Raw genomic sequence first — 57671 nt, 5'->3', positions numbered from 1 at the left:
GCAAAATACAAAAAATCAGCACGTACCGTTGGTGACGTGTTAGGTAAATACCATCCACACGGCGACTCGGCGTGTTATGAAGCGATGGTATTAATGGCGCAGCCATTCTCTTACCGTTACCCATTGGTGGACGGTCAAGGTAACTGGGGTGCGCCAGATGACCCTAAATCGTTCGCTGCAATGCGTTATACCGAAGCGAAGCTGTCTAAGTTTGCGGAAGTCCTGTTAGGTGAACTTGGTCAAGGCACGGTCGAATGGCAGCCTAACTTTGACGGCACAATGAAAGAACCGCAAATGCTACCAGCGCGCCTGCCACATATTCTATTGAATGGCGTTACTGGTATCGCGGTTGGTATGGCGACGGATATTCCGCCTCACAACGTGCGTGAAGTGGCAAATGCAGCGATTCACTTGATCGATCATCCAAAAGCAGAACTGCCGGATGTAATGAACTTTGTTCAAGGCCCTGATTACCCGACCGAAGCAGAAATTATTTCGCCAAAAGCGGATCTTGAGAAGATCTATCGCACTGGTCGCGGCAGCATTAAGATGCGTGCGGTTTGGCACAAAGAAGGCTCTGATATCGTGATTACGGCGTTGCCACACCAAGTGTCTGGCGCGAAATTGCTAGAGCAAATTGCTAACCAAATGCGTGCGAAAAAGCTGCCTATGGTTGACGATCTGCGCGATGAATCCGATCACGAGAACCCTACGCGAATCGTTGTCGTTCCGCGTTCAAATCGCGTTGATTGCGACCAGTTGATGAATCATCTGTTTGCTTCAACCGATCTAGAAAAGAATTTCCGCGTTAACCTCAATATGATTGGTTTAGACAATCGCCCGCAGGTTAAAGGTTTAGTTCAAATTCTGTCTGAATGGATCGAGTTCCGCCGCACCACGGTTCGTCGTCGCCTACAGCATCGTCTAGATAAAGTGATGGCTCGTTTGCACATCCTTGAAGGTTTGTTGGTTGCCTACTTAAACCTTGATGAAGTCATTGAAATCATCCGTACTGAAGACGATCCCAAAGCGGTATTGATGGCGCGCTTTGGTATTACAGACATCCAAGCGGATGCGATTCTAGATACCAAACTTCGTCACCTAGCCAAGCTAGAAGAGATGAAGATCCGCGGTGAGCAAGATGAGCTAGAGAAAGAGCGCGAGAAGTTAGAGTTGCTGCTAGGTTCTGAGCGTCGCATGAATACCTTGCTTAAGAAAGAGATCCAAGCGGACGCCGATAAATATGGTGATGATCGCCGTTCACCGCTGGTTGAGCGTGCAGAAGCGAAAGCACTGACTGAGCGTGACCTCGTACCAAGTGAACCAATTACCGTTGTTCTATCAGAGAAAGGTTGGATTCGTCACGCGAAAGGTCATGATGTCGACGCTGAGGGGCTAAACTACAAGTCTGGTGATAAGTATCTCGCTCATGCTCGAGGGAAGAGTAATCAACAGGCCGTCTTCCTCGGTAGCGATGGTCGCAGTTATTCACTCGAGTCTCACTCGCTGCCATCTGCAAGGAGTCAAGGCGAGCCGATTACTGGACGCTTGAACATCACGGCGGGCAGTGCGATTCGTCAAGTGATTATGGGTGAAGAAGAGCAATTATGGTTAGTGGGCTCTGATGCTGGCTACGGCTTTGTTTGCAAAGGCAGCGATCTGCTTTCTAAGAACAAAAGTGGTAAAGCATTGGTGACGTTGCCAGTGAACTCGGAAGTGATGACTCCTGATGCGATAGCGGATCTCGATTCAGACGAGATTGTTGCGATCACGAACCAAGGTCGAATGTTGCTGTTCCCGATTAAAGATCTGCCTCAGCTTGCAAAAGGTAAGGGCAACAAGATCATTAATATCCCTGCGGCAAAAGCCAAAGAGCGCGAAGAGATACTTTCTCACTTAATTGCGGTGCCTAGAGGCGCAACATTGACGCTTTATGCGGGTAAACGCAAGTTAGGCTTGAAGCCGAGTGATCTAGATAATTTCCGCGGTGAGCGTGGGCGACGAGGTAGTTTGCTGCCGCGTGGTTTGCAACGTGTCACTCGAATAGAGATTGACTCTGGCTCAGCCTCGGTTGAAGAGAACGCTGAATAACAAAAAATCCCATGCCAAGGCATGGGATTTTTAATTTCAGTGCAGAGATAATTAGCGAGTGTCTTCTGCTATGGTAACTTGAAGCGTTTTCTCTTCGCCTTTTCTGAGAATAAGCACATCAACCACAGTGCCGGGTCTTAGCTCGGTCACGATGTCAAGTACGCTTTGACGGCCATTAATTTTCTTGTCGTCGATCTTCAAAATAATGTCTTGTGCTTCAAACCCTGCTGCTGCCCCAGGGCCATTGGGATCAACCCCTAAGACAACAATACCACCTAGATGCTCATTGCCGAGCAATCTTGATGTGACGGAATTGATGTCTTGACCATCAATACCAATGTAGCCACGAATGACCCGTCCATCTGCGATGATCTTCTGCATGATTTTGTCGGCAAGGGTAAATGGAATTGCGAATGAAATCCCATAGGTCTCTAGCTCTGTCGCTTGTTGGAACGAAGCGGTGTTGATTCCAACGAGTTCTCCGCGGGTGTTAACAAGAGCACCGCCTGAGTTGCCTTCGTTGATGGCGGCGTCGGTTTGAATAAACGCTTGTCGCCCGTCAGCACTGATTGACGAGCGCCCCGTTGCGGAAATAATGCCGAACGTCGTTGTTTGACCAAGGTTATATGGGTTACCGATCGCTAAGACAACATCGCCCACTTTAGGCGTGTAGTTTGGGTTTAATGGAATCACCGGAAGATTGGAGCCTTCTACACGAAGTATTGCGATATCGGTACGGCGATCTTTACCCACTAGCTGTGCTGCGGCGACTCGACCGTCTTGTAAGGCGACAATGATTTGATCAGCTTGGGCTACGACGTGGTAATTTGTGATGATGTAGCCTTTTTCGCTGACAATCACTCCAGAACCAAGACCTTGTGTGAGTAGCTTTGAACGGTCAGCCTCGGTGTATTTACGGCTATAGATGTTCACCACGGCGGGTGCTGCGTTACGGACCGCTTGGTTGAACGAGATTTGTAGCTGGCCGCTATCTTTTTCCTGATCTAATGGAGTATGTGGAAGGATATTGCTTCGTAGTGAAGGCAACGCGAGCAGCAATAGCGCTGCAGTGGCAAGCCCTAAGCCTACGGAACGCAATATAAATTGCAGCATACTGTCCTCGTCTAGCGTTTGGTAGAGATAAGTTGCTGAAGAATAGCACTAGATGAGTCAATAATAAAAGGACAGCGGAATTTCCCACTGTCCTTTCAGGCTGAGTTCGCGTTTTTATGATGAACTTATCATCAGTAAAGTGGCGCTATCGAATGACCAAATAGAGCGTACGGTCGCCACGCTGAATGTTAAGCGCTAGCACGCCAGGTTGCTTCTCTACGATTTTACGGAACTGAGCTAAGTTTTTCACACGCTTACGGTTAACGCCGATGATGATGTCACCTTCTTCGAGTTTGTATGCGTCTGCGCTTGAGCCTTTCTCGACCGCAGTCACTTTCACCCCTTGCACCGCATCACTTGCATTGGTGTTGGACAGTTGGGCGCCCGATAAGCCTTCATGAAGTTTCTCTGCTGGCGCTTTTGCGTTTTGCATTTCACCAAGGGTTACTTCAAACGTCTTCTCTTTGCCGTCGCGAATGACACCAAGTTCGATGGTTTTGCCCGCACCCAACGTCGCTACCTTCGCGCGCAGTTCACTGAACGAAGTAATGGATTTACCATTAATGGAGACGATAACATCACCTGCTTCAAGGCCTGCTTTGTCAGCGGCGCTATCCGCAACCACTTGGCTGACAAACGCGCCCTTACTTGACTCATACCCAAGCGCTTCTGCGAGTTCAGAGGTGATTTCTCCACCTTGCACTCCTAGCATGCCGCGTTTGACTTCCCCAAACTCGAGGATTTGGTCTGTCAAATTGGTCATCATATTGGATGGGATGGCAAAGCCGATTCCGACATTCCCGCCATTGGGCCCCAAGATAGCGGTATTAATACCAATCAATTCACCGTTTAAGTTAACCAATGCGCCACCCGAGTTACCGCTGTTGATCGCGGCATCGGTTTGAATGAAGTTCTCGAAGTTTTCAAGATTAAGGCCACTGCGTCCCAACGCAGAAACAATCCCTGAAGTGACGGTCTGACCTAAGCCAAACGGGTTACCAATCGCAACAGTAAAGTCGCCGACTCGTAGCTTATCTGAATCTGCAATCTTAACTTCCGTTAAGTTTTTAGCCTTCTCTAACTTGAGTAGTGCAACGTCAGACATTTGATCGCCACCAACAAGCTCGGCATCGTACTCTCGGCCATCATGCAGTTTGACGCGGATTTTTTCGGCGCCATTAATGACGTGGTAGTTGGTCACAATGTAACCTTTGTCTGCATTGATTATGACGCCGGAACCTAAACCGCGGAATGGGCGCTCTTGCAATTGTTCGGTTGGAAAGTCAGGACCGAAGAAGAAGCGGAATTGCTCAGGGATATGTTGTCTTGATACTTGTGTGCCTTCGACAGAAATACTAACGACGGCTGGGGTCACTTTTTCGAGCATGGGAGCCAGACTAGGGAGCTGCTCACCGTTAACAGATAGAGGCAATGCCGCCGTTGCGGGCATTGGGGTGATGATTGAACTTAAGCTTAATGATAGGACGGTTAATGCAAGCAAAGGTTTTTTCATCTGATAACTCCTATTTAGTTAAGGCCTTAACTCTTATATTTGACTGAAAAATATAAGATCAAGTGGCGCTTGTGAGAGTTATGACTCAAAAACCTATGCAAAGTTCAGCAAATTTTCTGCCTTAAGACGCTTTAGCTGTCACGACTTGTTCAGAGTCGAGAATTTCTTTCTTCTCTTCTTTCAATAGACCTGTTGCACCTGAGGCGTAATCTTTCGGGGCTTCATTCGGGCTTTCGTCAGTCTCTTCGTTAACGACTAACTCAGGCTTAGATTGTTCGGCAACCTTTTTATTAAACGGGTTGTCTTGAACTGGAATATTAGGAAGTAGCTCAGATGAAGTCTTCGTCATGTGTTGGTAGAGTTTTGTGTACTCTTTACCCAGTGAGTCCAACATATCGGCTGTTTGTGCAAAGTGGTCAGCCAGATCTTGCTTTTGTTGTTCCAACTCAAATTTTGCGGTTTCTAATTCTTTTTGGGTGCTTTTTTGTTTCTTGTATCCTGGTGTCGTTAGACGAGAAACGATGACACCTAACAGAGTTCCAACAAGCAAACCAACTAGGGCGTAAATCCAAGGCATATTAGCTCCTTATTGTTGTTATTTAACATGTTTATTACTACTTAGTTACACATGTTCAGTCGACATGGTACTATGAGAACTTCAGCCAATAAAGAAAAATGCATGTGCTCTACATAGCAGTTTCCACTCTTCTTCTGTAGGTCCTTGAAGTCATGACGCCCTTAGATAGCTATAAAAAAGACATAAAAGAGCATGGTTTTCAGCAAGATGACGCTCAGCTGCAAGCCGTAACCGCCTTAGATACGCTTTACCATCAATTCGTTCAATATGTGAATACGCCTGTTGAGAAGGTGACTGGGTGGAAAAGCTGGTTTGCAAAGAAACCTGAGCCACCGACCGCACCAAAAGGACTCTATTTTTGGGGGGGAGTTGGTCGTGGGAAAACCTACTTAATGGATACCTTCTTCGATGCTTTGCCATCAGAGAAAAAAATGCGAGTGCACTTTCATCGCTTTATGTATCGGGTTCATGATGAGCTCAATGCATTGGGCGATGTCAACGATCCCCTCGAGTTAGTGGCGGATACTTTTAAAGCCGAAGCGGAAATTATCTGTTTCGACGAGTTCTTTGTTTCTGATATAACCGATGCGATGATCTTGGGCACTTTATTTCAAGCCCTGTTTGCTCGGGGAGTCGTATTGGTGGCGACATCGAACATTCCGCCGCATGACTTGTACCGCAATGGGTTGCAAAGGGCTCGATTCCTCCCTGCAATAAAACTAATAGAAGAAAATTGCATTGTGCTTAATGTCGATAGTGGTATTGACTATCGATTACGTACGTTAGAGCAAGCGGAAATCTACCATTATCCGTTGGATGAACAAGCGAACAAAAATCTACACCGCTATTTTGAGCAGCTTGTCGGTGAAGCGCGAAAAGGAGAGCGAGTGATTGACATTAATCATCGCCAGATTGATGTGGTTGAGACTTCTGAGGGCGTATTACATGCAACGTTTGGGCAACTGTGTCAGACAGCGCGTAGCCAAAATGACTATATTGAACTGTCTCGGATCTATCACACTGTGCTGCTAGCGGATGTAAAACAGATGGACAGAACCATTGACGATGCAGCTCGTCGCTTTATTGCCTTGGTCGATGAGTTTTACGAGCGTAACGTAAAGCTGATTATCTCCGCGGAGGTTGCTTTAGAAGAGCTATATACCAGTGGACAACTCGAGTTTGAATTCAAGCGCTGCCAGTCTCGTTTGATCGAAATGCAGAGCCATGACTACTTGGCGAGAGAGCATTTAGCATAACGCTTTGATGAAATAGTAGCGGTTTGAAAAAAAATCGATTTTTTCCTCAAAAAAAGGTGATTTTTTCTACTGACTTCTCTATAATCCTGCGACCCACCGTTACTGCAGACCTTGATTATCGAAGGTATTTCGACATAACGGGTCGAGAGTGCCAACCACTCGAAGGGGTGTTGACTGGACTCTTAGTCAGTGGGAGCTTTTGGCTCCTTTAAGTGTAAATTTAAATAATTAACGGGTTATTATTAGCATGAAAACTTTCGTTGCTAAACCAGAAACTGTAAAACGCGACTGGTACGTTGTAGACGCTGAAGGTAAAACTCTTGGCCGTCTAGCAAGTGAAATTGCATCTCGCCTACGTGGCAAACACAAAGCTGAATACACTCCACACTGTGACACTGGTGATTACATCATCGTTGTTAACGCGGAGAAAGTTACTGTAACTGGTAACAAAGCTAAAGGTAAGATTTACTACCGTCACTCTGAATTCCCAGGTGGTCTTAAGTCAATCAGCTTCGAGAAGCTAATTGATCGTAAGCCTGAGATGGCTCTTGAGCTAGCAGTTAAAGGTATGCTACCACGTGGTCCTCTAGGCCGTGCTATGTACCGTAAGCTGAAAGTTTACGCTGGCGCTGAGCACAACCATGTTGCTCAACAACCACAAGTACTAGACATCTAATCGGGGATTTCGAAAATGGCAGAGAATCAATACTACGGCACTGGCCGTCGCAAAAGCTCAGCTGCACGTGTTTTCATTAAACCAGGCAGCGGCAACATCGTAATCAACAAGCGTAGCCTTGATGAGTACTTCGGTCGTCCAACTTCTCGCATGGTTGTTAAACAACCTCTAGAGCTAGTTGAACTAACTGAGAAACTAGACCTATACGTTACTGTTAAAGGTGGCGGTATTTCAGGTCAAGCAGGTGCTATCCGTCACGGTATCACTCGCGCTCTAATGGAATACGATGAGTCTCTACGTCCTACTCTACGTGCAGCTGGTTACGTTACTCGTGACGCTCGTTGCGTTGAACGTAAGAAAGTTGGTCTACGTAAAGCACGTCGTCGTCCACAGTTCTCTAAGCGTTAATTTCCTCTTTACAGGAAATTTACCGCTCCAGTTTTATTACTGGAATTGTGGTTCAAAGCTCGGCTCTATGCCGAGCTTTTTGTTTTTCTACGCAAAAAAAAATCCCTTCTAACCTCTCGCTTTTCCTAAGTTTTGTTTTAGTTATGTCCCTTTTGTGACCTCACTGGCGATTCGCCTCACAAATGTTACAAAAAGGTAGCTTTATCTTGTCAAAAAGTAGGGTTTTATTTATCATTTGCCATCAAATAAATACAACTAAATTCGTATTTTGTTAGCCATGCTCTTTAAGCGGAATAACAATAGTCCACAAGGAGCAAATGGGAGAATGTTTGGATGAGCAATGCGCCTTTAAATAACGGTCGCAGACGTTTTCTAACTGCTACAACAGCTGTTGTTGGTGGTTTAGGAGCCGCTGCTGTCGCCGTTCCTTTTATTAAATCTTGGAACCCAAGTGAAAAAGCAAAAGCTGCGGGTGCCCCTGTCGAAGTTGATATTGGTAAACTCGAGGAAGGGCAGATGGTACGTGTTGAATGGCGTGGTAAACCTGTTTGGGTTGTCCGTCGTGCACAATCTGTCGTAGACACGCTTAAAGAATTGGATGGTCAACTCCGTGACCCTTCATCTGGTGAAGAACAACAACCGACTTATGCTCAAAACGCTTACCGCTCAATTAAGCCTGAGTATTTCGTTGCTGTTGGTATCTGTACACACCTTGGTTGTTCACCGACTTATTTGCCTGACAGTTTTAGCGAACAAGTTCAGGGTGTGAAATCAGGTTTCTTCTGTCCATGTCATGGCTCTAAGTTTGATATGGCTGGTCGTGTATTCCAAGGCGTTCCTGCGCCGTTGAACCTAGTTGTACCTAAACACATGTACCTGAGCGATACCAAGATTCTAATTGGTGTTGACGAAGGAGGGGAGGCATAATGCAAGCTCTACTTGATTGGGTAGAAAAACGCATACCCGCAATGAATGCGTACAAAAAGCACCTTTCTGAGTACCCAATGCCAAAGAACTTCAACTTTTGGTATTTATTCGGCTCACTGGCAATGCTTGTTTTGGTTAACCAAATCCTAACGGGTATTTGGCTAACCATGAACTACGTTCCATCTGGTGATGGCGCTTTTGCGTCAATTGAATACATCATGCGTGATGTTGAGTATGGTTGGCTACTGCGTTACATGCACTCAACGGGCGCGTCTGCCTTCTTTGTTGTTGTATACCTGCATATGTTCCGTGGCTTAATCTACGGCTCATACCAGAAGCCACGTGAGCTACTATGGATCTTCGGCATGCTTATCTTCCTTGTGTTGATGGCAGAAGCATTCATGGGCTACCTACTACCTTGGGGACAGATGTCTTACTGGGGTGCTCAGGTAATCATTTCACTATTCGGTGCAATTCCTGTTATTGGTGATGATCTAACACTATGGATTCGTGGTGACTACGTAATCTCTGGTGCGACACTAAACCGTTTCTTCGCTCTTCACGTTATCGCGCTACCAATCGTACTTCTGCTGCTTATCGTTCTACACGTACTCGCACTACACGAAGTGGGTTCAAATAACCCAGACGGTATTGAAACCAAACTGCCAAAAGGCACGATGGGCGATGACTACAAGACGCAGTTCAAGTTCCACGATTACTACTCTAAGAAGTATGACATCATTGATTCAGTGCCTTTCCATCCTTACGGTACGGTGAAAGACCTGATTGGTGTGGCTGGTTTCTTGTTCTTGTTCTGTTACGTGTTGTTCTTCAACCCTGAAATGGGTGGATACTTCCTTGAGCCACCTAACTTTGAAGCAGCAAACCCACTGAAAACACCAGAGCACATTGCTCCAGTATGGTACTTCACACCGTTCTACGCGATTCTGCGTGCCGTTCCAGATAAACTACTCGGTGTTATCGCTATGGGTGCGTCGATTGCGGTTCTGTTTGTTCTGCCTTGGTTAGATCGCTGTCGCGTTCGTTCTTACCGCTACCGCAGTAAGTTCCATTTATTCAATATCATCCAGTTCACGATCAGCTTTATCGCGTTGGGTATTCTTGGTGCGCTTCCAGCAACACCAACATACACGCTATTAGCTCAGATCTTCAGCTTAGCTTACTTCATGTTCTTCGTATTGCTGTTCTTCTACAGTAAGAACGAAGCGACTAAGCCTCTACCAGAAAGGGTGACATTCAAATGAAAAAATGGATTGTAATTTTATTTGCAATGCTGCCGTCTCTGGCGATGGCAGCGGGTGCGAACGTACCACTCGACAAAGCAAACAATGACTTGAGTGACCAAGCTTCGCTTCAAAACGGTGCCAAACTGTTTATGAACTATTGTTTTGGTTGTCACTCTGCCCAGTATCAGCGCTATGAGCGTGTGGCTCGTGATATCGGTATCCCTGTTGAGCTTCTAAAAGATAACCTAATCTTCGATCCTGAAGCGAAAGTAGGTGATTTGATGGTTAACTCAATTCCACAGGATTCAGCGGCGAAATGGTTTGGTGCTCCACCACCAGATCTAACGCTAGTAGCCCGTGTTCGTGGTACTGACTGGCTATACACGTACCTTCGTTCATTTTATGCGGACCCAAGCCGTCCGTTTGGTGTGAACAACGTTGTTTTCCCTAGCGTTGGTATGCCACACGTATTGGAAGAGCTACAAGGTATTCCGACGCCAGTGTATGAAACACACGTGGTTGATGGCGAAAAAGTGACAAAAGTTGTTGGCATCGAAAGCGATGGCACAGGTGAACTAAACGATGAAGAATACGACAATGCAGTTCGCGACCTCGTTAACTTCCTTGAGTATTCTGGTGACCCTGTGAAACTAGAGCGTCACGCTTTAGGCTGGTGGGTAATGGGCTTCTTGGTCATCTTCACCATCGTTGTGGTTCTACTTAAGAAAGAGTATTGGCGTGATGTGCACTAATTGTGCTACGATACCGTGCTAATTCCCAATTTTTAATCTTTACAATGGAGGCTTAGCCTCCATTGTTTTTATCGTTGTAAGTGTGCTGGAGGGCTCCATGGCTGTAGCTGCCAATAAACGTTCTGTGATGACTCTATTTTCAAGTGCATCTGATATGTATAGCCATCAGGTACGTATTGTTCTGGCTGAGAAAGGTGTAAGTGTTGAAGTAGAGCTTGTTGATGAGACAAATCTACCTGCCGAGCTTATCGAACTTAACCCATATAAAACAGTACCAACTCTAGTTGATCGTGAGCTAGCGCTTTACGACTCAAAGATCATCATGGAATACCTAGATGAGCGTTTTCCTCATCCTCCGTTGATGCCTGTATACCCAGTTGCTCGTGGTAACAGCCGTCTGATGATTTACCGTATTGAGAGAAACTGGTACACATTGGCTGAAAAAGTAGTGAAAGGTTCTGCTGAAGAAGCGGAAGCTGCACGTAACAAGTTACGTAATGATCTACTGACGCTTGCTCCAGTATTCGCTGAGTACGAGTACTTCATGAGCGAAGAGTTCAGCCTTATCGATTGTTACCTAGCACCATTATTGTGGCGTCTTCCTCAACTTGGTATTGAGTTGACAGGTCCTGGTTCAAAAGAGCTAAAAGTGTACATGAACCGAGTGTTTGAACGTGATTCATTCCTAGCTTCTCTTACTGAAGCTGAGCGTGAAATGCGTCTAGCTCGCTAATCAATTACTGATGGATATTTCAAACATGACTCCACGTCGACCGTACATGCTTCGCGCATTTTACGATTGGCTCGTGGATAATGATTTAACGCCGCATTTGGTTGTAGCGGCGACATTACCGGGTGTTCGTGTCCCTGATGAGTTTGTTCAAGATGGTCAAATCATTTTGAACATCGCTCCTCGCGCGGTGGGCAATCTTGAGCTCGGCAATGAAGCGATTACGTTTAATGCGCGTTTTGGTGGGCGACCACATTCAGTTATTGTTCCGTTGTATGCTGTTCAAGCGATCTATGCACGTGAAAATGGTGCAGGAACGATGTTTGAACCTGAAGACGCTTACATTGGCGAGTTTGAAGAAGACGACGAGATGATTGTGGAAGAAGACCTTTCTCCATTATCTGTCGCGTCTGAATCGGAAGATAACGACACTGGCGAAGAGGAACCACCTCGACCTAAAGGCCGTCCGAGTTTACGCGTTGTAAAATAAGCGTAAGAATATTAAAAAGCAGCGAGTTTTCGCTGCTTTTTTTGTGCCTGTTATTCATTGCCTACTTGAAAGGCTTTTATTACTTGCTTCACGCCAGAGGTATTACGCGCAATGTCTGTGGCGATATTCGCGTGCTGCTCTGACACATAACCCAAAAGATACACCTCTTTGTCTTCTGTAATGACTTTTATCTTTACGCCGTTTAGCTCAGCATTGGCTAAAAGTGCAGACTTCACCTTAGTGGTAATCCAGCTGTCGTTACTAATTTCACTGATAGACAATGGTTCTTTGATTTTGAGTTGATTGTGAATGGTTTTGACTCCTTTCACTTTACGAGCTTGTTGCTCAAATTGCTCGCTTAGTTGAGGAGTATTGGCTTGACCAAGTAATATAACCGTCCCGTTGTACGAACTTGCTGTGACACGAGCGTTACCACGAAATGGCGCTTTATTGCCTAATCCGGTGATTTCGAACTCGATGTTATTGTCGTTCCAAATTTCTTGAGTAGTACGTGGGTCAATAACGATACTGGCTGTTGTCGCCGCGCCTGCTACAAGTAGACCTGCACACCCTGTGATATTGAGTGCGAGTACAGCCACTAATAAACCTTTTAATAGCTTCATAAATTTACTCTTCGTGAGCTGGAAACAATACTTGGTCGATAAGATCGCATAAGCAATGCAGTGTCACCATATGCACTTCGTGAATTCTCGCCGTTCTGTGAGAAGGAATACGAATTTCGACGTCATTTTCGCCGAGTAAGCCAGCCATTTCGCCACCGTCTTTACCTGTAAACGCGATAATGGTCATGTCGCGTGTCACTGCAGCTTCCATAGCTTTAATGATGTTTTTGCTGTTACCGCTAGTGGAAATCGCTAGCAGGATATCGCCAGCTTGACCGAATGCACGAACTTGCTTGGAGAAAATCTCCTCATAGTGATAATCGTTGGCGACGGCTGTAAGTGTTGTGATATCCGCAGTTAATGCCATGGCTGGTAAACTAGGGCGTTCTGTCTCGAAGCGATTGAGTAGGCAAGAGACAAACTGCTGGGCATTTGACGAAGAGCCGCCATTTCCGCAGCATAGGATCTTGTTTCCGTTCAGTAAGCTTGCAACCATGGCTTGCGCGGCATGAGTAATGGCATCAGGCAGTGCTTCAGCCGCTGCGATTTGAATTTGAATGCTCTCTGTAAAGCTGTCTTTAATGCTATCTAGCATTGATTATCCTTGAGTAATTGCGTTTTTAATCCACTCGACCTGTTTTCCATGCTGATGGATAGCAACGAGATCAAAGCGAAAGTCAGTTGAATAGACGGACAGGCCATTTTTCATCAACCACACGTTAGCCGCTTTCAAAATTCTTTGTATTTTACTTCGTGTGACGGTCTCAGCAGCGTGGCCAAAAGTTTGCTGGGCTCGATAGCGAACTTCGACAAACACGAAGGTGTTGCCATCGCGCATAATAAGGTCGAGCTCTCCGCCCTTAGCGTGAAAGTTTCTCTCAATTAATGAGAAGCCGCAACTGATTAGATGCTTTTCAGCAACGGCTTCGTAGTGTTGCCCTTTACTACGCTTACTTAGCAGCACCGTGCTCAGCCCAGCTAATTTCACGTTGGACTACACAGTTTTCATCGATGGTGAGTATGCCTGTGTTGCCGTCAATGGCATAGCCAGGAACAACTTTCATCTGAGGTAATTGTTCCATTAGGCGATACGCGTCCATACCTAGCGCTTGTAGGCGTTTCTTGGCGTTTGAGTTGCGAGGCCAAAGTTGATCCATTTGTGCTTTGAGCTCAGCGTTCGGATGCACAAGTAGGGGAATATCACCATAGCTTACACCGGTCAGGTCTTCATATTGCTGACGACCGCTGTTGCTGCGAGAGTTTGAGTACAGTTTCGGTGGTAGGGTGTCTGGGTTTATTGCAACCTCGATAAATGGTTTGATCAGTGTTAACTCCGCACTATTGGCCACAATGTAGACCGCATCGATATCGCGGCGACTGCGTGGTTGGCTTTCTAAGGGAACATTCAATAGTGCATCCATTTGGGCAATGTGTTGCTGGCTGTCTTGTAACCCGAAGACTTGGTTGATATTGCGCTGAAGTTGGCGCTTATCGCCAAATAGATTGACGGCGACTTTGTTACTACTGTGTTTCTTCCACTCTGCTTCAAACGCTTCGATGACGCGATCACCGAATCGACCTTGAGGAGCAAGAATTAGCGGGAATTGATAGCCTTGTTTCGCAAGATGTTTTGCTGCTTGAGCGACTTCTTGTTCGGGAGAAAGCGCGAGATAACAGGTGCTTGTACTCGCTTCAATTTCTTCGGGAATGTTTAACGCTAGCATTGGCATCGGCTTGGCAAAATTTTCCTCAGCACGCTGCAGTTTTTCGATGTTGTCTTTGACCAGAGGGCCGACGACAAAATCGATGTTCTTCTCGATGAGTTCCTTTTCAAGCTCTTCGATGGATACGGCATTGGTATCAATGACGGTTAAGGTTGCATTTTCATCACGATCGTCATCATTCATCATTTCCAGAATGAAGCCGTCACGGATTAACTGAGACTGAGTAGCGAACTTGCCGGTTAAAGGCAGTAGAAGCGCGGTATTAACGGGTTTAGTGATCTCTAAAGAGAGAATGTCTTTAATCGATTGTGGCGTGTAAGTTGCTGCTGGGTGGCTAGGGTTATCGGCTAGCCATTGTTCGATAGAAGATTGAAGTTCAGCCAATGAACCCGAAAGAGTTTGGCTGTAGTTGGCCAACGCTAACCAGCCGGAAAATACAGCATCGTTGCTTTGTGGTGACAGCGAAACTTGAGGAGTGGTTGAAACACGCGCGAGATTTGCCCAAATGCTGTCAGCAATAAACTGTTGTTCTGCAATGGCTGCGTAACGACTTTCAAGGCTGAGTTCACGAGCAGCAGCGTAGTAATCTCCCTGTTTCACAAACAATGAGGCGCGAACCTGATGGTATTCCTTCCATTGCTCATCTGCAAGTTGCCAGTTGGTACGGAAGTTGAGCAGTGCAAGCGCTTCATCATGCTGCCCTTGTTTAATCAACAGCTCAGCACGCGCTAATTGCCATTCGGCTTGTTGCATGTTGGTCAAGTTCTGGCGGGAGAGCCGCTTAATTAGCAACTCCGACTGAGTTGTGTCGTCTGCGGCAATAGAAGCTTTCAGAGCCATGATTAACCAATCATTTTGTAAACTGCCAGTGCTACTGTCTGCACGCATTAGGTAAGTTTGCAGCGGTTGATTTGGATCTAAGGTGATATCAACGGATTGAGGCGTTGATGGACCTGAGCTACAAGCTGTTAATGCAACAGCAAGGGCTACAGGAGTGAGTAAGCGTGTTACACTGAGTCGCTTATGGTTTTTCATGGCCATGAGTTCTTAGTTAATTCCGTATAAAATTGTGTCTATATTAATCGTTGAAGTGATGGTAAACAAATGACAGATAACAAAACCTTACCAACCGAGGTCCCAACTCTCTATATTGTCCCTACTCCCATAGGCAATCTAGGTGATATCACTCAACGCGCAATAGACGTTTTATCTAGTGTGGACCTGATTGCAGCAGAAGATACACGCCATACTGGCAAGCTATTGTCTCATTTTGCAATCTCGACCAAAACTTTTGCTCTCCATGATCATAATGAACAGCAAAAAGCGCAAGTACTGGTTGAGAAACTTTTAGCGGGCCACTCAATTGCATTGGTTTCTGATGCAGGTACACCATTAATCAGTGACCCAGGGTATCACTTGGTGACAAAGTGTCGTCAAGCGGGCGTTAAAGTTGTTCCTCTGCCTGGAGCATGTGCGGTGATTACGGCACTAAGTGCATCTGGTCTACCGTCTGACCGTTTTAGTTTCGAAGGGTTCTTGCCAGCCAAAAGCAAAGGGCGCAAGGATAAGTTTCTCGAGATTGCGAAAGCAGAGCGCACTTGTGTCTTCTACGAGTCGCCACATCGAATCCTCGATTCTTTGGATGATATGCTAGAGATTCTTGGACCCGATCGCGAAGTGGTTTTGGCGCGTGAGTTGACCAAAACCTTTGAAACTATTCAAGGTATGCCATTGGCTGAGTTGGTTGAATGGGTAAGAGCGGATGAAAACCAACAGCGTGGAGAAATGGCGTTGTTGATTCACGGATACCGTGCGGCGATTGATGATTCGTTACCGGAAGAAGCAACCCGTGCGCTTGGTATTTTAGTGAAAGAGCTCCCACTAAAGAAAGCGGCTGCAATGGCAGCGGAAATCTACAACCTAAAGAAAAATGCGCTCTACAAATGGGGCCTAGAGAATCTCGACTAATTGAGCGAGATAATGTGAGTCGAGCTCAAAGGTCTCGGCTCATTTTTCTTTAACGACTGCGCTCGTTTTCTGTTCACTTGGCTCTCAGATTTCATCTAATCTGTGATCTCGCTAGACACTTCACTCTGAACTCTATACAATCCGCCCTCGGAGCTGACTGGGTAGCCGCTGCTTTGTTGATGTCCTTCGGGAGACTGACGTTGAGGTCCTTTGGGAGACTGACGTTGACGTCCTTCGGGAGACTGACAAGGGGGAGGAAAGTCCGGGCTTCATAGAGCAAGGTGCCAGGTAACGCCTGGGGGGCGCAAGCCTACGACAAGTGCAGCAGAGAGAAGACCGCCGATGGCCCCTATTTTCGAATAGCGGTGCACAGGTAAGGGTGAAAGGGTGCGGTAAGAGCGCACCGGACGACTAGTAATAGTTCGTAGCAGGGTAAACTCCACCTGAAGCAAGACCAAATAGGCCTCCACATTGCGTTGCTCGCGTAAGGAGGCGGGTAGGTTGCTCGAGCCAGTGAGTGATTGCTGGCCTAGACGAATGGCTACCGCCGCGCAAGCGGAGACAGAACCCGGCTTATGTGTCGGCTCCACCTATTCGAGACCCATCGTAACTTTGTTGTTATGATGGGTTTTTTGCTTTTAATTGACCGATTTTATTTTCGAACCATTAAACTTAGCGCAAAATCACGTGTTCTCGCTTGCTAGTGGTGGCGATACGCCATTAAATCAGTACACTGGAAAGTCCGAATTCGTCAATGCGTCAGCCACATGAGATAACTATGATCGAAGCATTTAAACACATATCTGTACTCCTCCATGAATCCATCGATGGTTTAGCGATTAAACCAGACGGTATTTACATTGATGGTACATTCGGTCGCGGTGGTCACAGCCGTACAATTTTGTCTCAACTGGGTGACAATGGCCGCCTTTACAGTATTGATAGAGATCCTCAGGCCATCGCTGAAGCAGCAAAAATTGATGATCCTCGTTTTACCATCATTCATGGCCCATTTTCTGGAATGGCAGAGTATGCCGCTGAGTACGGACTGGTGGGTAAAGTTGATGGTGTGTTGCTTGATCTTGGTGTCTCGTCCCCTCAGCTTGATGATGCAGAGCGTGGCTTTAGCTTTATGAAAGATGGCCCGCTTGATATGCGAATGGACCCAACGTCGGGGATTCCGGTTTCACAGTGGCTGATGGAAGCGGATCTTGATGATATCACTTGGGTGATCCGTGAGTTTGGTGAAGACAAGCATGCTCGACGTATTGCTAAAGCGATCGTGGCGTACCGTGAAAACGAAGAAAATGAGCCGCTCACGCGTACAGGTCAATTAGCGAAGCTAATCTCTGACGCTGCGCCAAAGAGTTTTAAAGAGAAAAAGCATCCAGCGACTCGCGCATTTCAAGCGTTTCGTATTTACATCAACAGTGAGTTAGAAGAGATTGATACCGCGCTAAAAGGGGCGGCAAGCATTTTGGCTCCTGAAGGTCGTTTGTCGGTGATCAGTTTCCATTCTCTGGAAGACCGTATGGTGAAGCGTTTTATTCGTAAAGAGAGCAAAGGTCCTGAAGTGCCACACGGCATTCCAATGACCGAAGAACAAATCAAAGCACTCGGCAGCGCCAACATGAAGCCGATCGGCAAAGCCATCAAACCATCCAAGAATGAAGTGGAAGTGAACGCACGCTCACGAAGCTCTGTGTTACGTATTGCTGAAAAACTGTAATTTCCAATGAGCAAGTCTGCGCCTAATCTCGCTAAAATTATTGCACTCGATCTGATTACGGTAGGTCGGGTGCCGTTGGTTTTGTTGGTGCTTATTTTTGCCAGTGCAATGGGAGTTGTTTTTACCACTCACCACACCCGTCAGGCGATCACGGAAAAAGACCAAGCGTTAATGGAGCGTGAACGTTTAGACAATGAGTGGCGCAACCTGTTGTTAGAGGAAACCGCTCTAGCTGAACATAGCAGAGTTCAAGCGGTTGCTAAGCAGGATCTCGAAATGATGCGTCCTGAATCAGACAAAGAAGTCATTATTCAACTCCCATGAGCAAAAAGAAAGTCACCCCCGTCCAAACCTCAGAAGTGAGTCAGCCACCAACGTTGATACGTTGGCGTTTTAACCTTGTGCTTTGCTGTGTTTTTATCGCGTTTTCGGCCTTGGTGGGGCGTATTGCTTATATTCAAATTATCGAGCCAGACAATTTGATCAAGCAGGGTGACTTACGTTCTGTTCGTGCAAAAACGTTGCACTCAGCCCGTGGTATTATTTCCGATCGCAATGATGAACCACTTGCTGTCAGTGTGCCCGTTGAAGCGGTTTGGGCCGATCCTGTGACCATCTTTAAAGAAGGTGGATTAAGTGACATAGACCGTTGGCATGCACTTGCCGACGTCCTTGGCATTAAACGCGGTGAATTGATCGAGAAAATCAATCGCAACAAGAAACGTCGCTTTATTTATCTTCAGCGTCAGGTGAGTCCTGCGATGGCGCACTATATTCGAGAATTGAGACTCGCAGGGGTTGGCTTAAAAGCAGAATCTCGTCGCTATTATCCTGCCGGTGAAGTTAGTGCCCACCTTGTCGGAGTGACGGGTATTGATGGCCATGGTCTTGAAGGGGTAGAGAGAAGTTACGACAAGTGGCTCACCGGAGAGGCGGGCAAGCGCATTATCCGTAAAGACCGCTATGGACGCGTTGTTGAAAACATCTCACTGGAAGAGCGTGAAGAGGGTAAACCCCTAAAATTGACGATCGATCAACGTATCCAAGCCATCGCTTATCGAGCGATTAAACAAGCGGTTGCAGATTATCGCGCGACTTCTGGCTCTGCCGTTATCCTCGATGTGAAAACTGGCGCTGTATTAGCCATGGTGAACGCACCTTCCTATAACCCTAACAATCGTTCTGATTTGCAATCGGCAAAAATGCGCAACCGCGTGATCACCGATGCCTTTGAGCCGGGCTCCACGGTTAAGCCTTTTGTCGTGTTGGCGGCGCTTGAAAATGGCGTTGCCGACGATGATACCGTGATTGATACCGGCAATGGCATCATGCAAATTGGTGGCAGCCGCGTACGAGATACTTCTAAGGTGGGCAAAGCCGATCTTACTACGATCCTTAAAAAATCGAGTAACATTGGTGTCGCGAAACTGGCGCTTGATATGCCGTTAGAGGCTTTATTAGGAATGTACAGCTCGGTGGGCTTTGGTGAAGTATCGGGTCTTAACTTGGTTGGTGAGACTCAGGGTATTTTCCCCAATCGCCGCCGCTGGTCTAAATTTGAAATCGCGACGCTCTCGTTCGGTTATGGTCTCACCATCACTCCACTTCAGCTTGCCCACGCTTATGCGACATTAGGTAACTTTGGTAAATACCAGCCTATTCACATTATTGAAAATAATGACCAAGACTTCTCAAGACAGGTGATTGACAGTGACAATGCCCATAAGGTTCTTGCTATGCTGGAGACGGTCACTCAACCTGGCGGTACCGCAACAAAAGCGGCAGTACCAGGGTATCGAGTCGCTGCTAAAACTGGTACCTCAAGAAAAGCGATTGCGGGCGGCTATGGTGATGAATACTTTGCCTATACCGCAGGAGTCGCACCAGCAAGTGACCCGAGAGTGGCACTGGTTGTCGTGGTTAACGAACCACAAGGCGACAACTATTACGGCGGTTCGGTGGCTGGCCCCGTTTTTTCAGAGATTTTAAAAGGCACGCTGCAAATATTGAATGTGGCGCCTGACGAAAACAGATTTAAAGAAAATTAATAGAGACGCTTTATGTCAAAACCGATCGCATTATCGACATTACTTGCGCCTTGGGTGGATATCTCAGCCCATGAATTCCATGACATGGCTATTTCAAACCTAGAGTTGGATAGCCGTAAAATCACCGAGGGTACAACGTTTGTTGCCATCAAAGGTCACGCTGTAGATGGTCGACGTTTTATCGAGTCAGCCATCAATCGTGGTGCTAACGCTGTGATTGCACAATCGTGTGAACGTCATCCTCAAGGTGTTTGCTCTACAGAAAGCCGCGTGCCTGTCATTTATATTGATCAGCTCGATCGCAATCTTTCTGCGCTAGCGTCACGCTTGTATACGCTTGGTGACATGAAACTCGTCGGTGTCACGGGGACAAACGGTAAAACAACGATTACGCAAATTATTGCGCAGTGGCTAAATCTAGTCGGTAAGCGAGCAGCCGTATTAGGTACTGCGGGTAATGGTTTTTTAGATGCACTTCAACCTGCGGTCAATACGACAGGGAGCGCAATTGAAATTCAACAAACACTGGTGTCGATAGAGTCTCAAGGTGCAGACTTTACGGCGATGGAAATCTCTTCGCATGGCTTGGTTCAAGGTCGCGTAAAAACACTGCCTTTTGCCGCTGGTGTGTTTACCAACTTAAGCCGAGATCATCTTGATTACCACGGAACGATGGAAGAGTACGAGCTCGCTAAACGCTCTCTATTTACCGAGCATCAGTGTGGAAAAGCGATCATTAACGTTGATGATCAAGTGGGTGCTAAGTGGGCAGAGCAATTGCCGGATGCGATTCAAGTCTCTCTTCAACCATTGTCGAGCACTAATGCCGTCTTTGCTTCCCAAGTTGATTACTCAGAGTCGGGTATCTCACTCGCATTTTCTGGCCGTTTTGGTGATGGTCAGTTTAGCGTTCCGTTGATCGGTGAATTTAATGCGAACAATGTACTGGTCGCCTTTACCACGTTACTGGCGTTGGGAATCGATAAACAGCAACTCATCGAGACGGCAAAACAACTCACTCCCGTTATCGGACGTATGGAGTTATTCCACAACGAAGGTAAAGCTAAGGTCGTCGTAGATTATGCGCATACGCCTGATGCTCTAGAAAAAGCACTGATGGCACTGAGAGTACATTGCCACGGCAAACTATGGGCGATCTTTGGTTGTGGTGGCGACCGCGATACCGGAAAGCGTCCAATGATGGCTGAGATTGGTGAGCGACTTGCTGATCATGTTGTATTAGCCGACGACAATCCACGCAGTGAATCGCCGAGTGCGATTGTGGATGACATGCTCGCAGGCATGCGCAATCCGGAGCGAGCGATCGTTGAACACGATAGATTTAAAGCGCTGCAATATGCGCTAGCCAACAGTGAGGTTCACGATATTATCTTGCTTGCGGGGAAAGGTCATGAAGACTACCAAGTGCTCGCCAATGAAACCGTTCACTATTCTGATCGCGAATCAGCTCAGCAACTTTTGGAGCTTAATTAATGATTAGTTTGATGTTATCTCAGTTGGCAGATGAATTAGATGCGCAGTTGGTTGGCAATGATGCAGCCATCAATGCGGTCTCAACGGATACGCGTACAATTGAACCTGGAGCACTATTTGTTGCCTTGGTCGGAGAGCGTTTTGATGCTCACGATTTTGCGTTAAATGCAGTAGAAGCAGGAGCAACCGCTTTACTGGTGAGCCGAGCGCTAGATACGCAAACACCGCAGCTGCTTGTCAAAGACACGAAGGCCGCTCTTGGTCAGTTGGGCAAATTTGTACATCAAGTCTGTCAAACTCCGACCGTTGCCATCACCGGCAGTTGCGGCAAAACCACGGTCAAAGAGATGGTTGCCAGCATTATGATGAACAAGGGCCAAGTCCTGTTTACGGCTGGTAACTTCAACAATGACATCGGTGTTCCACTCACTCTCCTGCGCTCCACTCCAGAAGACGATTTTGCTGTCATCGAGTTGGGTGCGAACCATATCGGTGAAATTGCCTACACGACTCAGCTAGTTAAACCTGATGTGGCTTTAGTGAATAACGTCGCTGCGGCGCACCTTGAAGGTTTTGGCTCAATGGATGGGGTGAAGCAAGCCAAGGGTGAGATTTATCAGGGGCTGGCCCCGGGGTCCGCCGCCATTGTCAACTTAGACAGTAATGGTGGAGAGCACTGGCAAGAGGTTCTTGCGGATAAGCAGGTCAAAACATTTTCTGTGTTAGATTCTACTGCTGACTATTTTGCTCATAAGATTACGATGAACAATTCTGGTGAGGCGTCATTTGAGCTCCTCAGTCCTATGGGGGGCTTTGAGGTTAAGCTAGGCATTATCGGTCAACACAATGTGGCGAATGCGCTGGCAGCAACGGCACTGGCGTTCGAGTTAGGAGCGTCAATTGAGATGGTCCAGTCTGGGTTACGCCATCTGGCAAAAGTGAAAGGCCGCGTTGAATCTATCGCTTTAACGGAAAAAATAACGCTGATTGATGACAGTTACAACGCCAGCGTACCCGCTATGAAAGCCGCTGCAGACTTGTTAAGCAGCTTTAAAGGCGTTCGTTGGTTAATTTTAGGCAATATGGCTGAGTTAGGAGACGAAAGTCTTGCACTTCATCGCCAAGTCGGGGAACATGCTGCCCCATTCAAATTTGAACATGTGCTGACTTATGGCGCTGATGCGAGAGCAATCAGTCAACAATGCCAGGGGACGCACTTTGATACTCATGACGCTATGATTGAGTTTATTAAGCAGCAGCTACCGTTGCACGATTGCGCGCAAACCTTGTTGGTTAAAGGCGCGAACAGTGCCGGAATGAGTAAGATTGCCGCTGCTTTAAAGGAGATGTATTCATGATCATTTGGCTTGCAGAGCTGCTCCAGCCATATTTTTCGTTTTTCCGTTTGTTCGAATACCTGTCGTTTCGAGCCATTGTCAGTGTCTTGACGGCTCTGGGTATTTCTTTATGGATGGGACCGAAAATGATTCGCCGCTTGCAGATGCTGCAAATTGGTCAGGTTGTTCGCAATGAAGGACCAGAGTCGCACTTTAGTAAGCGCGGTACCCCGACAATGGGCGGTATCATGATTCTGGCAGCGATTGTGACCACTGTTTTACTTTGGACTGATTTATCTAACCCTTACGTATGGGCAGTGTTGGCGGTATTAATTGGCTATGGTGCTGTCGGCTTTGTTGATGATTACCGCAAGGTCGTGCGAAAGAACACTGATGGCTTAATTGCTCGCTGGAAATACTTCTGGCAGTCGGCAATTGCGTTAGTTGTTGCGTTTGCTCTGTACGCACATGGGAAAGACACCGCTGCAACTCAACTTGTTGTGCCCTTTTTCAAAGAGATCATGCCGCAACTCGGTTTGATGTATATCGTACTGACTTACTTTGTCATCGTGGGTACCAGTAATGCGGTTAACTTGACGGATGGCTTAGATGGTTTAGCGATTATGCCTACAGTCCTAGTATCAGCAGGCTTTGCCGCTATTGCTTGGGCGACGGGCAACGTCCAGTTCGCCAATTATCTTCATATTCCCTACATCCCTCAAGCGTCAGAGTTAGTTGTGGTGTGTACGGCCATTGTGGGTGCTGGTCTTGGTTTCTTATGGTTCAACACCTACCCAGCGCAAGTGTTCATGGGCGATGTCGGCTCACTAGCATTGGGCGGAGCATTGGGCACGATTGCGGTGTTAGTACGTCAAGAGTTTGTTCTTGTTATCATGGGCGGTGTTTTCGTGATGGAGACCTTGTCGGTGATTTTGCAAGTGGGCTCTTATAAACTGCGTGGTCAACGCATTTTCCGTATGGCACCGATTCATCACCATTACGAGTTAAAAGGTTGGCCGGAGCCGCGCGTTATCGTGCGTTTTTGGATCATCTCCATTGTGCTTGTTTTGGTTGGTTTGGCGACGCTAAAAGTACGTTAAGGATAGAAACACGATATGACCATGGACCGCTGGCAAAATATTGAAAGTGTCGTCGTAGTAGGGCTCGGTATTACCGGGCTCTCTGTCGTTAAATACCTCGACAAATTGCCTCACTCTTTAACAATCAAAGTCATCGACACTCGCGATAACCCACCCGGTCAGGAATCACTTCCTAGTGGCGTGGAGTTACATTCAGGCAGTTGGAACACTGACTGGCTCGTTGATGCCGATTTGGTTGTTGCTAACCCAGGGATTGCGTTAGCAACACCTGAAATTCAGTTGGCGCTAGTTGCTGGTGTACCAGTTGTCGGTGATATCGAGCTTTTTGCATGGCAGGTGGATAAACCTGTGATTGCGATTACTGGCTCAAATGGTAAGAGCACGGTCACAGACTTAACCGGAGTCGTTGCGAAAGCGGCGGGGCTAAAAGTCGGTGTAGGAGGCAACATTGGCGTTCCGGCATTGGATTTATTAGCGCAAGATGCGGATTTATACGTCCTTGAGCTGTCGAGTTTCCAACTTGAAACGACGTCTAGTTTATCGCTGAAGGCCGCTGCGTTTTTGAACCTCTCCGAAGACCATATGGATCGCTATGAAGGCATGGAGGGTTATCGCCAAGCGAAGTTGAGAATCTTTGATCATGCTGACGCGTGCATTGTAAACGCGGATGATAAAGCGACATACCCGGATGTGGGCGACAAAAAACTTATTGAGTTCAGTCTCAATGGTTCGGCTGACTATCATTTGGCTGAGCTTCAGGGGCAAGAGTTCTTGTTTCAAGGTTCGGCGCCGATTATGCCATCGAGTGATTTGACGTTAGTTGGCCGACACAACATAGCGAACGCGTTAGTGGTGTTAGCTTTGCTCTCTCAAGTCGACGTTGACCTCTCCTTAGGTTTAGATGCGTTAAAGTCTTACAGCGGTCTGACACATCGCTGCCAAGTTGTTGCTGATAATCAAGGCATTAAATGGGTCAATGATTCGAAAGCGACGAATGTAGCCAGTACACTGGCTGCGCTTTCTGGTCTTTCGCTGCAAGGTAAACTCTATTTGTTGGTTGGTGGTGTCGGTAAAGGAGCAGACTTTTCTGAACTGGCACCGGTACTAGCATCACTTAATGTTCAACTATGTTGCTTTGGCGAAGATGGCTCTCAGTTTATGTCGTTGCACCCTAGCGCAAAATATTTTGACAACATGGAAGCGATCGTGGCGTGGATTAACCCTCAACTGCAAGCTGGTGATATGGTATTGCTGTCTCCGGCATGTGCGAGTTTTGATCAGTTTAGTAATTTTATGGCTAGAGGTGATGCATTCACTGAGCTAGCGCTTCGTTACTCGTAAGGATTACCCTGAGCGATGAATTCGACACATTAAATGATATGCAGATAAACAACCCTTTTGCCAGCATCAAACGCTGGATTACCACAGCATCACCGGAAGTCTTGTACGACAGGCAGTTGGTCTGGATCTCGTTGGGTCTGATGCTGACTGGGTTGGTGATGGTGACATCTGCGTCGTTTCCGATCAGTTCTCGCTTAACTGATCAGCCGTTTCATTTCATGTTCCGACATGCGATCTTTTTGTCTTTGGCTTTGTGTGTCGCGACCGTTGTCATACAGGTCCCTCTAGAGCGATGGCTGAAGTTCAGTATGGCATTGCTGCTTATCTCCGTGGGTTTGCTGTTTGTGGTGCTTGTCGCGGGTAAATCAGTCAACGGCGCTTCCCGTTGGATTCCTTTAGGGTTATTCAACCTCCAGCCTGCCGAGGTCGCTAAGCTCTCGTTGTTCATCTTTATGTCCGGCTATCTGGTACGTAAGAATGACGAGGTGCGTTCGAGCTTTTTTGGTGGTTTTATAAAACCGATCATTGTCTTTGGCACGTTAGCGGTCTTGTTACTGCTCCAGCCTGACTTGGGCACAGTGGTCGTCATGCTTGTCACCTTATTCGGCATGCTCTTTATCGCTGGCGCGAAAATGACTCAGTTCCTCGCGTTAATGGTCGTTGGCCTTGCCTCGGTTGCGGCACTGATCTATTTCGAACCTTATCGTTGGCGGCGGGTAACGTCCTTTGCCGATCCATGGGAAGACCCGTTCGGTAGCGGCTATCAGCTGACGCAATCTCTGATGGCATTTGGACGAGGAGAATGGTTCGGTCAAGGCCTCGGTAATTCAATCCAAAAGCTGGAATATCTACCTGAAGCGCATACCGACTTCGTGTTTGCCGTACTCGCGGAAGAGCTGGGTTTTGTTGGTGTCGTCCTTGCCTTATTACTGATCTTTAGCTTGGTCACCAAAGCGATTTTGATTGGCCGCAAAGCGTTCGAATGCCAGCAATTGTTCGGAGGCTATTTAGCATTTGGTATTGGAATTTGGTTTGCTTTTCAAACCTTAGTCAATGTTGGCGCCGCTGCGGGCATGGTTCCTACCAAGGGGTTAACACTGCCCTTAATTAGTTATGGCGGTTCGAGTTTGATTGTCATGTCCGTTGCCGTATCGATATTGTTGCGCATTGACCATGAATGTCGATTGATTAGCCAAGGCAATGATGAAAAACAGTTAGAGAATGATGAAAAAGAATAAACGTTTAATGGTGATGGCGGGTGGAACCGGGGGGCATGTCTTCCCTGGACTGGCTGTTGCCAAACAGCTGCAGTTGCGAGGATGGGAAATTCGCTGGCTTGGCACTGCGGACCGGATGGAGGCTGATCTGGTCCCCAAACATGGCATTGAGATCGATTTTATCCAAGTAAAAGGTCTACGAGGTCAAGGTATTGGTCGGCTGATTAAAGCACCATTTCAAATTATAAACGCGATTGTGCAAGCCAAGGCGCACATGAAACGATGGAAGCCTGACGCTGTGCTCGGTATGGGTGGATATGTCAGCGGTCCTGGTGGCGTCGCTGCTTGGTTACTTGGTATTCCAGTTGTTTTGCATGAGCAAAATGCGGTCGCAGGATTGACAAACCAATGGTTGTCTAAGATTGCAAAGCGCGTCTTTCAGGCTTTCCCTGGGGCTTTTCCTAAGGCTCCGGTTGTTGGTAATCCAGTACGCGAAGATGTTGTCGCGATAGACCCACCAACGAAGCGCATGGTTGAGCGTGATGACGACATTCGGATATTGGTCATGGGCGGAAGCCAAGGTGCTCAGATCCTCAATCGCACCATGCCTGAAGTGATGGCCGAGCTTGGAGATGGTTATCAAATTCGTCATCAGGCGGGGAAAAACAATCATCAAGAGGTATCTCAAGCTTATCAGCAGCAGAGCGTTACACATGCGCAAGTGGTTGAGTTCATCGACGATGTCGCCGAGGCTTATGAGTGGGCAGATCTTCTCGTTTGTCGTTCAGGCGCGCTGACCGTTTCAGAAGTTTCTGCGGCGGGAGTGGGTGCCATTTTTATCCCGTTTATGCACAAAGACAGACAACAAGCTTTAAATGCTGACCACTTAGTAGAATGTGGCGCAGCAAAAATGATTGAGCAGCCAGAGCTCACCGTCGAAAAGCTAGCCATGCAGATCCGCTCTTTGGATCGAGATGCGTTAGTGACGATGGCGACGAAAGCTCGTGTGGCCGCTAAGTTAGATGCAGACAAAGTGGTTGCTGAGGCCATTGTCGCACTAACAAAATAACGAGAAATATTCATGACAATTCAACATACACAAGATTTGGCTCAGATTAGAGCAATGGTGCCAGAGATGCGCCGCGTTAAATGCATCCACTTTATCGGCATTGGTGGCGCGGGAATGAGCGGAATTGCTGAAGTTTTGCTAAACGAAGGCTATCAAATCTCAGGTTCGGACATCGCAGAGAATCCGGTCACTGACAGACTTACTCAGAAAGGCGCAACGGTATACATTGGTCACGCAGAAAAAAACGTGGCACAAGCTAGCGTTGTCGTCGTATCGACCGCGATTAACGAAGAAAACCCTGAAGTCATTGCGGCACGCGCTGCACGTATCCCGATTGTCCGCCGAGCTGAAATGCTTGCCGAGTTGATGCGCTTTCGTCACGGCATCGCCGTTGCTGGTACACACGGAAAAACCACAACAACGGCACTCGTGACACAAATCTACTCAGAAGCAGGCTTAGATCCTACGTTTGTGAATGGCGGGCTTGTAAAGAGTGCGGGAACGAATGCGCGTTTGGGCTCTAGTCGTATTCTGATTGCTGAAGCAGATGAGAGTGATGCATCATTTCTTCACTTGCAGCCGATGGTCAGTATCGTAACCAATATTGAAGCTGATCATATGGACACTTACGGCGGCGATTTCGAAACGCTCAAGCAAACCTTTATCGACTTCCTACATAACTTGCCATTTTATGGCCAAGCCATTGTATGTATCGACGATCCCGTTGTGAGAGAATTAGTACCTCGCATTAGCCGACAAGTGATTACCTATGGTTTCTCAGAAGATGCGGACGTGCGTATCGACAATTATCGCCAAGAAGGTCAGCAAGGGAAATTTACCGTCATTCGTGAAGGGAAGGCGGACCTTGAGATTACTCTCAATATTCCAGGCCGTCATAATGCGTTAAATGCTTCAGCAGCAATTGCTGTGGCAACGGAAGATGACATTTCTGATGAAGCAATCTTAAATGCGATGGCTGGAACACAAGGTACGGGGCGCCGCTTCGATCACTTAGGTGAATTCGAAACAGGTAACGGCAACGCGATGCTAGTAGACGATTACGGGCATCACCCGACAGAAGTTGAAGTTACGATCCAAGCTGCACGTAATGGGTGGGAAGACAAGCGCCTAGTGATGATTTTTCAGCCTCACAGATACAGTCGTACTCGTGACCTCTATGATGACTTTGCCAACGTGTTGGAGCAGGTTGATGTGTTGATCATGTTGGATGTCTACTCTGCCGGCGAGAAACCCATTGCGGGCGCGGATGGCCGTGCGTTATGTCGAACAATTCGGGGGCGTGGAAAACTCGACCCAATATTTGTTCCCGATAGTCAGTCATTACCTTCTGTGCTTGCTAATGTGCTACAAGATGGTGACCTAGTACTGACGCAAGGTGCGGGAGATGTCGGTAAGGTGGCGAAACAGCTTGCGGCTTTTGAGTTAAATATCGATAAGATGCTTAACGCCTAGTAGGAAAGTCAGGTTTTTGGGTATTTGACACACTTATTGCATTTTAAGTGGTGATTTCTCAATATCAGTGTTTGATACTTTTAATCTCAACAGTATAATCCGAAGGTTAAAGTAAGTGCTTTTGCCCCTTTTATACGAAATGAGATAGGGAATCGATCAGCGAGCTAACGGCAAGGACTATGGACTTTGATTAAAAGTGCTTTTAATGAAGGCCCTCGTTTAACTTCGAGTCCTCTAGTCAAAGAGCATGCCTTTGGGGCGAGCTTTTTACTGGTGGTCTTATTGTTAATAGGCTCTCTCCTTTACTCGACCGTTTCTTGGATGTGGGATGACCAGCGTCTGCCATTGTCCAAAATCGTACTTCAAGGCGATTTGCATTACGTCTCTGCCAATGATGTCCAATTCGCTTTTTCGCGCTTGGAACATGTGGGCACATTCATGTCGCAGGATGTGAATGTGCTGCAAGACGTAGCCGAATCTATTCCTTGGGTATCTCATGCTTCAATCCGTAAACAGTGGCCAGACACCGTAAAAGTGTTTCTGACTGAGCACAAAGCCGAAGCGATTTGGAATGGAAATAGTCTGCTCAATAGCGAAGGTCTACTGTTTAACGGTGACTTGGGTCAAGTTGAAGGGGAACGCGTCAAGCTTTACGGACCAGAAGGGACAAACGAAGAAGTATTGTCAGTATGGCGAGAGCTTGAACCGAAGTTTGAGGCACTGAGTTTATCGATTACCTCACTGGTTCTTAATGATCGAAGAGCGTGGCAAGTTATCTTGGATAATGGCATCCGCTTAGAGCTCGGTAAAGAATCACTTGAAGAGCGAATCGAACGCTTTTTTGCGTTGTACAAGAATTTAGGTAGTGCAGCTGAAAGGGTGAGCTACATAGACCTCAGGTATGATACGGGAGCTTCCGTTGGATGGTTCCCAGAACAAGAGTTAGAACAAGAGAATACAGATGACTAAGACCGCTGATGACAACATTATTGTTGGTCTTGATATAGGCACTGCAACCGTATCGGCTCTGGTAGGTGAAGTATTGCCTGATGGTCAAATTAATATAATTGGTGCCGGAAGTAGCCCATCTCGGGGGATGGATAAAGGTGGAGTGAACGATCTTGAATCGGTGGTTAAATCGGTGCAAAGAGCGGTGGATCAAGCAGAGCTTATGGCGGAATGCCAGATAAGCAATGTGTTCATCTCTATCTCTGGTCGTCACATAGCGAGCCGTATAGAAAAAGGCATGGGAACCATCTCTGATGAGGAGGTCTCTCAAGAAGATATGGATCGAGCTATCCATACCGCAAAGTCGATCAAAATTGGTGACGAACAGCGCATTTTGCATGTTATTCCACAGGAATTCACCATCGATTACCAAGAAGGAATCAAAAATCCACTAGGTTTATCAGGAGTACGCATGGAAGTTAGCGTGCACCTGATCTCTTGCCACAATGATATGGCGAGAAACATTATTAAAGCGGTTGAGCGTTGCGGACTCAAGGTCGAACACCTTGTATACTCAGGCTTGGCGTCAAGTAATGCAGTGATCACTGAAGATGAGCGCGAACTGGGCGTATGTGTTGTTGATATCGGTGCTGGTACTATGGATGTCTCCATATGGACAGGCGGCGCGCTAAGACACACTGAAGTTTTCTCGTATGCTGGTAATGCAGTAACGAGTGACATTGCATTTGCATTCGGCACTCCAGTAAGTGATGCTGAAGAGATAAAAGTAAAATACGGCTGCGCGTTAAGCGAGCTAGTTAGCAAGGACGATACGGTTAACGTTCCAAGTGTTGGAGGACGACCTTCCCGCAGTTTGCAAAGACAGACTTTGTCGGAAGTGATTGAGCCTCGCTACACCGAACTTATGGGATTGGTTAACCAAACTATCGATTCTGTTCAAGAAAAGCTACGTGATGATGGGATTAAGCATCACTTGGCTGCTGGCGTTGTACTGACAGGCGGCGCAGCGCAAATTGAAGGGTTGGTAGAGTGTGCGGAGCGAGTGTTCCGCAACCAAGTTAGAGTCGGTAAGCCTTTAGAGGTCAGCGGCCTGACAGATTACGTTAAAGAGCCGTATCATTCTACGGCGGTTGGTTTACTTCATTACGCGCGTGACAGTCAAATTAATGAAGATACTGAATACAACGAGCCCGCTCGTGCTTCAGTAACTGGATTGTTTGGTCGTTTGCGTAATTGGATACAAAAAGAGTTTTAACCTGAGCAGCAGGAAAAACGGAGATAACACATGTTTGAACCGATGATGGAAATGTCTGACGACGCAGTAATCAAAGTCGTTGGGGTTGGTGGCGGTGGCGGTAATGCCGTTGAACACATGGTACGTGAGTCCATCGAAGGTGTTGAGTTCATTAGTATTAATACTGATGCTCAGGCGCTTCGTAAAACCAGTGTGAATAGCGTTATTCAGATTGGTGGCGATATGACCAAAGGACTTGGTGCAGGTGCAAACCCTCAAGTAGGTCGTGACGCAGCTCTCGAAGATCGCGATAGAATTAAAGATGAGCTCGATGGTGCCGATATGGTATTTATCGCAGCTGGTATGGGTGGTGGTACTGGTACAGGTGCTGCTCCAGTGATTGCGGAAGTCGCAAAAGAGCTGGGCATCTTGACTGTAGCAGTGGTTACTAAACCATTTAGCTTCGAAGGTAAGAAGCGTCTTGCATTTGCTGAGCAGGGTATTGAAGAACTTTCTAAGCATGTGGATTCATTAATCACGATTCCTAACGAGAAGCTTCTGAAAGTTCTGGGTCGCGGTATTACCCTTCTTGAAGCTTTTGCTAGCGCGAATGATGTACTGAAAAATGCGGTTCAAGGTATTGCAGAGCTAATTACACGTCCTGGTATGATCAACGTCGACTTTGCAGACGTTCGTACCGTGATGTCGGAAATGGGTCATGCGATGATGGGCAGCGGTGTTGCTAAAGGTGAAGACCGAGCAGAAGAAGCTGCAGAAATGGCAATTTCTAGCCCGCTTCTAGAAGATATCGATCTGGCTGGTGCACGTGGCGTACTTGTGAACATCACAGCAGGTTTAGATATGCGTCTAGATGAGTTTGAAACTGTGGGTAACACAGTTAAAGCGTTCGCTTCTGACAATGCAACTGTGGTTATTGGTACATCACTTGATCCTGATATGGCGGATGAAATTCGTGTAACAGTGGTTGCGACTGGTATTGGTAACGAGAAGAAGCCAGATATCACGCTAGTAGCTGGCGGTAAGGCGAAAGTTGCTCCAGTAGCACAGCCTCAAACTCAACCACAAGCGGCACCGGCACCACAAGCAAGTGTCAATAAAGTGGAAGAAAAACCGGCACCAACTTTGCATGAGAAACCTCAGGTGACTCCTCAGCCGACGACAACACCAACAAGTTCTGGTGCAGGTCAAAGTGCAGCACCTAAGGCAGACAAAGAAAGCGGTTATCTCGATATTCCAGCATTCTTACGTCGTCAAGCGGATTAATCAGTTACACTATAATTTGACAGTGTTCAAAATTATGGTAGCATACGCGGTCAATATCGATTATTGACCGTCATTTGTGGCATTTTACTGAGGCAAAGTAGATGATCAGACAACGTACTCTGAAAGAAATAGTGAAAACAACTGGTGTGGGGCTCCACTCTGGTCGTAAAGTCACGCTTACTCTTCGCCCTGCCGCTGCAAACACTGGCGTAATCTACCGACGTACAGACGTCAATCCTCCTGTTGACTTCCCTGCTGATGCGATGTCAGTACGTGACACCATGTTATGTACTGCTTTAGTTAACGATGAAGGCATTCGAATCTCAACCGTTGAGCACTTAAATGCGGCTCTAGCGGGAATGGGAATTGACAACATCGTAGTAGAAGTCGATGCTCCTGAAATCCCGATTATGGATGGCAGTGCGAGTCCGTTCGTTTTCTTGCTGCAGCAAGCGGGTATTGAAGAGCAAAACGCGCTTAAACGTTTTATTCGAATCAAGAAGCCAGTTCGCTTTGAAGATGGCGATAAATGGGCAGAATTTCTTCCATTCAATGGTTTTAGAATGGACTTTGAGATTGAATTCAACCACCCAGCTATCGACTCAGACGAGCAGCGCTTGTTGTTTGACTTCTCTTCTAAAGGGTTTGTGAAAGAAATTTCACGTGCACGCACATTTGGCTTTATGCGAGATATTGAGTACCTTCAATCACAAAACCTAGTGTTGGGTGGTAGTTTTGATAACGCGATCGTGCTAGATGAATACCGTATTCTGAATGAAGAAGGTTTGCGTTTCGAAAATGAATTTGTAACGCACAAAGTTCTTGATGCGATTGGTGATCTTTACATGTGTGGTCATCCAATCATCGGTGAGTTCCGAGCGTTCAAATCCGGTCATGGTCTTAACAACCAATTGCTACGTGCAGTACTGGCTGACCAAGAAGCGTGGGAGTGGGTCACATTCGAAGAAGATGCGACATCGCCGGTTGCGTTTGCTGAACCAAATATGGTTTTAGCATAACCCCTTATTACAGAGAAAGAGCCAGACGTTTGTCTGGCTTTTTTGTGCCCGCTATTCAGGCTTTTTGTTTGCTAATTTTGCAAGGCTCTCGAGCCTTGCTTTTACTTTTGGCGATGCACCATCGGCAATCATTGCTAAGTATTGGGCTGCAGTTTCAGAGATAGGATCACGTTTTTTTGAGGCCTTTTCTTCGTTAGATAACTGACGAGAACGATAGAGCTCAGGGTTAATTTGCACACTAACTGCCATTAATCTGGCGAATCCTCTAGAGCGGAGTTGGTTTAGGATGGATAAACGCTCGTAGTCGATCTTCATTTTGATCGCAGCACTGGCGACTTCTATCACCAATTGACCATCACGAATATTTGCCACACGGCAATGATCTTCCGTTCCTCGCGGTAAGATCGTTTTTAGTTCTTTGTTGATCATCATGATCTCTTTTGCGTGCTGTTGCAGCTGAGAGAGACGAGATTCTGCTAATATTTCGTCGCCAAGGGTTGGACGGTGATCTCTCATGGTGAGCCTCTTATCATGCTATTAAAGACATTTTAGTGAATGAGTTTCGAGGAAGATAGCGAAATCTCTTTTATCTTGATGCTACCTGCCGGGCAAACTTCCATCATATAACTCGAAAAAATAAAGAGTGCTTCAAACAAATCACCTTGTTATTGGTTGTTGCTAGCAAAATTTCATACACTAAGCGCCACTTATCGATACACAAGCCTTGAAATCTATAGTTCTCATCACAATATCTGAGGAAAGTGATTTATCTCAGTATTCTTAGTTCAAAACTGTTAGAGACTGAAGGCATTAAAAGTAGATCGGGCCCGATCTGAATAAAGAGAGATTCATAGCAAATGATAACTAAGCTACTGACAAAGGTAATTGGCAGTCGCAATGACCGAACACTGCGCCGCCTGAGAAAAATTGTAAAAGAGATCAATAATTACGAGCCAACGTTTGAAGCGTTGAGTGATGAAGAATTAAAAGCCAAAACTGTTGAATTCCGTCAGCGCTTAGAACAGGGTGAGACCCTAGACAAACTACTACCAGAAGCATTTGCTACTGTTCGTGAAGCATCAAAACGTGTTTACGGTATGCGTCACTTTGATGTTCAGCTTATAGGCGGTATGGTTCTTAACTCTGGTCAAATTGCAGAGATGCGTACCGGTGAAGGTAAAACACTAACTGCTACACTACCAGCCTACTTAAATGCGCTACCGGGTAAAGGTGTTCATGTTGTAACCGTGAACGACTACCTTGCAAAGCGTGATGCCGAGACAAACCGTCCACTATTTGAATTCTTAGGTATGACCGTTGGCGTAAACGTGCCAAATATGCCACCTCAAGAGAAAAAAGAAGCGTACCAAGCAGATATCCTATACGGCACAAACAATGAGTTTGGCTTTGATTACTTGCGCGATAACATGGCCTTCCGCGCTGAAGATCGCGTTCAACGTGACCGTTTCTTTGCTGTCGTGGATGAGGTGGACTCGATTTTAATTGATGAAGCTCGTACGCCACTGATCATCTCAGGCCCTGCTGAAGATAGCTCAGATCTTTATACGCGCATCAACACCCTTATCCCTAATCTTCAGCAACAAGACAAAGAAGATTCAGAGGAATATCGTGGTGATGGTCACTACACGGTGGATGAGAAATCTAAACAAGTTCACCTTACGGAAACCGGCCAAGAGTTTGTTGAAGAGCTAATGGTTAAAAATGGCCTGATGGAAGAAGGGGACACTCTTTACTCTCCTGCGAACATCAGCCTATTGCACCATGTAAACGCTGCATTGCGTGCGCATGTGTTGTTTGAAAAGAACGTTGACTACATCGTCAATGAAGAGGGTGAAGTCGTCATCGTTGATGAGCACACCGGTCGTACAATGCCAGGACGTCGCTGGTCTGAAGGTTTACATCAAGCGGTAGAGGCAAAAGAAGGCGTTAAGATTCAAAATGAAAACCAGACGCTAGCATCGATAACTTTCCAGAACTACTTCCGTCTCTACGAAAAGCTGTCTGGTATGACGGGTACCGCGGATACAGAAGCGTTTGAGTTCCAATCGATTTACGGCCTTGAAACGGTAGTTATTCCTACCAACAAGCCGATGATTCGTAACGATATGCCAGATGTGGTTTACCGTACTGAAGCTGAAAAGTTCGACGCTATCATCGAAGATATTAAAGAGCGCGTTGCTAAAGGTCAGCCTTCGCTAGTGGGTACGGTTTCTATTGAGAAGTCAGAGTTACTATCAAACGCACTTAAGAAAGCGAAGATCAAGCACAACGTCCTAAACGCTAAGTTCCACGAGCGAGAAGCGGAGATTGTTGCTGAAGCGGGCACACCAGGTGCGGTAACTATCGCAACGAACATGGCTGGTCGTGGTACGGATATCGTACTAGGTGGTAGCTGGCAAGCGAAAGTTGAAGCGTTACAAGATCCTTCACAAGAGCAAATTGATGCGATCAAAGCTGAATGGAAAGTCGTCCATGATCAAGTCCTAGATGCTGGTGGTTTACATATTATTGGTACAGAGCGTCACGAATCACGTCGTATCGATAACCAGTTACGTGGTCGTTCGGGTCGTCAAGGGGATGCGGGCTCATCTCGTTTTTACCTCTCAATGGAGGACTCTCTGTTACGTATCTTCACCTCTGATCGTATGGCGAGCCTAATCCAGAGTGGTATGGAAGAAGGTGAAGCGATCGAGTCTAAGATGCTGTCTCGTTCAATCGAAAAAGCTCAGCGTAAAGTGGAAGGTCGTAACTTCGATATCCGTAAACAGCTACTTGAGTACGATGATGTTGCGAACGACCAACGTAAAGTGGTTTACGAGCTTCGTGATGAGCTGATGAGTGTTGAAGACATCAGTGAAATGATCGATCACAACCGTCAAGACGTGCTTACTGCGGTAATTGATGAGTATATTCCACCTCAGTCGTTAGAAGATATGTGGGATATCGAAGGGCTGCAAGAGCGCTTGAAGAACGATTTTGATCTTGATGCGCCAATCAAGCAGTGGCTTGAAGAAGATGATAAGCTTTACGAAGAAGCGCTTCGTGAAAAAATCATCACTACGGCAGTTGAGGTATACAAGCAGAAAGAAGAAGTGGTCGGTGCGCAGGTACTACGCAACTTCGAGAAATCTGTCATGCTACAAACCCTCGACACACTTTGGAAAGAGCACTTGGCGGCAATGGATCATCTTCGCCAAGGTATTCACTTACGTGGCTACGCGCAGAAGAACCCTAAACAAGAGTACAAACGCGAGTCGTTTGAACTATTTGAAGGTTTACTTGATGCATTGAAGTCTGATGTGATTACAATTCTTTCTAAAGTGCGTGTTCAGCAGCAAGAGGAAGTTGAGCGCATGGAAGCTCAACGTCGTGCGCAAGCAGAAGAAGCTGCTCGCCGTGCTCAAGCGCAGCATGCTGCCGCTGAAAACCAGTTGGCAGATGGCGATGAATCTTCTGAAGGGGCTCATCAGCCAATGGTTCGCGAAGAGCGAAAAGTTGGCCGTAACGAGCCTTGCCCATGTGGTAGTGGCAAGAAGTATAAGCAGTGCCACGGCAAAATCGCATAAGGTTTGATGAATTGTTGCTGTAACACATAGCTTCATGCAAACTTATAAAACTAATTAAGAGTCGCTTAGGCGGCTCTTTTTGTATCTAATGGTTATCTAAGAAAAATAGTCAGCCACAATACAGGGCATGACAATGGATAGTAAATAGGAAGTCTGATGAAACGAATTCATATCGTGGCAGGTATTATCTTTAACCAAGATAAGTCGCAGGTGTTTATTACAAAACGACCAGATGACAAGCATAAAGGCGGCTTTTGGGAGTTTCCAGGTGGCAAAGTTGAACCCGAAGAAAGTGTCGAGCAGGCCATGGTACGTGAGCTTGAGGAAGAAATTGGGATTGTGACTACTCAGCAACAACCATTTGAACATTTAGAGTTCGATTATCCAGAAAAATCTCTTAAGTTCGATTTCATTGCCGTGACTCAGTTTGATGGTCAACCCTATGGACGTGAAGGACAGGAAGGGTTATGGGTGAAAATCTCTGATTTGGCTCAATATGCGTTCCCTGAAGCGAATGTGCCAATTCTTGAGCGAGTGATTCGCGAGTATTCTTAGCTGGAAAAAGATACCCTCTAGCCAGCCTCTCATATTACTGTTAGTTTTAACCAATATGAACAAGAACACAAATTCGAAAATGGAGAAGATGCAATGGTACGTATTGCAATTGCAGGAGCAGCGGGCCGAATGGGTCGCAATTTGGTGAAAGCGACTTATTTAAATCCTCAGTCTGAAGTTGGAGCAGGATCAGAGCGTCCTGAGTCATCATTAGTTGGCGTCGACATTGGTGAACTTTGCGGAGAAGGAAAATTTGATGTCTTCCTGACCGATGATTTAGCAAAAGATATTGAACGTTTTGATGTCATCATCGACTTCACCGCGCCAGTAAGCACGTTGGCAAACCTAGAGCTTTGCAAGCAGCATGGGAAGAGCATTGTCATTGGTACAACCGGATTTACGGAACAAGAACGCGAAATTATTGACCAAATTGCTCAAGATGTCCCTGTCGTGATGGCGCCGAATTATTCTGTTGGTGTGAATCTAGTCTTCAAGCTGTTGGAGAAAGCTGCAAAAGTGATGGGCGACTATTGTGATGTGGAAATCGTTGAAGCGCATCATCGCCATAAAGTCGATGCACCTTCTGGTACCGCTATTGGCATGGGCGAAGCGATTGCCGGAGCGATGGGTAATAAATTGAGCGACGTCGCAGTATATGCCCGTGAGGGAATTACTGGTGAGCGTACGAAAGACGAAATCGGTTTTGCTACCATTAGAGCTGGTGACATTATTGGTGAGCATACCGCTATGTTTGCTGATATTGGCGAGCGAGTTGAAATTACTCATAAAGCAACAGACCGAATGACATTTGCCAATGGTGCGGTGAAGGCGGCGGTGTGGCTAAACGGCAAGCAGCCAGGTTTCTACACCATGACCGATGTACTTGGACTCAATGACCTCTAAGTTCCGACTCTTTACCACTTCTTATCAAGAGTTGTTGTCAAAATAAATAATTATGCGTCGGGCTTGCCCGGCGCTTTTTGTATCTATTGATAACACTGGTCGATATTAACAGTGTTATGTAGGATAAAAACCCTTGCCTTTTGTTGTTATTGTTGGTCCTTGGTGTTCTTTTTGTGGTTAATTGCTCAAAAAGAGCTATTTTCTGTGGGGGTGGATCGTTTGCTTAAAATGTTCAATGAAAAGTGTGAACTCAAATATGCTCAAAAATCATCATTTCATAAAATTGTTACCTCTTCGTCTATAAATAATGACTAAACTTGATTTTTTGGCGCTCTAGAATCGTTTTTTGCTTTAACTGCTCTAAATGTTAGATTTCTTTTTAAGATTATATTGACACATATCAATCACCTCATTAGAATACCGCCAATTTGTCTAAATAACCTAAAAACGCTTTTTTATTGCGTGAAGGAAGGCAGATTTGCAGTTTAATTTATTATTTTTGCATTTTTATTCTGGAGGTTGTCTTGAGTAAATCAGCACTGTTAGTCCTAGAAGATGGGACAGTGTTCCACGGTGTTTCCATTGGAGCAGATGGTTCATCCGTTGGTGAAGTCGTTTTTAATACCTCGATGACGGGGTACCAAGAAATCCTCACTGATCCTTCCTATTCCCAACAGATCGTCACCCTTACTTATCCTCACATTGGCAATACCGGTACCAATACCGAAGACGAAGAGTCTTCTTCAATCCACGCACAAGGCCTTGTGATTCGCGACCTTCCTCTTGTCGCTTCTAACTTCCGCAGTGAACAAACTCTTTCTGATTACCTTAAGTCGCAAAATATCGTCGGCATTGCTGATATCGATACGCGTAAACTTACGCGCATCCTACGTGAGAAAGGTGCACAGAACGGTTGTATCGTTGCAGGTAACAACTTAGACGAGGCTCTAGCTCTGGCTAAAGCGAAAGAATTCCCTGGCCTAAAAGGTATGGACCTTGCGAAAGAAGTTACAACAAAAGAAGCGTATCAATGGAAACAAGGTTCGTGGACGCTTGAGGGTGGACTTCCTGAAGCGCAAGACGACAGCGAGTTGCCATATCACGTTGTTGCCTACGACTTCGGTGCGAAACGTAACATCCTGCGCATGCTTGTTGACCGAGGCTGCCGCCTAACGGTTGTACCTGCAGAAACAAGTGCAGAAGAAGTGTTGGCTTTAAACCCAGATGGCGTTTTCCTATCAAACGGCCCTGGTGATCCAGAACCATGTACTTACGCCATTGAAGCAACAAAAGTATTCCTAGAAAAAGGCCTACCGATCTTTGGTATCTGTCTAGGTCACCAAATCCTAGCTTTGGCATCTGGTGCTAAGACAGTGAAAATGAAGTTTGGTCACCACGGTGCAAACCACCCGGTTAAAGACCTAGACCGCAACGTTGTTATGATTACGTCTCAAAACCATGGTTTCGCCGCTGATGAAGCGACACTGCCTGAGAACCTACGTGCAACTCACGTGTCACTATTTGATGGCTCTCTACAAGGTATTCACCGCACAGATAAGCCAGCATTTAGCTTCCAAGGTCACCCGGAAGCAAGCCCAGGTCCACACGACGCGGCTCCGCTATTTGACCACTTTATCGAACTAATCAAACAACACAGCGCTTAATTCGGAGTAGTAGAGAATGCCAAAACGTACTGACTTAAAAAGTATTCTAATTCTAGGTGCAGGCCCGATTGTTATCGGTCAGGCATGTGAGTTTGACTACTCTGGTGCACAAGCATGTAAAGCACTGCGTGAAGAGGGTTACCGAGTTATCCTTGTAAACTCAAACCCAGCAACCATCATGACTGACCCAGACATGGCGGATGCAACTTACATCGAACCAATCCAGTGGGAAGTGGTTCGTAAGATCATCGAGAAAGAGCGCCCTGATGCAGTACTGCCAACAATGGGTGGTCAGACAGCTCTTAACTGTGCACTAGACCTAGAGAAACACGGCGTACTTGCAGAATTCGGCGTAGAAATGATTGGTGCAACAGCTGACGCAATCGACAAAGCCGAAGACCGTTCTCGCTTCGATAAAGCGATGAAGTCAATCGGCCTTGAGTGTCCTCGCGCTGATACTGCGAAAACGATGGAAGAAGCATACGCCGTTCTTGATATGGTTGGCTTCCCTTGTATCATCCGTCCGTCGTTCACTATGGGTGGTACTGGCGGTGGTATCGCTTATAACAAAGAAGAGTTCGAAGAGATTTGTCGTCGTGGTCTGGACCTGTCGCCAACTAACGAACTTCTTATCGATGAATCTCTTATCGGTTGGAAAGAGTATGAGATGGAAGTAGTCCGTGACAAAGCGGACAACTGTATCATCGTATGTTCTATCGAAAACTTTGACCCAATGGGCATCCACACGGGTGACTCAATCACAGTAGCTCCAGCACAGACTCTGACTGACAAAGAGTATCAGTTGATGCGTAACGCATCTCTAGCGGTACTGCGTGAAATAGGTGTTGAGACAGGTGGTTCAAACGTACAGTTTGGTATTAACCCGAAAGATGGCCGTATGGTTATCATCGAGATGAACCCACGTGTATCTCGCTCTTCTGCGCTTGCTTCTAAGGCAACAGGTTTCCCAATTGCTAAGATTGCGGCGAAACTGGCAGTGGGCTTCACGCTTGATGAGCTACAAAATGATATCACGGGTGGTGCGACTCCGGCGTCATTCGAACCAACCATCGACTACGTAGTGACCAAGATTCCTCGCTTTAACTTCGAGAAATTTGCAGGTGCTAACGACCGTCTGACGACTCAGATGAAGTCTGTGGGTGAGGTTATGGCTATCGGTCGTAACCAACAAGAATCTCTACAAAAAGCACTGCGTGGCCTTGAAGTAGGCGTGAATGGCTTTGATGAAATGGTTGATCTGGATGCGCCAGACGCACTAACAACAATTCGTCACGAGTTAAAAGAAGCGGGTGCTGAGCGTATTTGGTACATCGCAGACGCATTCCGTGCTGGCATGTCTGTGGAAGGTGTATTTAACCTAACAGCAATTGACCGCTGGTTCCTAGTTCAAATCGAAGAGTTAGTTAACCTAGAAAACGAAGTAAAAGCGGGTGGTTTCGCAGGTCTAACTCAAGACGTTTTGCGTAAGATGAAGCGCAAAGGGTTCTCTGATGCTCGCCTCTCTACAATCTTAGGTGTGTCTGAAAGTGAAATTCGCCGTCTACGCGACCAGTACGACATCCACCCAGTGTACAAACGCGTTGATACGTGTGCGGCTGAGTTCTCTTCTGACACGGCGTACATGTACTCATCTTACGATGAAGAGTGTGAAGCGCAGCCAACAGATAAAGACAAAATCATGGTTCTGGGCGGTGGTCCTAACCGTATCGGTCAAGGTATCGAATTTGACTACTGTTGTGTACACGCTTCACTCGCACTGCGTGAAGATGGTTACGAAACCATCATGGTTAACTGTAACCCTGAGACAGTTTCTACTGATTACGACACTTCAGACCGTCTGTACTTTGAACCAGTAACTCTGGAAGATGTGCTTTCAATCGTCCGTGTTGAGAAGCCAAAAGGCGTTATCGTTCAATACGGTGGTCAAACGCCACTTAAACTGGCTCGTGCACTTGAAGCAGCAGGTGTGCCAATCATTGGTACTAGCCCGGATGCAATTGACCGCGCAGAAGACCGTGAGCGTTTCCAAGTTGCTGTTGACCGTTTAGGTCTTCTACAGCCAGAGAACGCAACGGTTACGACGCTAGAGCAAGCGGTTGAAAAATCAAAAGAAATTGGCTTTCCGTTGGTTGTTCGTCCTTCTTACGTTCTAGGTGGGCGTGCGATGGAAATCGTCTACGATGAGCAAGACCTACGTCGCTACTTCAACGAAGCAGTAAGTGTATCGAATGAGTCTCCAGTTCTTCTAGATAGCTTCCTTGATGATGCTGTAGAAGTTGACATCGATGCGATTTGTGACGGTGAGCGCGTAGTAATTGGCGGTATCATGGAGCACATCGAGCAAGCGGGTGTTCACTCAGGTGACTCTGCATGTTCTCTACCTGCTTACACGCTAAGCCAAGAGATCCAAGATGTGATGCGTGAGCAAGTTGAAAAGCTCGCTTTCGAATTGGGTGTACGTGGCCTAATGAACACTCAGTTTGCGGTTAAGAACAACAAGGTTTACCTAATCGAGGTTAACCCACGTGCTGCGCGTACAGTACCATTCGTATCTAAAGCAACGGGTGCACCACTAGCGAAAATCGCTGCACGTGTTATGGCTGGTCAATCTCTAGAGTCTCAGGGCTTTACGAAAGAAATCATCCCACCTTATTACTCAGTGAAAGAAGTGGTTCTGCCATTCAACAAGTTCCCTGGTGTTGACCCACTGTTGGGCCCAGAGATGCGCTCTACTGGTGAGGTTATGGGTGTTGGTGCAACGTTCGCAGAAGCTTACGCGAAAGCAGAACTAGGTTGTGGCGCAGTTTACCCAGAAGGTGGTCGTGCTCTACTGTCTGTTCGTGAAGGCGATAAGCAGCGTGTAGTTGACCTAGCATCTAAGCTCACTAAGCTTGGTTACCAGCTGGATGCAACGCACGGTACGGCAGTTATTCTAGGCGAAGCAGGCATTAACCCACGTCTAGTGAACAAGGTACATGAAGGTCGTCCACACATTCTTGACCGTATCAAGAACAACGAGTACACCTACATCGTAAACACGGCTGCTGGTCGTCAAGCGATTGAAGATTCAAAAGTACTACGTCGTGGTGCGTTGGCTGAGAAAGTGAACTACACAACAACCTTAAACGCTGCATTTGCTGTATGTATGGCTCACACTGCAGACGCGAAAACGTCAGTAACATCAGTACAAGAATTGCACGCAAAAGTTGCAGAGAATGAAGCTAAATAAAAATCAGTAGGCTCGCAACAGAGCTTATATGACAACCTCATTGCCCACTCATTTGAGTGGGCTTTTTTTTTGTATTTAATGGTGAAAAATTGGAATGGATTTAAGTCGAATGTTTCTCTAAGGGAATTGTTAACTTGGTGGTATTTTGATGGGTAGCGATTGATAACTAATTGATTGAAAATGGAACTTACACTCGAAATACTGACGATTCTTTTCTTTGTTGCGACGGCCGCAGGTTTCATCGATGCGATGGCAGGTGGCGGAGGGCTACTCACTTTGCCCGCACTTTTGGCGGCGGGCGTTCCACCGACTCAAGCTCTGGCAACGAACAAACTTCAAAGCTCATTCGGTAGTTTCTCCGCAAGCTGGTATTTTATCCGCAATGGTATTGTTAGCATTAAAGAGATGCGCCTTGCTATTGCCTGCACGTTTATTGGCTCAGCGGTGGGGGCTGAAGCTGTACAGTATATAGATGCGGGTGTACTGACGAGTCTGATCCCGATTCTACTGGTCGCTATTTCGCTATACTTTCTGCTGATGCCGAAAACCAAGCAGCACTCTGGTGAAGCGAAGGTTTCGGAAGCCATGTTTGCGTTTAGCGTTGGTGGTGGGGTGGGCTTTTATGATGGTTTCTTTGGCCCTGGAACGGGCTCCATTTTTACGGTCTGTTTCGTCGCTTTTGGTCACTTCTCTCTGGTGGACGCAACGGCTCGGACTAAGGTGCTTAACTTTACGTCAAATATCGCCGCGCTACTCTTTTTTATACTTGCAGGTTTGCCTGTGTGGGAGTTAGGTTTGGTGATGGCGATCGGCGGATTTATGGGGGCTCAGTTGGGCGCTAAGGTTGTCGTCACTAAAGGCCAAAAATGGATTCGCCCTTTGGTGATTACCATGTCTATGCTAATGGCTCTGAAGCTACTTTGGGAACAACATCAGCAATGGCTTCTGTCAGTGATTTAATGCGCGGATTTCGGTATGAAGACGGGCGCATGCAGATATGAATCGGTCGATATAAAGGCGTGAGCTGTTCAAAATGAAAGCAGTATTCTGGTTCGATTTTCATCGCCTTGATGACTGACAGTGGAATGAGGGCAGGGGCGATGCCTGAGATCGCCAACTGAGTGGATGCAGTATAAGAGTCCATTTGCATCACAGGTTCTACATTGAGTTTACTCAGTATCTTGATTTGATAAGTGTTAGCTGGATTGCTGAGATCATTGGTGATGATGGTGTCAGGCATATGGCGAATATATTGCTTTGAAACGACATAAAATGGCTCGTCAATTAAATGCAATTGAAGCAGGCTTGGGTGTTTAGGCAGATAGCCGGCGCAAATGCCGATATGCGCTTTCCCCGATTGAACATGCTCAATGATTCTTGGTGTATGGTTTGTCGTCAGCGTAATATGCGGATCGAGCTCGACATAATTGCCTAGAATCGAGTGAAGGTAGCCTGCGACTAGGGTTTCAGAACAGTCTAAACGTAGCGGCGTTGAATCTGGAAGCGCTTGTTGTTCGTGGATAAGCCCTTGGAGTTCTTTAAATGTCGGGCTAATACTTTCGATAAGGTTGATGGCATCTTGAGTGAGTTGAATATTTCGACCCGCAGGCACAATCAGCTTTTTGCCCATTTTTTTCTCTAAATTGGCAATGCGCTTACTCACGGCTGATTGACTAATGTAAAGCAGACTGCCGGCTCGACTCATTGTTTTGGCTTTGCTTAATACAAGTAGAGTTTCGATGCCTTCCAGAAGCATAGTTGGTTACCCGTCCATTGAGATGCGGTTCATCAATGTAACTGATTTGCTGATGCTATGCATCATTGAAGATAGTGACATGCTTAAATAAAAAAACGGCGCCGAATGGCGCCGTCTGTGTATTCTTTGCTCTAAAACTTATAGAGATTCAGTGAACGTACGTGCGATAACGTCACGTTGTTGCTCTTGAGTTAGAGAGTTGAAACGAACCGCATAGCCAGAAACGCGAATCGTTAGCTGTGGGTATTTCTCTGGGTTTGCTACTGCATCTTCTAGCGTTTCACGCTTAAGAACGTTTACGTTTAGGTGTTGACCACCTTCAATACGTGGAGCCGTTTCGATAGCAACTTCGCGGCTTTCGTAGTCACCGAGATCGTTGATCGCTACAACTTGGTCAGCTTCGAAGCCTGCGTTTGCTGCGACACAACGTGCTTCGTTCTTTTCGCTATCAAGTAGCCAGATCGAGTTTAGTAGGTCATCGTTAGCTGCTTTAGTGATTTGAATACCTTGGATCATTACCGTCTCCTAGTCCACTTACGTGGTGTTATTGGTGTTAACTTTCGAATTTTGTTGAGCTACGTATTATATAGCGAATATCCCTTATGATAATATTGATTTAGGTCAAAAAACAACTAAAAACATTATTTTTATGAAGGTTATTTTATTGTTCTAAATCAATAAACTCTTTAAAAACAACGTGGTTACAATATATTTGATAATATAAAAAATAGTTAATAACTCAATTTGTAGTAAATTTACTACAAATTGAGTTTAAATGTTGACCTGTCGCCGAAAAAAAGCGGTAAATGGTTCGTATATTGAAAGTGTAAAGTGATTAAATGACAATGTTAAAAAGAGAGCTTGGAAGTAAGTTTATTGGAGCGCACGTTTCCGCCGCGGGCGGCGTTGATCAGGCTCCGCTCAGAGCAAGTGAGATCGGTGCAAATGCGTTTGCACTGTTTACCAAAAATCAGCGCCAATGGGCAGCGAAGCCATTGGAGCCCAAAATCATTCAAGCATTTAAGGCGAACTGTAAACGCTTAGGATTCGACGCAGGGCAGATTTTGCCTCACGACTCCTATTTGATTAATTTAGGTGCCCCTGAAGATGATAAGCTCGAGAAATCGCGCGCAGCGTTTATCGATGAAATGAAACGCTGTCATTTGTTAGGGCTTACTTTGCTTAATTTCCATCCTGGGAGTCATTTAAAGAAAATTTCGGAACAAGATTGCCTCTCGAGAATTGCCGAGTCCATCAACCTTGCCCACAAAGCGGTACCTGAAGTGATTGCGGTGATCGAAAATACGGCAGGGCAGGGAACCAACCTAGGTTGGCGGTTTGAGCATTTGGCACAAATCATTGATCAAGTAGAAGATAAATCTCGTGTCGGTGTCTGTATTGATACGTGCCACACCTTCGCAGCTGGCTATGACTTAAGGGATTTTGACGCATGTGAGACCACCTTTGCTGAGTTTGATCGCATTGTTGGTATGCACTATTTACGCGCAATGCACATCAATGACTCAAAAGTTGCCTTGGGCGGCAAAGTTGACAGGCATCACGCACTCGGTAAAGGCGAGATTGGTTGGGATTGTTTTGAGTATATCTCCAAAGACCCGAGATTTGATGGTATCCCTTTGATTTTAGAAACGATCGAACCTGATCTTTGGCCACAGGAGATTCAATCAATGCGGCAATTTCACCTTCAATCGATAGCTGAATCCACCTCATAGTGAGAAGGTGGCACCATTCTTTCATAGCGTAGTCTGTGTTTTACCAATGAGGGTGCCACTATGCCTTTTACCTCTTATCATATTCCTGTTCGTGTTGTTCGACTACCAGCGCCTAATCGTCATATTACTGGACAGGGGCATTATCGTACGCCACAGAAAAAGTAGTTATCACAGTCATTAACTCCTTTGTTCCTTCTTCTATATTTGCGACAATTTGTGCGACTTAAATAGAAGAAGGAACGGGATATGACTCAGTCATTAACTTGGCATGATGTTATCGGAAAAGAAAAGCAGCAAGCCTACTTTCAAGACACATTGAGTTTTGTTGAGGCAGAGCGTCAATCAGGTAAGGTCATCTTTCCTCCGGCGCAAGATGTCTTTAATGCCTTCCGCGCCACTGAGTTTGGTGATGTGAAAGTGGTGATACTTGGTCAAGATCCTTACCACGGACCAAACCAAGCGCATGGTCTCTGTTTCTCCGTGTTACCTGGTGTCAAAACGCCGCCTTCTCTTGTCAATATGTATAAAGAGCTCGCACAAGATATTGAAGGCTTCCAAATTCCCCAGCATGGCTATTTACAAAGTTGGGCTGAGCAGGGCGTGCTTTTATTGAATACCGTATTAACGGTTGAGCAAGGTAAGGCGCATTCGCATTCTAAATCGGGCTGGGAAACATTCACAGACCGAGTGATTGAAGCGATCAATCAGCATCAATCCGGTGTTGTCTTTTTATTGTGGGGGGCTCATGCTCAGAAAAAAGGCCGCTTTATCGATCGAGATAAGCATCATGTGCTAGCTGGGCCACACCCTTCTCCACTGTCTGCACACCGAGGTTTTTTCGGATGCCGACATTTTTCACAAACCAATGCGTTATTAGCTCAACAGGGTAAATCTGCCATTGATTGGCACCTGCCACTAGAGGTCGAATTGTCATAACCACTTGCTCTGCTTAAAATTCGAACAGCGTCAAAGTGTCATCAAACCATCTGCTATACACTTATAATAAGTAAGTGTAAGGAGAGCGCTATGATGATTGAAAGGATAAGAAGAGAGCACGGCTACATGGTTCGTTTGTTGGCCGTTCTCAAGCAAAAGATGGCTCAACTTGAAAACGAGCAAGCGATAAACTATTCCTTGCTGTACGAGATAGTTGCCTATCTTGCGGAGCATTCAGAGCGGGTTCATCACCCTAAAGAAGACATTATTTATCAATATTATCTCGATAAATTTGGTCATCTTGAATCTATTGAGAATTTGGAAGCCGAACATAAACAACTCTCTGAGAAGACTCACAATTTTTTGGCGACTGTTGAGATGATTTTGCAAGACGCGGTAGTACCACAAGATATCTTCTTGGAGCAACTGAAAGACTTTATCGGCTCTCAGTATCAACACCTAGATATGGAAGAGCGGTCAGTTCTACCGATAATCCTGAGAAACTTTACGGTCAAAGATTGGCAAGCGGTTGAGGCGATGTGGAGTGTCAATGAAGACGATCCGGTGTTTGGTGAGACGATTGCAGAGCAATACCAGCAACTGGCAAGTCGTGTAAGGCAGAACGAAACAGAAGCTTTGTAATCGCGTAGAAACAAAAAAGAGGCATTGCGCCTCTTTTTTTAGAATTCTAAATCTGCAGAATCTTCAAAGCCGATATCCATTTCTTTGAGTTCTCTTTGTAGGCGTTGCCTATCTTTAATTGCCTCTATTTCTCGCCATTTGCGTTTTACCGGTTTCGAACGCGTCGCACGCGCTTTTGGTAAACCCATTTCCATCATTTCTTCAAAGTTTAAGCCATCCATAAGCTACCTCTTTTTTAAATTATTACTCTTTGAAGGGGTACTATCTAAATACCATTCTCACTGAAGCGTATCTTTGATTCGTTTCTCATTTGTTACGATTCAATGAAGATTTCCTAAAAAATCTGACATCGGCTCACACTATTTTCCGTATGGTGTGGTTTTTTTTTGTGCAAACGAGTTAACGAAAACGATTAAATTCTCAAAATATGATTGTTAATCTCGTGTTTAAAAAAAGAGCATTTTTCGCCAATGTGCAAAGAGTTGCTTTACGTACAAAAAATGACGTCTAAGCGACGAAATATCACATGAGCGAGATTTTATGCGAGACCTTGGCGGGTAAGGGGTGCGACCTGCATGTAGGAAAGAGGCTCTTTGTTGGAGCGGAATATCTGTTATGTTGTTAATAAATTATGTTGATGTTCTGGTTTTGTGTTTTTGATGTTCTCTCTTGTGTTAATTATTGGTGATTTTATAGTGAAAAATAACATAAAAATGAATTTGGTTGCATATTGATTTTTGCGAGCCTTCGCTGCATTATCCGCCCGTCAAAAAATACGCTGATACGTAAAATGGAAGCATGAGGCGAGTTTTACAGGTCTAAACTGCATAATTAAACAACAATGCACTAAGCTATCTTGACACTTAGTCAGGCAGTTAGATGGATGGCAGGGACGCGATGATCAGCGAAATCTCACTATGAGGAACTTATGACAGATTTAATCAATTTGATGAATGACCTACTTTGGGGTTCCATTCTCGTTTACCTTCTTGTCGGAGTTGGAATTTACTTCACTGTCCGTTTGGGATTCATCCAGTTCCGCCACTTTGGCCACATGTTTTCTGTTCTGAAGAACAGTCGTAAAGCAGACAAAGCTGGTATCTCATCTTTCCAAGCGCTTTGTACTAGTCTTGCTGCTCGTGTTGGTACCGGTAACATGGCTGGTGTTGCGGTTGCCCTAACCGCTGGTGGTCCTGGCGCGATTTTCTGGATGTGGCTAATTGCGATGCTCGGTATGGCAACATCGTTTGCCGAGAGTACCTTAGCACAGCTATACAAAACCAAGGATGACGACGGAAACTACCGTGGCGGTCCTGCGTATTACATGGAAAAAGGCCTAGGTATGCGTTGGATGGGCGTACTGTTCTCAGTATTCCTAATTATCGCTTTTGGTCTTGTATTTAATGCGGTGCAGGCGAACTCAATTGCCAACGCGATGCACAATGCGTTCGGCTGGGAAGATACATATGTTGGTATCTTCGTTGTTCTGCTTTCGTCGGTGGTTATTTTTGGTGGCATTAAGCGTATCGCGCGCGTGGCTGAGTTAGTTGTTCCCATCATGGCGCTTGCTTACTTACTGCTTGCTCTGTTCGTAATGATGATGAACATCGAAAAGTTACCGGACATCTTAGTGCTTATCTTTAAGAGCGCATTCGGCCTGCAAGAAGCGGCTGCAGGTGGTCTGGGTTATGCAATTGCGCAAGCGATGATCAACGGCATTAAGCGTGGTCTATTCTCGAACGAAGCCGGTATGGGTTCTGCGCCAAACGCAGCTGCGTCGGCAACGCCTTATCCTCCGCACCCAGCGTCTCAAGGTTACGTGCAAATGCTTGGTGTGTTTATGGACACCATCGTGATTTGTTCGGCGACGGTTGCGATTATCTTGATGTCAGGTGAGTACGTACCACACGGTGAAGTGACAGGTATCGAGCTAACTCAGACAGCCTTAAGCTCTCAGGTTGGCGAGTGGGGGGGTATCTTTGTTGCGGTTGCGATTTTCTTCTTCGCATTTACCTCAATCATTGCTAACTACTCTTACGCAGAAACGAACCTTATCTTCCTTGAGCATAACCACAAAGCGGGTCTTGGAATCTTCCGTGTGATTGTTCTTGGTATGGTTATGTTTGGCGCGGTTGCCTCGCTGCCAGTTGTTTGGGCGTTAGCAGACGTATCAATGGGCTTAATGGCAATTGTTAACTTAGTGGCGATCATCCTACTGTCTGGTATCGTGATTAAGCTGGCAAAAGACTACAACCGTCAGCTTGATGAAGGTAAAGTGCCGACATTTGATTCGAACGATTTCCCGGAACTGAGGTCTCAGCTTGAAGATGGGATCTGGGATCAAAGCAAGAAAGATTAATCGTTCACTATAGCGTTTACCTATTAATACGATTCAAAAAGCCATGCAGACAATGTGTGGCTTTTTTTGTACCCTAAACGTTATAAATAATAGAGAAGGGTTAAGTAAAGTCATGTTAATTGTCGTATCACCTGCGAAAACGTTAGATTATGAATCTCCTCTTGCGACAGAGACGTTCACTCAGCCTGAGTTGATTGATTACTCAAAAGAGCTGATCGAGGTTTGTCGTAAACTGACGCCGGCGGATGTGGCGAGCTTGATGAAAGTCAGCGACAAGATTGCCGATTTGAATGTTGGTCGCTTTCAAGAGTGGAGTGAAGAGTTCACAACAGACAACGCTCGACAAGCTATCTTGGCGTTCAAAGGGGATGTGTACACGGGGTTAGATGCAGAATCTTTGACTGAGGCGGATTTTGAGTATGCCCAGAAACATCTTCGTATGTTGTCCGGTCTATACGGATTGCTAAAGCCGCTGGACTTGATGCAGCCATATCGCCTCGAGATGGGAACTAAGCTAGCGAATGATAAAGGCACGAACTTGTATCAGTTTTGGGGTAACGTCATTACCGACAAACTGAATGAGGCGATTGCTGCACAAGGTGATAATGTCCTCATTAACTTAGCGTCCAACGAATACTTCAAAGCGGTAAAACCCAAAGCGTTAGATGCGCAGGTGATTACTCCTATCTTCAAAGATTGTAAGAATGGTCAGTACAAAGTGATCAGCTTTTATGCGAAGAAGGCTCGCGGCATGATGGCGCGCTACATTATTGAAAATCGTATCTCGAGTGTCGCACAGCTTACCAAGTTTGATGTAGCCGGCTATTACTTCGTGGAAGAAGAGTCAACGCCAACAGAATTGGTCTTCAAGCGCGAAGAGCAGTAATCAAGGAGTCAGGCATGCTGGGATGGATTAAGCGTTTGGTAGCAAAATATGATGCTTGGTGTTTGTCGATGGGGCTAACACCTGAAAACAAGCGGAGCTGCGTTCCATATCGACGCGATCCAAACAGCCAAGACAAGACTTGTGATAAGGCGCAGTAACCATGCGCCTTTTTGATACTCATTGCCACTTCGACTTTGAACCATTCGCCGACAACTTTTCTGACAATCTCGCCCAGGCAAACCAGTGTGGCGTAGAGCGCTTTGTTATTCCCACAGTGGGTCCACAAAACTGGCAAGAAGTAGAAGCCTTATCTTCTCAGTTTCACGGCGTTTATCATGCGCTAGGCTTACACCCTTATTTTCTGACTGATGAAAGCGGTGATTACCTTATTGAGCTAGAAAATCGGCTTCGGACCCGAACGGAGTTCTGTGTTGCCGTTGGCGAATGTGGCTTAGATGGCCTTGTTAATATCAGTGCCGCTGAGCAGGAACACATTTTTATCGCTCAGGTGAAATTGGCAACATTATTTCAACTTCCTCTGATTCTCCACAGCAGAAAAACGCACAACCGAACTCTACAAATATTGAAGCAGTGTCGTTTCCAATTTGGTGGTGTTTTACACGGCTTTTCGGGCAGTTATCAGCAAGCGATGCAGTTTATAGAGCTGGGATTTTATATCGGTGTTGGTGGTGTAATTACTTACCCGAGAGCGAACAAAACGAGGCAAACTGTGGCTCAGTTGCCCGTTGAGAAATTAGTCCTTGAGACTGATGCACCCGACATGCCACTAAATGGACATCAGGGCAAGGCCAATCATCCGAAGATGATTGGTGAAATAGTGTCCTGTCTCGCATCGTTAAAAGGAATGTCAGAGCAAACGATTGCTGAAAACGTTTGGAAAAATAGCAATTCGGCGTTCGGTATTTGTGAATAAATTCTAAATAAAATGTGTTTTTAGTGATTACCCAGAGAGTGAATGGTGATCTTGTTCACGTAAATGAGTGAACGCATGATGAATCTTCGCAGAAACTGTGAGGATGGCATTACTTTATCAATGGACGGATGAGTATAATTGCCTCCGCTTTTGAGCTCCATTTTGTAACACGCCAACAAATAACATATAAGGAAGTCATAAACTATGAGCCTGTTTATGAGCCTAGTCGGCATGGCAGTATTGCTAGGAATTGCATTACTACTGTCAGATAACCGCAAAGCTATCAATCTAAGAACTGTGGGTGGCGCTTTTGCTATCCAATTCATCATCGGTGGTTTCGTTCTGTACGTACCATGGGGTCGTGATCTTCTAGCTGGTTTCTCAGCTGGTGTACAAAACGTGATCGACTACGGTAAAGACGGTACTGGTTTCCTATTCGGCAGCCTAGTTAACTTCTCAGTTGACGGTATCGGTTTCATCTTTGCTTTCCAAGTACTACCAACGCTAATCTTCTTCTCTGCGCTAATTTCTGTACTTTACTACATCGGTGTGATGCAGTGGGTTATCAAGATTCTTGGTGGCGGTCTACAAAAAGCACTAGGTACTTCTCGTGCCGAGTCAATGTCTGCAGCAGCTAACATCTTCGTAGGTCAAACAGAAGCACCTCTAGTGGTTCGTCCGTTTGTTCCTAAAATGACTCAATCTGAGCTATTTGCAGTAATGTGTGGTGGTCTTGCGTCTGTAGCTGGTGGTGTACTAGCGGGTTACGCATCTATGGGTGTACCTCTAGAGTACCTTGTAGCAGCATCATTCATGGCAGCTCCAGGTGGTCTACTATTCGCTAAAATCATCAAACCAGAAGTCGACACTCCAGATGAAAATCTAGGTGATGACATCGATGGTGGCGACGACAAGCCTGCTAACGTTATCGATGCTGCAGCTGGCGGTGCGTCAGTTGGTCTACAACTAGCACTAAACGTTGGTGCAATGCTACTAGCATTCATCGGTCTAATCGCTCTTATCAACGGTATCCTAGGTGGCGTTGGCGGTTGGTTCGGTATGGAAAACCTAACTCTAGAACTTCTTCTAGGTTGGTTGTTCGCACCTCTAGCATTCCTAATCGGTGTTCCATGGGCTGAAGCAACATTTGCTGGTTCATTCATCGGTCAGAAACTGGTTGTTAACGAATTCGTAGCGTACCTAAACTTCGTACCTTACGTTGGTGATGCAGCACAAGTTGTTCCAGCAACAGGTGCGGTAATGTCTGAGAAGACTCAAGCTATCATCGCATTCGCTCTATGTGGTTTCGCAAACCTTTCTTCTATCGCGATTCTACTAGGTGGTCTAGGTGGTCTAGCGCCAAACCGTCGTCACGACATCGCTCGTATGGGTGTTAAAGCGGTTTGTGCTGGTACGCTATCTAACCTAATGGCGGCGACAATCGCTGGCTTCTTCCTATCTTTCTAATTAAGTAGATAGATTATATAGACGCCGTTTTATAAAGCCCCGTAGCAAGTTTCTTGCTGCGGGGCTTTTTGTTTTTCTGTACCTAGCTGCAGTAAAACAATCTCAAGGTTATAAAACGCCTTGAGCACGACACTCTTAGTCAGTTGAGTGTCCAGTTGGATAAGGTTTGCCGATGCACTGAATCGAGCAAACGTTAACCAACGACTTTTTTGAGATACAAACCGTTTGCGCTCTATGAGCCACTACAGTTTTGCGACAAATATCTATAATGTATATATCTATAGAAAGTAGGACTTAACTTATGAATGAAGTTATCCTCGCAACCCTTGCTGGGTTTGTTGTCGGAATCCTGTTTTCCGCCATCAAGTTGCCAATACCTGCTCCACCTGTGTTATCAGGAATCATGGGCATTGTCGGTGTTTACTTAGGTGGCATAACTTATCAATGGATTATTGAGAAGTTTTTTAGCTAGCGCTACTGAGTACAAGGAGTATGATGAGCGTTGGTTGCAGCATGTCTGCATACACGTTAGACACTTCAATCGCAGATTGTTGTGCCATAGACCAAACTGGTACTGTGCGGTGACAAGGATAGCAATTAGGGGTCAATTCGCTGTTTACCCCTGAGTCTTCAAGGAACCAAGTCCGTTCATTAATGACTGCAAGGCTAGCTTGATTAGAGTCGAAATCATCAAGCTGGGCAGTAAAATTTTTGAATATTGATCGGAGATAGAAATGAGCGATTTAAAAGCAGCAGCACTACGTGCACTTAAACTAATGGACCTAACTACGCTGAATGATGACGATACTGACGCGAAAGTTATTTCACTATGTCATGACGCAAAATCAGCAGTAGGTAACACAGCTGCAATCTGTATTTACCCTCGCTTTATTCCTATTGCTAAGAAGACACTTCGTGAGCAAGGTACACCAGAAGTTCGCATCGCGACTGTAACTAACTTCCCACACGGTAACGACGACATCGAAATCGCTGTTGCTGAGACAAAAGCGGCAGTGGCTTACGGTGCAGATGAAGTAGACGTCGTATTCCCATACCGCGCTCTAATGGCAGGTAACGAAGAAGTTGGCTTCGAGCTAGTGAAGCAATGTAAAGAAGCGTGTGGTGATATTCTTCTTAAAGTGATCATCGAAACCGGTGAGCTAAAAGAAGAAGCACTAATCAAGAAAGCTTCTGAAATCTGTATCAAAGCAGGTGCAGACTTCATTAAAACTTCAACGGGTAAAGTGCCAGTAAACGCGACACCAGAATACGCTCGCATGATGCTTGAAGTGATTCGCGATATGGGCGTTGCAGAAACAGTTGGTTTCAAACCAGCAGGTGGCGTGCGTACAGCTGAAGATGCACAAGCGTACTTGGCAATGGCTGATGAAATCCTAGGTGATAACTGGGTTGATGCACGTCACTACCGTTTCGGTGCGTCAAGCCTGCTAACTAACCTACTTAATACATTAGAAGTGACAGACGAGACTGCTGATCCAGCAGCTTACTAATTTTCTCGTTCGAGAATTAATAAAAATAAAGTCTGTTTGGTGGAGTAGTGATTCGCTGCTCCACATTACCTCTTTACCTTACAACCTTGCTATTCAAAGCATGGGAGGATCTAATGTACTTACCTCAAGAAATTATTCGTAAAAAACGCGACGGCGAAGTTCTAACAGCCGAAGAAATCAACTTCTTCATTCAAGGTGTTGCAAACAATTCTGTATCTGAAGGTCAGATCGCGGCGTTTGCGATGGCAATCTTTTTCAACGAAATGACAATGCCTGAGCGTATCGCACTGACGTGTGCAATGCGTGACTCTGGCATGGTGATTGATTGGAGCCACAAAGAGTTTGGCGGTCCTATCGTCGATAAACACTCAACAGGTGGTGTGGGCGACGTAACATCTCTAATGCTTGGCCCTATGGTGGCGGCGTGTGGTGGTTTCGTTCCTATGATCTCTGGTCGTGGTCTTGGCCATACTGGTGGCACACTAGACAAGCTTGAGTCAATTCCAGGCTACAACATCACACCAACCAACGAAGTGTTTGGTGATGTGACAAAAGACGCCGGCGTGGCAATTATCGGTCAAACTGGTGACTTAGCACCTGCAGACAAGCGTGTTTACGCAACTCGTGATATTACCGCGACAGTAGACAACATCTCGCTTATCACGGCGTCAATCTTGTCTAAGAAGCTGGCTGCGGGCCTTGAGTCTTTAGTCATGGACGTAAAAGTAGGTTCTGGTGCGTTTATGCCAACTTACGAAGCTTCTGAAGAGCTAGCAAAATCGATCGTTGCCGTAGCAAACGGCGCTGGCACCAAGACAACCGCTATTCTTACTGACATGAACCAAGTACTGGCTTCTTCGGCGGGTAACGCAGTAGAAGTTCGTGAAGCGGTTCAGTTCCTAACTGGCGAATACCGTAACCCTCGTCTTCTAGAAGTTACCATGGCGTCATGTGCGGAAATGCTGGTTCTTGGCAAGCTGGCTGAGAATACGGAAGACGCGCGTAACAAACTGATGGCAGTTCTGGATAACGGTAAAGCGGCAGAATGCTTCGGTAAGATGGTTGCAGGTCTTGGTGGCCCGGCCGATTTCGTTGAAAACTACGATAACTACCTAGAAAAAGCAGAGATCATCAAGCCAGTTTACGCTGATGAATCTGGTGTCGTTTCAGCAATGGATACTCGTGCGATCGGTATGGCTGTTGTGGCTATGGGTGGTGGTCGCCGCGTAGCAACCGACGAAATTGACTACGCTGTTGGTTTTGATGGCTTTATTCGCTTGGGTGAACAAGCGTCTAGTGACAAGCCTTTGGCGGTTATCCATGCTCGTAATGAAGAGCAGTGGCAAGAAGCTGCTAACGCACTGAAAGCGGCGATTACAATCGGTGGTGAATATACGCCAACGCCAGAAGTGTATCGTCAGATTCGCGCAGAAGATTTGTAATCTTGTCATACGTGGAGCTGCAGCAGCTTTCTTGTGTCTGCTGCAACTTCTACTAGGCTGGGTTAAATAATTACAATTAGATTGGTCGATTGAGCATTTGTTCTCGGCCAGTTATAGGAAGAGAGCAATGAAAAGAGCATTTATTTTAGTCTTAGACTCATTTGGTATTGGCGCAACGGCTGATGCGAAAGATTTTGGTGATGTGGGTTCAGACACGCTAGGTCATATCGCTGAGCAGTGTGACAAAGGCTTGGCTGACAATGCGGATCGTAGCGGCGCACTCAAGCTACCTAACCTATCTAAATTGGGTCTTGCGATGGCGCACAAAGAGTCAACAGGTAGCTTTGCACCTGGCCTTGACACTGACGCGGAAATTATCGGTGCTTACGGCCACGCGGCTGAGCTTTCTTCTGGTAAAGATACTCCATCAGGCCACTGGGAAATTGCAGGCGTGCCTGTCTTGTTCGACTGGGGCTACTTCACTGATAAAGAAAACAGCTTCCCGAAAGAGCTGACAGACCGCATTCTTGAGCGTGCAGGTCTTGATGGCTTCCTAGGCAACTGCCATGCGTCGGGTACGCAAGTTCTTGATGACTTGGGTGAAGAACACATGAAGACTGGTCAGCCAATTTTCTAT

At 46.2% G+C, this 57671-nt stretch carries 53 protein-coding genes and 1 other RNA gene (2 of these 54 running past the window's edge); 43 read left to right on the top strand and 11 right to left on the bottom strand.

From position 1 onward, the window contains the following. Window positions 1–2091, top strand: partial view of a DNA topoisomerase IV subunit A gene (parC, locus tag U9J37_RS08590; protein WP_322413795.1) — the 3' portion only. Its footprint begins 186 nt before the window's first position; the window shows 2091 of its 2277 coding nt (coding positions 187–2277); its start codon lies beyond the left edge, outside the window; the stop codon is at window positions 2089–2091. Between the two features lie 51 nt (window positions 2092–2142). Here parC and degS read toward each other — a convergent pair whose 3' ends face one another. The 3 genes from degS to zapG form a co-directional block, all read right to left on the bottom strand. Then, window positions 2143–3204, bottom strand: a complete 1062-nt coding sequence (gene degS, locus U9J37_RS08585; RefSeq protein WP_005472798.1) for an outer membrane-stress sensor serine endopeptidase DegS — start codon at window positions 3202–3204, stop codon at window positions 2143–2145. Between the two features lie 145 nt (window positions 3205–3349). Further along, on the bottom strand, window positions 3350–4717 hold the full coding sequence (locus U9J37_RS08580; RefSeq protein ID WP_038139711.1) for a DegQ family serine endoprotease: 1368 nt from the start codon (window positions 4715–4717) through the stop codon (window positions 3350–3352). A 121-nt stretch (window positions 4718–4838) separates the two neighbouring features. Next, the gene (gene zapG / locus U9J37_RS08575; RefSeq protein ID WP_038215686.1) at window positions 4839–5294 is read right to left on the bottom strand and encodes a Z-ring associated protein ZapG; all 456 of its coding nucleotides are present in this window, start codon (window positions 5292–5294) and stop codon (window positions 4839–4841) included. A 152-nt stretch (window positions 5295–5446) separates the two neighbouring features. On the opposite strand from zapG, the gene zapE reads away from it, so the two are divergent. The 8 genes from zapE to sspB all read left to right on the top strand — a co-directional run bounded on the left by zapE (window position 5447) and on the right by sspB (window position 11780). Then, window positions 5447–6550: a cell division protein ZapE gene (zapE, locus tag U9J37_RS08570; RefSeq protein ID WP_322413794.1), complete on the top strand. Its 1104-nt coding sequence runs from the start codon at window positions 5447–5449 to the stop codon at window positions 6548–6550. Window positions 6551–6797: 247 nt separating this feature from the next. Further along, window positions 6798–7226 carry a 50S ribosomal protein L13 gene (gene rplM / locus U9J37_RS08565; protein ID WP_038139704.1) on the top strand — a complete coding sequence of 143 codons (429 nt, stop codon included), beginning with the start codon at window positions 6798–6800 and terminating at the stop codon, window positions 7224–7226. Between the two features lie 15 nt (window positions 7227–7241). Next, window positions 7242–7634, top strand: coding sequence for a 30S ribosomal protein S9 (rpsI, locus tag U9J37_RS08560; protein WP_005436094.1), 393 nt, complete (start codon window positions 7242–7244; stop codon window positions 7632–7634). Window positions 7635–7967: 333 nt separating this feature from the next. Next, entirely contained in the window at window positions 7968–8561 is a 594-nt protein-coding gene (gene petA, locus U9J37_RS08555) for a ubiquinol-cytochrome c reductase iron-sulfur subunit (RefSeq protein WP_038139701.1), read from the top strand. After that, the gene (locus tag U9J37_RS08550) at window positions 8561–9826 is read left to right on the top strand and encodes a cytochrome b (protein WP_005476328.1); all 1266 of its coding nucleotides are present in this window, start codon (window positions 8561–8563) and stop codon (window positions 9824–9826) included. The genes petA and U9J37_RS08550 overlap by 1 nt, the downstream gene beginning before the upstream one ends. Beyond that, window positions 9823–10560: a cytochrome c1 gene (locus U9J37_RS08545; RefSeq protein WP_005476335.1), complete on the top strand. Its 738-nt coding sequence runs from the start codon at window positions 9823–9825 to the stop codon at window positions 10558–10560. Before U9J37_RS08550 ends, U9J37_RS08545 begins: the two co-directional genes overlap by 4 nt. Before the next feature lie 97 nt (window positions 10561–10657). Next, on the top strand, window positions 10658–11293 hold the full coding sequence (sspA, locus tag U9J37_RS08540; protein ID WP_038139696.1) for a stringent starvation protein SspA: 636 nt from the start codon (window positions 10658–10660) through the stop codon (window positions 11291–11293). Window positions 11294–11303: 10 nt separating this feature from the next. Continuing rightward, the gene (sspB, locus tag U9J37_RS08535; protein WP_038190848.1) at window positions 11304–11780 is read left to right on the top strand and encodes a ClpXP protease specificity-enhancing factor; all 477 of its coding nucleotides are present in this window, start codon (window positions 11304–11306) and stop codon (window positions 11778–11780) included. A gap of 50 nt (window positions 11781–11830) precedes the next feature. Here the strand turns inward: sspB and U9J37_RS08530 are convergent, their stop codons facing one another. From U9J37_RS08530 to U9J37_RS08515, 4 genes are read right to left on the bottom strand one after another with little or no spacing between them, the layout of a single operon-like run. Then, on the bottom strand, window positions 11831–12403 hold the full coding sequence (locus tag U9J37_RS08530) for a BON domain-containing protein (protein ID WP_005476329.1): 573 nt from the start codon (window positions 12401–12403) through the stop codon (window positions 11831–11833). Window positions 12404–12407: 4 nt separating this feature from the next. After that, window positions 12408–12998 carry a phosphoheptose isomerase gene (locus U9J37_RS08525; protein ID WP_005476318.1) on the bottom strand — a complete coding sequence of 197 codons (591 nt, stop codon included), beginning with the start codon at window positions 12996–12998 and terminating at the stop codon, window positions 12408–12410. 3 nt (window positions 12999–13001) lie between these two features. Beyond that, window positions 13002–13367: a YraN family protein gene (locus U9J37_RS08520; RefSeq protein WP_005476331.1), complete on the bottom strand. Its 366-nt coding sequence runs from the start codon at window positions 13365–13367 to the stop codon at window positions 13002–13004. Then, entirely contained in the window at window positions 13354–15168 is a 1815-nt protein-coding gene (locus U9J37_RS08515; protein ID WP_005476341.1) for a penicillin-binding protein activator, read from the bottom strand. Before U9J37_RS08515 ends, U9J37_RS08520 begins: the two co-directional genes overlap by 14 nt. Before the next feature lie 63 nt (window positions 15169–15231). Here U9J37_RS08515 and rsmI point away from each other — a divergent pair, with 63 nt between their 5' ends. The 16 genes from rsmI to lpxC all read left to right on the top strand — a co-directional run bounded on the left by rsmI (window position 15232) and on the right by lpxC (window position 33409). Further along, window positions 15232–16095 carry a 16S rRNA (cytidine(1402)-2'-O)-methyltransferase gene (rsmI, locus tag U9J37_RS08510; RefSeq protein ID WP_038139690.1) on the top strand — a complete coding sequence of 288 codons (864 nt, stop codon included), beginning with the start codon at window positions 15232–15234 and terminating at the stop codon, window positions 16093–16095. A 149-nt stretch (window positions 16096–16244) separates the two neighbouring features. Beyond that, window positions 16245–16687: RNase P RNA component class A (gene rnpB / locus U9J37_RS08505), an RNA gene on the top strand. Between the two features lie 186 nt (window positions 16688–16873). Continuing rightward, the gene (gene rsmH, locus U9J37_RS08500) at window positions 16874–17824 is read left to right on the top strand and encodes a 16S rRNA (cytosine(1402)-N(4))-methyltransferase RsmH (RefSeq protein WP_005476340.1); all 951 of its coding nucleotides are present in this window, start codon (window positions 16874–16876) and stop codon (window positions 17822–17824) included. Between the two features lie 6 nt (window positions 17825–17830). Then, window positions 17831–18148 carry a cell division protein FtsL gene (gene ftsL / locus U9J37_RS08495; protein ID WP_005476338.1) on the top strand — a complete coding sequence of 106 codons (318 nt, stop codon included), beginning with the start codon at window positions 17831–17833 and terminating at the stop codon, window positions 18146–18148. Further along, entirely contained in the window at window positions 18145–19872 is a 1728-nt protein-coding gene (locus tag U9J37_RS08490; protein ID WP_005476342.1) for a peptidoglycan glycosyltransferase FtsI, read from the top strand. Before ftsL ends, U9J37_RS08490 begins: the two co-directional genes overlap by 4 nt. 12 nt (window positions 19873–19884) lie before the next feature. Beyond that, a complete protein-coding gene (gene murE / locus U9J37_RS08485; protein WP_005476320.1) occupies window positions 19885–21366 on the top strand; it encodes a UDP-N-acetylmuramoyl-L-alanyl-D-glutamate--2,6-diaminopimelate ligase in 1482 nt (493 codons plus the stop codon). Continuing rightward, window positions 21366–22724, top strand: coding sequence for a UDP-N-acetylmuramoyl-tripeptide--D-alanyl-D-alanine ligase (locus tag U9J37_RS08480; protein ID WP_005476332.1), 1359 nt, complete (start codon window positions 21366–21368; stop codon window positions 22722–22724). The genes murE and U9J37_RS08480 overlap by 1 nt, the downstream gene beginning before the upstream one ends. Beyond that, a complete protein-coding gene (gene mraY, locus U9J37_RS08475; RefSeq protein WP_005476334.1) occupies window positions 22721–23803 on the top strand; it encodes a phospho-N-acetylmuramoyl-pentapeptide-transferase in 1083 nt (360 codons plus the stop codon). Before U9J37_RS08480 ends, mraY begins: the two co-directional genes overlap by 4 nt. 15 nt (window positions 23804–23818) lie before the next feature. Beyond that, on the top strand, window positions 23819–25144 hold the full coding sequence (gene murD, locus U9J37_RS08470; protein WP_005476343.1) for a UDP-N-acetylmuramoyl-L-alanine--D-glutamate ligase: 1326 nt from the start codon (window positions 23819–23821) through the stop codon (window positions 25142–25144). 38 nt (window positions 25145–25182) lie between these two features. After that, on the top strand, window positions 25183–26382 hold the full coding sequence (gene ftsW / locus U9J37_RS08465; protein WP_005476333.1) for a cell division protein FtsW: 1200 nt from the start codon (window positions 25183–25185) through the stop codon (window positions 26380–26382). Next, the gene (gene murG / locus U9J37_RS08460; protein ID WP_043887459.1) at window positions 26369–27430 is read left to right on the top strand and encodes an undecaprenyldiphospho-muramoylpentapeptide beta-N-acetylglucosaminyltransferase; all 1062 of its coding nucleotides are present in this window, start codon (window positions 26369–26371) and stop codon (window positions 27428–27430) included. Before ftsW ends, murG begins: the two co-directional genes overlap by 14 nt. A gap of 12 nt (window positions 27431–27442) precedes the next feature. Further along, window positions 27443–28903, top strand: a complete 1461-nt coding sequence (gene murC, locus U9J37_RS08455) for a UDP-N-acetylmuramate--L-alanine ligase (protein WP_005476322.1) — start codon at window positions 27443–27445, stop codon at window positions 28901–28903. A 186-nt stretch (window positions 28904–29089) separates the two neighbouring features. Beyond that, complete coding sequence (locus U9J37_RS08450; RefSeq protein WP_038139674.1) at window positions 29090–29872, top strand: cell division protein FtsQ/DivIB; 783 nt, start codon at window positions 29090–29092, stop codon at window positions 29870–29872. After that, window positions 29865–31127, top strand: coding sequence for a cell division protein FtsA (gene ftsA / locus U9J37_RS08445; protein WP_005476324.1), 1263 nt, complete (start codon window positions 29865–29867; stop codon window positions 31125–31127). Before U9J37_RS08450 ends, ftsA begins: the two co-directional genes overlap by 8 nt. 30 nt (window positions 31128–31157) lie before the next feature. Next, on the top strand, window positions 31158–32390 hold the full coding sequence (gene ftsZ, locus U9J37_RS08440) for a cell division protein FtsZ (protein ID WP_038139672.1): 1233 nt from the start codon (window positions 31158–31160) through the stop codon (window positions 32388–32390). Between the two features lie 101 nt (window positions 32391–32491). Continuing rightward, complete coding sequence (gene lpxC, locus U9J37_RS08435; protein WP_038139670.1) at window positions 32492–33409, top strand: UDP-3-O-acyl-N-acetylglucosamine deacetylase; 918 nt, start codon at window positions 32492–32494, stop codon at window positions 33407–33409. Window positions 33410–33460: 51 nt separating this feature from the next. On the opposite strand, the gene U9J37_RS08430 is transcribed toward lpxC, so the two are convergent. Next, entirely contained in the window at window positions 33461–33925 is a 465-nt protein-coding gene (locus tag U9J37_RS08430) for a DUF721 domain-containing protein (RefSeq protein ID WP_005473484.1), read from the bottom strand. Between the two features lie 341 nt (window positions 33926–34266). Between U9J37_RS08430 and secA the strand changes: the two genes are divergently transcribed. From secA to U9J37_RS08400, 6 genes are all read left to right on the top strand, one after another. Further along, entirely contained in the window at window positions 34267–36996 is a 2730-nt protein-coding gene (gene secA / locus U9J37_RS08425) for a preprotein translocase subunit SecA (protein ID WP_005473501.1), read from the top strand. Between the two features lie 156 nt (window positions 36997–37152). Further along, on the top strand, window positions 37153–37551 hold the full coding sequence (gene mutT, locus U9J37_RS08420) for an 8-oxo-dGTP diphosphatase MutT (protein WP_005473541.1): 399 nt from the start codon (window positions 37153–37155) through the stop codon (window positions 37549–37551). 93 nt (window positions 37552–37644) lie between these two features. Continuing rightward, window positions 37645–38454 carry a 4-hydroxy-tetrahydrodipicolinate reductase gene (gene dapB / locus U9J37_RS08415; RefSeq protein WP_005473506.1) on the top strand — a complete coding sequence of 270 codons (810 nt, stop codon included), beginning with the start codon at window positions 37645–37647 and terminating at the stop codon, window positions 38452–38454. A gap of 524 nt (window positions 38455–38978) precedes the next feature. Next, on the top strand, window positions 38979–40118 hold the full coding sequence (gene carA, locus U9J37_RS08410; protein ID WP_038139660.1) for a glutamine-hydrolyzing carbamoyl-phosphate synthase small subunit: 1140 nt from the start codon (window positions 38979–38981) through the stop codon (window positions 40116–40118). Window positions 40119–40134: 16 nt separating this feature from the next. Further along, the gene (gene carB, locus U9J37_RS08405; protein WP_005473508.1) at window positions 40135–43368 is read left to right on the top strand and encodes a carbamoyl-phosphate synthase large subunit; all 3234 of its coding nucleotides are present in this window, start codon (window positions 40135–40137) and stop codon (window positions 43366–43368) included. Between the two features lie 180 nt (window positions 43369–43548). Then, entirely contained in the window at window positions 43549–44328 is a 780-nt protein-coding gene (locus tag U9J37_RS08400; protein WP_005473553.1) for a TSUP family transporter, read from the top strand. Here U9J37_RS08400 and U9J37_RS08395 read toward each other — a convergent pair. Continuing rightward, on the bottom strand, window positions 44264–45124 hold the full coding sequence (locus U9J37_RS08395; RefSeq protein WP_043887144.1) for a LysR family transcriptional regulator: 861 nt from the start codon (window positions 45122–45124) through the stop codon (window positions 44264–44266). The two genes, U9J37_RS08400 and U9J37_RS08395, sit on opposite strands and share 65 nt — an antisense overlap. Before the next feature lie 138 nt (window positions 45125–45262). Next, complete coding sequence (gene grcA / locus U9J37_RS08390; protein WP_005473448.1) at window positions 45263–45640, bottom strand: autonomous glycyl radical cofactor GrcA; 378 nt, start codon at window positions 45638–45640, stop codon at window positions 45263–45265. 323 nt (window positions 45641–45963) lie between these two features. Between grcA and nfo the strand changes: the two genes are divergently transcribed. The 3 genes from nfo to U9J37_RS08375 all read left to right on the top strand — a co-directional run bounded on the left by nfo (window position 45964) and on the right by U9J37_RS08375 (window position 48435). Next, window positions 45964–46857 carry a deoxyribonuclease IV gene (gene nfo, locus U9J37_RS08385; RefSeq protein WP_198135507.1) on the top strand — a complete coding sequence of 298 codons (894 nt, stop codon included), beginning with the start codon at window positions 45964–45966 and terminating at the stop codon, window positions 46855–46857. A 246-nt stretch (window positions 46858–47103) separates the two neighbouring features. After that, the gene (ung, locus tag U9J37_RS08380) at window positions 47104–47793 is read left to right on the top strand and encodes a uracil-DNA glycosylase (RefSeq protein ID WP_005473523.1); all 690 of its coding nucleotides are present in this window, start codon (window positions 47104–47106) and stop codon (window positions 47791–47793) included. 90 nt (window positions 47794–47883) lie between these two features. Continuing rightward, on the top strand, window positions 47884–48435 hold the full coding sequence (locus U9J37_RS08375; RefSeq protein WP_322413793.1) for a hemerythrin domain-containing protein: 552 nt from the start codon (window positions 47884–47886) through the stop codon (window positions 48433–48435). Window positions 48436–48473: 38 nt separating this feature from the next. On the opposite strand, the gene U9J37_RS08370 is transcribed toward U9J37_RS08375, so the two are convergent. Then, window positions 48474–48656: a DUF3545 family protein gene (locus U9J37_RS08370; RefSeq protein ID WP_038139648.1), complete on the bottom strand. Its 183-nt coding sequence runs from the start codon at window positions 48654–48656 to the stop codon at window positions 48474–48476. A 707-nt stretch (window positions 48657–49363) separates the two neighbouring features. Between U9J37_RS08370 and U9J37_RS08365 the strand changes: the two genes are divergently transcribed. The 9 genes from U9J37_RS08365 to U9J37_RS08325 form a co-directional block, all read left to right on the top strand. Further along, complete coding sequence (locus U9J37_RS08365) at window positions 49364–50794, top strand: alanine/glycine:cation symporter family protein (RefSeq protein ID WP_322413792.1); 1431 nt, start codon at window positions 49364–49366, stop codon at window positions 50792–50794. A 112-nt stretch (window positions 50795–50906) separates the two neighbouring features. Then, entirely contained in the window at window positions 50907–51680 is a 774-nt protein-coding gene (gene yaaA / locus U9J37_RS08360; RefSeq protein WP_038139643.1) for a peroxide stress protein YaaA, read from the top strand. 14 nt (window positions 51681–51694) lie between these two features. Further along, window positions 51695–51838 (top strand): DUF5363 family protein, encoded by a 144-nt coding sequence (locus U9J37_RS08355; RefSeq protein ID WP_179944652.1) that lies wholly within the window; start codon window positions 51695–51697, stop codon window positions 51836–51838. Between the two features lie 2 nt (window positions 51839–51840). Beyond that, window positions 51841–52614, top strand: a complete 774-nt coding sequence (locus U9J37_RS08350; RefSeq protein WP_005473513.1) for a TatD family hydrolase — start codon at window positions 51841–51843, stop codon at window positions 52612–52614. 204 nt (window positions 52615–52818) lie between these two features. Then, the gene (locus tag U9J37_RS08345) at window positions 52819–54081 is read left to right on the top strand and encodes a NupC/NupG family nucleoside CNT transporter (RefSeq protein WP_005473518.1); all 1263 of its coding nucleotides are present in this window, start codon (window positions 52819–52821) and stop codon (window positions 54079–54081) included. A 301-nt stretch (window positions 54082–54382) separates the two neighbouring features. Further along, window positions 54383–54553: a XapX domain-containing protein gene (locus tag U9J37_RS08340; RefSeq protein WP_005473572.1), complete on the top strand. Its 171-nt coding sequence runs from the start codon at window positions 54383–54385 to the stop codon at window positions 54551–54553. Window positions 54554–54815: 262 nt separating this feature from the next. Next, window positions 54816–55592: a deoxyribose-phosphate aldolase gene (gene deoC / locus U9J37_RS08335; RefSeq protein ID WP_005473560.1), complete on the top strand. Its 777-nt coding sequence runs from the start codon at window positions 54816–54818 to the stop codon at window positions 55590–55592. A gap of 113 nt (window positions 55593–55705) precedes the next feature. Continuing rightward, on the top strand, window positions 55706–57034 hold the full coding sequence (gene deoA, locus U9J37_RS08330; RefSeq protein WP_005473547.1) for a thymidine phosphorylase: 1329 nt from the start codon (window positions 55706–55708) through the stop codon (window positions 57032–57034). A 127-nt stretch (window positions 57035–57161) separates the two neighbouring features. After that, window positions 57162–57671, top strand: partial view of a phosphopentomutase gene (locus U9J37_RS08325; protein ID WP_005473487.1) — the start only. It continues 711 nt past the right edge of the window; only the first 510 of its 1221 coding nucleotides appear in the window; its start codon is at window positions 57162–57164; its stop codon lies off the right edge, out of view.

Source organism: Vibrio sp. 16 (assembly GCF_963681195.1).
Classification (GTDB): domain Bacteria; phylum Pseudomonadota; class Gammaproteobacteria; order Enterobacterales; family Vibrionaceae; genus Vibrio; species Vibrio sinaloensis_D.
This window is presented reverse-complemented; position numbering and strand designations above follow the sequence as displayed.

Bases quoted from the DNA above. Each gene is read 5' to 3' on its own strand.
- degS (WP_005472798.1), bottom strand. From the start codon at position 3,204: ATGCTGCAATTTATATTGCGTTCCGTAGGCTTAGGGCTTGCCACTGCA.
- U9J37_RS08580 (WP_038139711.1), bottom strand. From the start codon at position 4,717: ATGAAAAAACCTTTGCTTGCATTAACCGTCCTATCATTAAGCTTAAGT.
- zapG (WP_038215686.1), bottom strand. From the start codon at position 5,294: ATGCCTTGGATTTACGCCCTAGTTGGTTTGCTTGTTGGAACTCTGTTA.
- zapE (WP_322413794.1), top strand. From the start codon at position 5,447: ATGACGCCCTTAGATAGCTATAAAAAAGACATAAAAGAGCATGGTTTT.
- rplM (WP_038139704.1), top strand. From the start codon at position 6,798: ATGAAAACTTTCGTTGCTAAACCAGAAACTGTAAAACGCGACTGGTAC.
- rpsI (WP_005436094.1), top strand. From the start codon at position 7,242: ATGGCAGAGAATCAATACTACGGCACTGGCCGTCGCAAAAGCTCAGCT.
- petA (WP_038139701.1), top strand. From the start codon at position 7,968: ATGAGCAATGCGCCTTTAAATAACGGTCGCAGACGTTTTCTAACTGCT.
- U9J37_RS08550 (WP_005476328.1), top strand. From the start codon at position 8,561: ATGCAAGCTCTACTTGATTGGGTAGAAAAACGCATACCCGCAATGAAT.
- U9J37_RS08545 (WP_005476335.1), top strand. From the start codon at position 9,823: ATGAAAAAATGGATTGTAATTTTATTTGCAATGCTGCCGTCTCTGGCG.
- sspA (WP_038139696.1), top strand. From the start codon at position 10,658: ATGGCTGTAGCTGCCAATAAACGTTCTGTGATGACTCTATTTTCAAGT.
- sspB (WP_038190848.1), top strand. From the start codon at position 11,304: ATGGATATTTCAAACATGACTCCACGTCGACCGTACATGCTTCGCGCA.
- U9J37_RS08530 (WP_005476329.1), bottom strand. From the start codon at position 12,403: ATGAAGCTATTAAAAGGTTTATTAGTGGCTGTACTCGCACTCAATATC.
- U9J37_RS08525 (WP_005476318.1), bottom strand. From the start codon at position 12,998: ATGCTAGATAGCATTAAAGACAGCTTTACAGAGAGCATTCAAATTCAA.
- U9J37_RS08515 (WP_005476341.1), bottom strand. From the start codon at position 15,168: ATGGCCATGAAAAACCATAAGCGACTCAGTGTAACACGCTTACTCACT.
- rsmI (WP_038139690.1), top strand. From the start codon at position 15,232: ATGACAGATAACAAAACCTTACCAACCGAGGTCCCAACTCTCTATATT.
- rsmH (WP_005476340.1), top strand. From the start codon at position 16,874: ATGATCGAAGCATTTAAACACATATCTGTACTCCTCCATGAATCCATC.
- ftsL (WP_005476338.1), top strand. From the start codon at position 17,831: ATGAGCAAGTCTGCGCCTAATCTCGCTAAAATTATTGCACTCGATCTG.
- U9J37_RS08490 (WP_005476342.1), top strand. From the start codon at position 18,145: ATGAGCAAAAAGAAAGTCACCCCCGTCCAAACCTCAGAAGTGAGTCAG.
- murE (WP_005476320.1), top strand. From the start codon at position 19,885: ATGTCAAAACCGATCGCATTATCGACATTACTTGCGCCTTGGGTGGAT.
- U9J37_RS08480 (WP_005476332.1), top strand. From the start codon at position 21,366: ATGATTAGTTTGATGTTATCTCAGTTGGCAGATGAATTAGATGCGCAG.
- mraY (WP_005476334.1), top strand. From the start codon at position 22,721: ATGATCATTTGGCTTGCAGAGCTGCTCCAGCCATATTTTTCGTTTTTC.
- murD (WP_005476343.1), top strand. From the start codon at position 23,819: ATGACCATGGACCGCTGGCAAAATATTGAAAGTGTCGTCGTAGTAGGG.
- ftsW (WP_005476333.1), top strand. From the start codon at position 25,183: ATGCAGATAAACAACCCTTTTGCCAGCATCAAACGCTGGATTACCACA.
- murG (WP_043887459.1), top strand. From the start codon at position 26,369: ATGAAAAAGAATAAACGTTTAATGGTGATGGCGGGTGGAACCGGGGGG.
- murC (WP_005476322.1), top strand. From the start codon at position 27,443: ATGACAATTCAACATACACAAGATTTGGCTCAGATTAGAGCAATGGTG.
- ftsA (WP_005476324.1), top strand. From the start codon at position 29,865: ATGACTAAGACCGCTGATGACAACATTATTGTTGGTCTTGATATAGGC.
- ftsZ (WP_038139672.1), top strand. From the start codon at position 31,158: ATGTTTGAACCGATGATGGAAATGTCTGACGACGCAGTAATCAAAGTC.
- lpxC (WP_038139670.1), top strand. From the start codon at position 32,492: ATGATCAGACAACGTACTCTGAAAGAAATAGTGAAAACAACTGGTGTG.
- U9J37_RS08430 (WP_005473484.1), bottom strand. From the start codon at position 33,925: ATGAGAGATCACCGTCCAACCCTTGGCGACGAAATATTAGCAGAATCT.
- secA (WP_005473501.1), top strand. From the start codon at position 34,267: ATGATAACTAAGCTACTGACAAAGGTAATTGGCAGTCGCAATGACCGA.
- mutT (WP_005473541.1), top strand. From the start codon at position 37,153: ATGAAACGAATTCATATCGTGGCAGGTATTATCTTTAACCAAGATAAG.
- dapB (WP_005473506.1), top strand. From the start codon at position 37,645: ATGGTACGTATTGCAATTGCAGGAGCAGCGGGCCGAATGGGTCGCAAT.
- carB (WP_005473508.1), top strand. From the start codon at position 40,135: ATGCCAAAACGTACTGACTTAAAAAGTATTCTAATTCTAGGTGCAGGC.
- U9J37_RS08400 (WP_005473553.1), top strand. From the start codon at position 43,549: ATGGAACTTACACTCGAAATACTGACGATTCTTTTCTTTGTTGCGACG.
- U9J37_RS08395 (WP_043887144.1), bottom strand. From the start codon at position 45,124: ATGCTTCTGGAAGGCATCGAAACTCTACTTGTATTAAGCAAAGCCAAA.
- grcA (WP_005473448.1), bottom strand. From the start codon at position 45,640: ATGATCCAAGGTATTCAAATCACTAAAGCAGCTAACGATGACCTACTA.
- nfo (WP_198135507.1), top strand. From the start codon at position 45,964: ATGACAATGTTAAAAAGAGAGCTTGGAAGTAAGTTTATTGGAGCGCAC.
- ung (WP_005473523.1), top strand. From the start codon at position 47,104: ATGACTCAGTCATTAACTTGGCATGATGTTATCGGAAAAGAAAAGCAG.
- U9J37_RS08375 (WP_322413793.1), top strand. From the start codon at position 47,884: ATGATGATTGAAAGGATAAGAAGAGAGCACGGCTACATGGTTCGTTTG.
- U9J37_RS08370 (WP_038139648.1), bottom strand. From the start codon at position 48,656: ATGGATGGCTTAAACTTTGAAGAAATGATGGAAATGGGTTTACCAAAA.
- U9J37_RS08365 (WP_322413792.1), top strand. From the start codon at position 49,364: ATGACAGATTTAATCAATTTGATGAATGACCTACTTTGGGGTTCCATT.
- yaaA (WP_038139643.1), top strand. From the start codon at position 50,907: ATGTTAATTGTCGTATCACCTGCGAAAACGTTAGATTATGAATCTCCT.
- U9J37_RS08355 (WP_179944652.1), top strand. From the start codon at position 51,695: ATGCTGGGATGGATTAAGCGTTTGGTAGCAAAATATGATGCTTGGTGT.
- U9J37_RS08350 (WP_005473513.1), top strand. From the start codon at position 51,841: ATGCGCCTTTTTGATACTCATTGCCACTTCGACTTTGAACCATTCGCC.
- U9J37_RS08345 (WP_005473518.1), top strand. From the start codon at position 52,819: ATGAGCCTGTTTATGAGCCTAGTCGGCATGGCAGTATTGCTAGGAATT.
- U9J37_RS08340 (WP_005473572.1), top strand. From the start codon at position 54,383: ATGAATGAAGTTATCCTCGCAACCCTTGCTGGGTTTGTTGTCGGAATC.
- deoC (WP_005473560.1), top strand. From the start codon at position 54,816: ATGAGCGATTTAAAAGCAGCAGCACTACGTGCACTTAAACTAATGGAC.
- deoA (WP_005473547.1), top strand. From the start codon at position 55,706: ATGTACTTACCTCAAGAAATTATTCGTAAAAAACGCGACGGCGAAGTT.